Origin of the sequence: Zophobihabitans entericus, assembly GCF_011745665.1 — a bacterium.
Classification (GTDB): Bacteria; Pseudomonadota; Gammaproteobacteria; order Enterobacterales; family Orbaceae; genus Zophobihabitans; species Zophobihabitans entericus.
The window spans coordinates 1153431-1211101 of record NZ_CP050253.1; the positions used below are offsets into that span (position 1 = coordinate 1153431).

The 57671-nt window shown below is 39.3% G+C and carries 48 protein-coding genes, 1 other RNA gene, 2 pseudogenes, 1 riboswitch and 1 other annotated feature (2 of these 53 cut by a window edge); of the genes and pseudogenes, 33 read left to right on the plus strand and 18 right to left on the minus strand.

The features are described 5' to 3' along the window. On the plus strand, window positions 1-64 hold the 3' portion of the coding sequence (gene fbpC, locus IPMB12_RS05205; protein ID WP_166915607.1) for a ferric ABC transporter ATP-binding protein. 986 nt of this gene lie to the left of the window's left edge; the window shows 64 of its 1050 coding nt (coding positions 987-1050); the start codon falls outside the window, past its left edge; the stop codon is at window positions 62-64. A 170-nt stretch (window positions 65-234) separates the two neighbouring features. Further along, an RNA gene (ffs, locus tag IPMB12_RS05210) (signal recognition particle sRNA small type) lies at window positions 235-330 on the plus strand. A 208-nt stretch (window positions 331-538) separates the two neighbouring features. Here the strand turns inward: ffs and IPMB12_RS05215 are convergent. Together IPMB12_RS05215 and IPMB12_RS05220 are read right to left on the minus strand one after the other, a co-directional pair. After that, entirely contained in the window at window positions 539-1849 is a 1311-nt protein-coding gene (locus IPMB12_RS05215; protein WP_166915609.1) for an MFS transporter, read from the minus strand. Between the two features lie 24 nt (window positions 1850-1873). Further along, complete coding sequence (locus IPMB12_RS05220; RefSeq protein WP_166915611.1) at window positions 1874-3004, minus strand: mandelate racemase/muconate lactonizing enzyme family protein; 1131 nt, start codon at window positions 3002-3004, stop codon at window positions 1874-1876. A 246-nt stretch (window positions 3005-3250) separates the two neighbouring features. On the opposite strand from IPMB12_RS05220, the gene IPMB12_RS05225 reads away from it, so the two are divergent. Then, window positions 3251-3898 (plus strand): GntR family transcriptional regulator, encoded by a 648-nt coding sequence (locus tag IPMB12_RS05225; RefSeq protein WP_208293561.1) that lies wholly within the window; start codon window positions 3251-3253, stop codon window positions 3896-3898. A 111-nt stretch (window positions 3899-4009) separates the two neighbouring features. Here the strand turns inward: IPMB12_RS05225 and aroE are convergent, their stop codons facing one another. After that, on the minus strand, window positions 4010-4840 hold the full coding sequence (gene aroE, locus IPMB12_RS05230) for a shikimate dehydrogenase (RefSeq protein ID WP_166915616.1): 831 nt from the start codon (window positions 4838-4840) through the stop codon (window positions 4010-4012). Between the two features lie 325 nt (window positions 4841-5165). Between aroE and IPMB12_RS05235 the strand changes: the two genes are divergently transcribed. The 4 genes from IPMB12_RS05235 (at window position 5166) to IPMB12_RS05250 (ending at window position 10812) form a co-directional block, all read left to right on the plus strand. Next, window positions 5166-6224, plus strand: coding sequence for a Gfo/Idh/MocA family protein (locus IPMB12_RS05235; protein WP_166915618.1), 1059 nt, complete (start codon window positions 5166-5168; stop codon window positions 6222-6224). Window positions 6225-6538: 314 nt separating this feature from the next. Further along, window positions 6539-7867 carry a hypothetical protein gene (locus IPMB12_RS05240; protein ID WP_166915620.1) on the plus strand — a complete coding sequence of 443 codons (1329 nt, stop codon included), beginning with the start codon at window positions 6539-6541 and terminating at the stop codon, window positions 7865-7867. Window positions 7868-8196: 329 nt separating this feature from the next. Beyond that, a complete protein-coding gene (locus tag IPMB12_RS05245) occupies window positions 8197-9399 on the plus strand; it encodes an MFS transporter (protein WP_166915622.1) in 1203 nt (400 codons plus the stop codon). Between the two features lie 207 nt (window positions 9400-9606). After that, a complete protein-coding gene (locus tag IPMB12_RS05250) occupies window positions 9607-10812 on the plus strand; it encodes an MFS transporter (RefSeq protein WP_166915624.1) in 1206 nt (401 codons plus the stop codon). A gap of 310 nt (window positions 10813-11122) precedes the next feature. On the opposite strand, the gene argE is transcribed toward IPMB12_RS05250, so the two are convergent. Beyond that, window positions 11123-12271: an acetylornithine deacetylase gene (gene argE, locus IPMB12_RS05255; RefSeq protein WP_166917701.1), complete on the minus strand. Its 1149-nt coding sequence runs from the start codon at window positions 12269-12271 to the stop codon at window positions 11123-11125. A 172-nt stretch (window positions 12272-12443) separates the two neighbouring features. On the opposite strand from argE, the gene argC reads away from it, so the two are divergent. The 7 genes from argC (at window position 12444) to creD (ending at window position 20364) form a co-directional block, all read left to right on the plus strand. Then, entirely contained in the window at window positions 12444-13454 is a 1011-nt protein-coding gene (argC, locus tag IPMB12_RS05260) for an N-acetyl-gamma-glutamyl-phosphate reductase (RefSeq protein WP_166915626.1), read from the plus strand. A gap of 20 nt (window positions 13455-13474) precedes the next feature. Further along, complete coding sequence (gene argB / locus IPMB12_RS05265; RefSeq protein ID WP_166915628.1) at window positions 13475-14248, plus strand: acetylglutamate kinase; 774 nt, start codon at window positions 13475-13477, stop codon at window positions 14246-14248. 55 nt (window positions 14249-14303) lie between these two features. Continuing rightward, entirely contained in the window at window positions 14304-15524 is a 1221-nt protein-coding gene (locus IPMB12_RS05270) for an argininosuccinate synthase (RefSeq protein ID WP_166915630.1), read from the plus strand. A 114-nt stretch (window positions 15525-15638) separates the two neighbouring features. Next, window positions 15639-17012 (plus strand): argininosuccinate lyase, encoded by a 1374-nt coding sequence (gene argH, locus IPMB12_RS05275; RefSeq protein WP_166915632.1) that lies wholly within the window; start codon window positions 15639-15641, stop codon window positions 17010-17012. A 285-nt stretch (window positions 17013-17297) separates the two neighbouring features. Next, a complete protein-coding gene (oxyR, locus tag IPMB12_RS05280; RefSeq protein WP_166915634.1) occupies window positions 17298-18209 on the plus strand; it encodes a DNA-binding transcriptional regulator OxyR in 912 nt (303 codons plus the stop codon). Further along, the gene (fabR, locus tag IPMB12_RS05285) at window positions 18209-18886 is read left to right on the plus strand and encodes an HTH-type transcriptional repressor FabR (RefSeq protein WP_166915636.1); all 678 of its coding nucleotides are present in this window, start codon (window positions 18209-18211) and stop codon (window positions 18884-18886) included. The genes oxyR and fabR overlap by 1 nt, the downstream gene beginning before the upstream one ends. Before the next feature lie 98 nt (window positions 18887-18984). Beyond that, entirely contained in the window at window positions 18985-20364 is a 1380-nt protein-coding gene (gene creD, locus IPMB12_RS05290) for a cell envelope integrity protein CreD (protein WP_166915638.1), read from the plus strand. A 67-nt stretch (window positions 20365-20431) separates the two neighbouring features. Here creD and IPMB12_RS05295 read toward each other — a convergent pair whose 3' ends face one another. Continuing rightward, window positions 20432-21838, minus strand: coding sequence for a sodium:proton antiporter (locus IPMB12_RS05295; RefSeq protein WP_166915640.1), 1407 nt, complete (start codon window positions 21836-21838; stop codon window positions 20432-20434). 171 nt (window positions 21839-22009) lie between these two features. Here IPMB12_RS05295 and IPMB12_RS05300 point away from each other — a divergent pair, with 171 nt between their 5' ends. From IPMB12_RS05300 to IPMB12_RS05315, 4 genes are all read left to right on the plus strand, one after another. Then, window positions 22010-27223: an alpha-2-macroglobulin family protein gene (locus IPMB12_RS05300; RefSeq protein WP_166915643.1), complete on the plus strand. Its 5214-nt coding sequence runs from the start codon at window positions 22010-22012 to the stop codon at window positions 27221-27223. Between the two features lie 85 nt (window positions 27224-27308). Beyond that, window positions 27309-29645 (plus strand): peptidoglycan glycosyltransferase PbpC, encoded by a 2337-nt coding sequence (gene pbpC / locus IPMB12_RS05305; RefSeq protein WP_166915645.1) that lies wholly within the window; start codon window positions 27309-27311, stop codon window positions 29643-29645. A 29-nt stretch (window positions 29646-29674) separates the two neighbouring features. Further along, window positions 29675-30100 (plus strand): nucleoside-diphosphate kinase, encoded by a 426-nt coding sequence (ndk, locus tag IPMB12_RS05310; RefSeq protein ID WP_166915647.1) that lies wholly within the window; start codon window positions 29675-29677, stop codon window positions 30098-30100. Window positions 30101-30665: 565 nt separating this feature from the next. After that, window positions 30666-31769: an extracellular solute-binding protein gene (locus IPMB12_RS05315; protein WP_166915649.1), complete on the plus strand. Its 1104-nt coding sequence runs from the start codon at window positions 30666-30668 to the stop codon at window positions 31767-31769. Window positions 31770-31827: 58 nt separating this feature from the next. Here IPMB12_RS05315 and IPMB12_RS05320 read toward each other — a convergent pair whose 3' ends face one another. Further along, window positions 31828-32439: a GntR family transcriptional regulator gene (locus IPMB12_RS05320; protein ID WP_166915651.1), complete on the minus strand. Its 612-nt coding sequence runs from the start codon at window positions 32437-32439 to the stop codon at window positions 31828-31830. A 292-nt stretch (window positions 32440-32731) separates the two neighbouring features. Here IPMB12_RS05320 and IPMB12_RS05325 point away from each other — a divergent pair, with 292 nt between their 5' ends. Both IPMB12_RS05325 and IPMB12_RS05330 read left to right on the plus strand, forming a co-directional pair. Continuing rightward, window positions 32732-33832: a mandelate racemase/muconate lactonizing enzyme family protein gene (locus IPMB12_RS05325; protein ID WP_166915653.1), complete on the plus strand. Its 1101-nt coding sequence runs from the start codon at window positions 32732-32734 to the stop codon at window positions 33830-33832. A 42-nt stretch (window positions 33833-33874) separates the two neighbouring features. Then, a complete protein-coding gene (locus tag IPMB12_RS05330) occupies window positions 33875-35140 on the plus strand; it encodes an MFS transporter (RefSeq protein ID WP_166915655.1) in 1266 nt (421 codons plus the stop codon). A 61-nt stretch (window positions 35141-35201) separates the two neighbouring features. Here the strand turns inward: IPMB12_RS05330 and manA are convergent, their stop codons facing one another. The 6 genes and pseudogenes from manA to IPMB12_RS12240 all read right to left on the minus strand — a co-directional run. Then, window positions 35202-36389, minus strand: a complete 1188-nt coding sequence (manA, locus tag IPMB12_RS05335) for a mannose-6-phosphate isomerase, class I (RefSeq protein WP_166915657.1) — start codon at window positions 36387-36389, stop codon at window positions 35202-35204. A gap of 31 nt (window positions 36390-36420) precedes the next feature. Next, entirely contained in the window at window positions 36421-36795 is a 375-nt protein-coding gene (locus tag IPMB12_RS05340) for a DUF956 family protein (protein WP_166915659.1), read from the minus strand. Between the two features lie 152 nt (window positions 36796-36947). Then, complete coding sequence (locus tag IPMB12_RS05345; RefSeq protein ID WP_166915661.1) at window positions 36948-37859, minus strand: PTS system mannose/fructose/sorbose family transporter subunit IID; 912 nt, start codon at window positions 37857-37859, stop codon at window positions 36948-36950. Window positions 37860-37876: 17 nt separating this feature from the next. After that, on the minus strand, window positions 37877-38677 hold the full coding sequence (locus IPMB12_RS05350) for a PTS mannose/fructose/sorbose transporter subunit IIC (protein ID WP_166915663.1): 801 nt from the start codon (window positions 38675-38677) through the stop codon (window positions 37877-37879). Between the two features lie 23 nt (window positions 38678-38700). Continuing rightward, window positions 38701-39243 (minus strand): annotated as a pseudogene (locus IPMB12_RS12235) (PTS system mannose/fructose/N-acetylgalactosamine-transporter subunit IIB); the annotation flags it as partial. Window positions 39244-39305: 62 nt separating this feature from the next. Further along, window positions 39306-39681 (minus strand): annotated as a pseudogene (locus IPMB12_RS12240) (PTS sugar transporter subunit IIA); the annotation flags it as partial. Window positions 39682-39917: 236 nt separating this feature from the next. Here IPMB12_RS12240 and IPMB12_RS05360 point away from each other — a divergent pair. Both IPMB12_RS05360 and IPMB12_RS05365 read left to right on the plus strand, forming a co-directional pair. Further along, window positions 39918-40739, plus strand: a complete 822-nt coding sequence (locus tag IPMB12_RS05360; RefSeq protein WP_166915668.1) for a Cof-type HAD-IIB family hydrolase — start codon at window positions 39918-39920, stop codon at window positions 40737-40739. Window positions 40740-41055: 316 nt separating this feature from the next. Then, entirely contained in the window at window positions 41056-42009 is a 954-nt protein-coding gene (locus IPMB12_RS05365) for a TerC family protein (RefSeq protein WP_166915670.1), read from the plus strand. Window positions 42010-42072: 63 nt separating this feature from the next. Here IPMB12_RS05365 and IPMB12_RS05370 read toward each other — a convergent pair whose 3' ends face one another. Continuing rightward, the gene (locus IPMB12_RS05370; protein WP_166915672.1) at window positions 42073-42309 is read right to left on the minus strand and encodes a hypothetical protein; all 237 of its coding nucleotides are present in this window, start codon (window positions 42307-42309) and stop codon (window positions 42073-42075) included. Window positions 42310-42666: 357 nt separating this feature from the next. Between IPMB12_RS05370 and thrS the strand changes: the two genes are divergently transcribed. From thrS to IPMB12_RS05420, 10 genes are all read left to right on the plus strand, one after another. Next, window positions 42667-44595, plus strand: a complete 1929-nt coding sequence (thrS, locus tag IPMB12_RS05375) for a threonine--tRNA ligase (RefSeq protein ID WP_166915674.1) — start codon at window positions 42667-42669, stop codon at window positions 44593-44595. A 3-nt stretch (window positions 44596-44598) separates the two neighbouring features. Continuing rightward, window positions 44599-45138 carry a translation initiation factor IF-3 gene (infC, locus tag IPMB12_RS05380; RefSeq protein WP_166917702.1) on the plus strand — a complete coding sequence of 180 codons (540 nt, stop codon included), beginning with the start codon at window positions 44599-44601 and terminating at the stop codon, window positions 45136-45138. Between the two features lie 88 nt (window positions 45139-45226). After that, window positions 45227-45424 carry a 50S ribosomal protein L35 gene (rpmI, locus tag IPMB12_RS05385; protein WP_166915676.1) on the plus strand — a complete coding sequence of 66 codons (198 nt, stop codon included), beginning with the start codon at window positions 45227-45229 and terminating at the stop codon, window positions 45422-45424. A 48-nt stretch (window positions 45425-45472) separates the two neighbouring features. Beyond that, window positions 45473-45826, plus strand: coding sequence for a 50S ribosomal protein L20 (gene rplT, locus IPMB12_RS05390; protein ID WP_166915678.1), 354 nt, complete (start codon window positions 45473-45475; stop codon window positions 45824-45826). Window positions 45827-45973: 147 nt separating this feature from the next. Then, window positions 45974-46088 (plus strand) — a sequence feature (Phe leader region). Between the two features lie 86 nt (window positions 46089-46174). Beyond that, window positions 46175-47158, plus strand: a complete 984-nt coding sequence (gene pheS / locus IPMB12_RS05395; RefSeq protein ID WP_166915680.1) for a phenylalanine--tRNA ligase subunit alpha — start codon at window positions 46175-46177, stop codon at window positions 47156-47158. Between the two features lie 14 nt (window positions 47159-47172). Beyond that, window positions 47173-49560, plus strand: coding sequence for a phenylalanine--tRNA ligase subunit beta (gene pheT / locus IPMB12_RS05400; protein WP_166915682.1), 2388 nt, complete (start codon window positions 47173-47175; stop codon window positions 49558-49560). A gap of 4 nt (window positions 49561-49564) precedes the next feature. Next, window positions 49565-49867, plus strand: a complete 303-nt coding sequence (locus IPMB12_RS05405; RefSeq protein ID WP_166915684.1) for an integration host factor subunit alpha — start codon at window positions 49565-49567, stop codon at window positions 49865-49867. Between the two features lie 99 nt (window positions 49868-49966). Beyond that, window positions 49967-50011: riboswitch (PreQ1 riboswitch) on the plus strand. A 2-nt stretch (window positions 50012-50013) separates the two neighbouring features. Then, entirely contained in the window at window positions 50014-50496 is a 483-nt protein-coding gene (queF, locus tag IPMB12_RS05410) for a preQ(1) synthase (RefSeq protein WP_166915686.1), read from the plus strand. Between the two features lie 45 nt (window positions 50497-50541). Beyond that, window positions 50542-51219 carry a 7-cyano-7-deazaguanine synthase QueC gene (queC, locus tag IPMB12_RS05415; RefSeq protein ID WP_166915688.1) on the plus strand — a complete coding sequence of 226 codons (678 nt, stop codon included), beginning with the start codon at window positions 50542-50544 and terminating at the stop codon, window positions 51217-51219. A gap of 101 nt (window positions 51220-51320) precedes the next feature. After that, on the plus strand, window positions 51321-51965 hold the full coding sequence (locus IPMB12_RS05420; protein WP_166915690.1) for a 7-cyano-7-deazaguanine/7-aminomethyl-7-deazaguanine transporter: 645 nt from the start codon (window positions 51321-51323) through the stop codon (window positions 51963-51965). A 42-nt stretch (window positions 51966-52007) separates the two neighbouring features. On the opposite strand, the gene IPMB12_RS05425 is transcribed toward IPMB12_RS05420, so the two are convergent. Then, window positions 52008-52844 carry a hypothetical protein gene (locus tag IPMB12_RS05425; RefSeq protein WP_166915692.1) on the minus strand — a complete coding sequence of 279 codons (837 nt, stop codon included), beginning with the start codon at window positions 52842-52844 and terminating at the stop codon, window positions 52008-52010. Between the two features lie 170 nt (window positions 52845-53014). Between IPMB12_RS05425 and deoD the strand changes: the two genes are divergently transcribed. After that, entirely contained in the window at window positions 53015-53743 is a 729-nt protein-coding gene (gene deoD, locus IPMB12_RS05430; protein WP_166915694.1) for a purine-nucleoside phosphorylase, read from the plus strand. Between the two features lie 867 nt (window positions 53744-54610). Here deoD and fis read toward each other — a convergent pair. The 4 genes from fis to panF form a co-directional block, all read right to left on the minus strand. After that, complete coding sequence (gene fis, locus IPMB12_RS05435) at window positions 54611-54907, minus strand: DNA-binding transcriptional regulator Fis (RefSeq protein ID WP_166915696.1); 297 nt, start codon at window positions 54905-54907, stop codon at window positions 54611-54613. 7 nt (window positions 54908-54914) lie between these two features. Then, a complete protein-coding gene (gene dusB, locus IPMB12_RS05440; RefSeq protein WP_166915698.1) occupies window positions 54915-55910 on the minus strand; it encodes a tRNA dihydrouridine synthase DusB in 996 nt (331 codons plus the stop codon). 156 nt (window positions 55911-56066) lie between these two features. After that, window positions 56067-56957: a 50S ribosomal protein L11 methyltransferase gene (prmA, locus tag IPMB12_RS05445; RefSeq protein ID WP_166915700.1), complete on the minus strand. Its 891-nt coding sequence runs from the start codon at window positions 56955-56957 to the stop codon at window positions 56067-56069. A gap of 4 nt (window positions 56958-56961) precedes the next feature. Continuing rightward, window positions 56962-57671, minus strand: the 3' end of a protein-coding gene (gene panF, locus IPMB12_RS05450; protein WP_166915702.1) for a sodium/pantothenate symporter. 736 nt of this gene lie beyond the right edge of the window; only the last 710 of its 1446 coding nucleotides appear in the window; its start codon lies off the right edge, out of view; it ends in the stop codon at window positions 56962-56964.

Sequence of the window (57671 nt, forward strand, 5' to 3'; positions counted from 1 at the left end):
CGGTGATACTTATTACTTAACTATTTATCCGGAAGGAATGTTCCTGCTGGATGAACCTGCTTAATTAATCTTTCCCATGCAGCTTTGGCTGCATGGGTGTTTTTGATAGATAAGTTAATCTGTAAGTGCTTTACTTCATCGAGATTGTCAAAATGATTGCAATTTCTCACTTCATCACCGATAATACACAACCTTAGCTTATCTTAATTGATTCGCTTTCCTCAATGGAGGCTCTATGGGTCCTCTTGCAACATTAGCTTGCGAACTCGGTCAGGTCCGGAAGGAAGCAGCCGTAGTGGGTGTCATGTGTGCAGGATGTGGCTGATAGAGTTCTCCTCCAATAAAAATATTCAATAAAATCAATAAGTTAAAAAAGCTCTTTTCAGAGTTACTTTACCCAATAATTATTATTGAGACTGTTATTTAATCAATGATTAAAGTTCAACATACTATCTGCTGATTTTGGGATAAAAAATCCCCCAAAAGCACGATGCTTTTGAGGGCTGTTCAAACGGGAACAGAGGGAGAGAACACACGGTTATTGAATACGGAATTGTTCTACTTTTTTGTTTTGAATAAACAGTAGCAGAGATATAATACCAAACGCGGCAAGAATACTGGCCAGAATAAAGGCTGACTGATAACCACCACCATATTGAATTAAAAAGCCTGTGATACCTGGTGATAAAATCCCGGCAAGATTAGCCAGTAAATGCACAAAGCCACCAGCAGAACCAATTCGCGCTGATGGAACGATATATTGCAATAATGACCAGCATGCCTGCGGTACCATATAACCAAACAGACAAGCAACTGTGATGAGTGTGACTGCTGATACGACACTTGATGCATAAGCTGTTGCCAGAACACAAATTGAAGCAACCGCCAGACCAACAAAAATAACGATCTTTCTGGCCGTGACAAAGTTTTTTGTTAATTTATATAAAAAGTCGGTAATAATTCCACCACCCAAGAAGCCAACAGCCGCCCCCAGCCAAGGTAAAATTCCAACGATACTCATGCTTTTAATATCAAGATGCTGGTAATCAGTTAAGTAACTTGGCAGCCACGATAAAAAGAAGAACTGAATATAGTTAAAGCAAAAGAATGAAATCGCTACACCAAGTACAGGTAACGATAACACATAGTAAAAGATAGAATGTTTTGGTTCTGTTGTTTGTGACTGATTATTAACAGCTTCAAGTGCTTTCTTCTCTGATGCTGCACTTGGCCGTTCGTTAACAATAAGATCAACTTCTTCTTTGCTTGTTCTGGAGCTATTTTCTGGTTTATCACGGAAGAAAATTAACCAAAAAGCCACCCAGATAAAGCCTAAAACTGCAATCACTACAAAAGAGATACGCCAGCCAAAATGCAGACCAACAAAGCCAACAATAGGTGCAGCCAGTGCTGCGCCCAGTGGCTGACCAGCATTTACAAACCCAACAGCACGCCCGACTTCTTTTTGCGGGAACCAGTTGGCGATAGATTTATTAGTGGTTGTACCCATCGGGCCTTCACCAATACCAAACAGCACACGAATGACTAACAGCTGGACAAAACCTGTCACTAAACCAGTAATACCACAAAATAGTGACCAGATCCCGGCTGACCATGCATAGGTTTTACGCGGACCATATTTATCAGCACAATAACCACCAATAAAACAGAACAGACAGTAACCAATAAAGAAGCTACTAAAAATCATCCCCATCTGGGCATCATTTAAGCCAAGATCATCTTTGACCAGTGGTGCCATAACAGATAAGGCTGCTCTGTCCAGATAGTTCAGCATTCCTGCAAAAAATAATAAAATAGCAACAACCCAACGATATCTATGTTTAAACATATTTTTCACCTTCAATTTATTTAATTATATTTCTAAATTCACATAAGCAATTAAATGATTTTGTAAGACTTCAATATCAGGTTCAAAACCCAGCCCCGGTTTGTCAGGTAAATTAAATACCGGACCTATTTTCATCTCCGGGAATAGGTGTGTTGACCATTGAATATATGGCAGTTCTACTTTGACACTCTCATCAAGTAAAGAGATTAGATGCGCTGTTGCCAGTAAACCTGCACCATAATAAAAACAGTGGGGAACGACTTTGATGTTATATTGTTTGGCCAGCTCAAAAGTTGCCAGCATAGCACTGATACCCCCAATTTTAGCTACGCTCGGTTGTAAGATATCAACGGACTGAGTCATTAAATGTGCTTCGATACCTTGTACACCATCGATATTTTCGCCAGCAGCAATCGGAATACCTTGCTCGCGAAGTTTGGCTAATTTTTTTAGGTCATTTGGTGGAAAGAGAGGTTCTTCCAGCCAGGTCAGATTTAGTGTTCTAAGTTGTGGTGCCAGGTTTTCTGTTTGCTCCAGAGTCCACGGGCAATTCACATCTACCATTAACTTACCATCTACAGGCAGTGCATCACGCGCGGCCTGAATATAAGGCACTTCAATTTCATGCAGTTTGATTTCAGTAAAGCCATCAGCTAAAGCGCGTTTAACGTGTTGCTCAACTTTATCTTCATAGCGAACTAAGCTGGCATAACCACCAATGACAGAACGATTACCACCTAAATATTGATAAAGAGGCTTGCCCGCTTGTTTAGCGAGTAAATCCCATAGCGCGATATCAATGCCAGATAGAGCATACATCACTGGCCCACCACAACCAAAAGCGTGAAAAGCATATTTTGCCTGATCCATTAATGTTACGAGTTCTTGTTTTGTGGTTGGAACTTGCTTGCCCATGAAAAAACGACCAACCGAATCTTTAAGAGCAGAAAAAGTGACAGGATTAATCAGGTGACCAAAGCTTTCACCCCAGCCAGTCAGACCTGTATCTGTAGTAAGTGTGACGAGTAATGATTCCATTTTAGAGAGTTCTGGTGAGGCTGCGTTATAAACATCTCCTCCAGCTTGTTTGGAAACCTCTCGTCCTGTTTCAAAAGGCATTGCTAGTCGCATGATTTCTAGCTTTATAATTCTCATTTTTACTCCAAAGTACTTAATTAAATTTATAATCAAAGAATAGATATACAACCAATATATTGGTTGTATATCTATTTAAGAGTAAAGAGAAGTTTTTTGATCAAAATCTTTGACGGTGATCATAAAAAATCGTTAAAACAGCAAATTTGCCGGAAGAAAAATAACGGAAGAAAGACAAAGCGTTAAAATTTGATACAATGATTTCTCTTTTATTTTTCAGATAGTGATTACAACAGCATTATGCCAATGACTAAATCAAATCAAGCCTATGAATTACTGGAAGAAATGATTACATTTCAGGATCTGGCTCCGGGAAGTATGGTTTCTGAATCGATACTTGTTGAATTAACCGGAATGGGACGCAGCCCTGTGCGTGAAGCTTTGCAGCGTCTGGCGAATGATAAGATGATTGAAATCTATCCCTCTAAGGGCATTTTAATTAAACCTATTTCTGTAGAAACTCAGTTAAAACTTTTAGAAGTCAGACGCTTTATTGGCGAATATACAAATAGAATGGCTGCGTGTCGCGCGACGATGGAACATAGAAAAGAGATGCTGCAAATTATTGATGAACTAAACAAAATTGAGCAAATGGATCAGCTCAAGATGTTGTTTAAACTTTTAAAGCGCATTCATCAGTTAACCATTTTAGCTGCACAAAATGAGTATTTAGATCTGGTTTTATCACCTTTACAAGGTCTTGCGCGAAGGTTCTGGCTAGCGCATTTAGATAACCGGGCAGAGGAATTAAAAAAAGTTGCTCATCTGTATGCTGTTAAGTTACACGCTATTTCTTGTAGTGATGAGAATGCAGCGGGGGCAGCATCATTAAATATTAATAACTATTTTACTGAATATACTTATAAAACCTTATCCGGTATTGTTAAATTATAGTGAACTGAATAAGGGGCAAAATGCCATCATTACACTCTTTATCAAAGAGTAAAAATAAAAAAAAGCCGGCTTAAATATTAATTTAGGCCGGCTTTAAATTTTTCAGATTAACTATTTAGATAGCGCATCAATAACGGCCTGAACGGCGTCTTTAGATAAGTTTTTACCTGTCCACGCTTTGAACTGTGCATCAGCTTGTCCGATGAACATTTCACGACCAGAGATAGATTCCCAGCCAGCTTCTTCCGCATATTTGCGAAATAGTGTGACATAAGGCGTATAAACGATATCATAAGCGATACCTTTTTTACCTTTAAACCATTCAGCTTTATATGGGCTTTCGTCTTCGTATTTACCTTTCATCCCAAGTGGCGAAGCATTAACGATGATTTGTGCATCAACAGTATCACGTTTATCCCAAGAGATAGTTTTTAAGTTAAAATCTTTAGCTAATTTAGCTGGCAGATCTTCAACAATATCAGTGACTGTAATGTCTGTATAACCAAGATCTTGTAATCCAACCACTGCAGCACGCGCAGCACCACCAGCACCAAGGATTAGAATCTTTTTATAAGCCGGATTTGGCTTATTTGCCTGAAGTGGTGCCATAAATCCGATAATATCGGTATTGTCGCCACAAAGTTTGTCACCTTCCCAATAAATCAGATTAGCTGCACCAATTTTTTTTACACGATCTGTAACTTTATCTAAGTAAGGAAGAATCGTTTGTTTATGAGGAATCGTTACACTACAACCTCTGATGTTTAGTAAGCGGATAGCTTCCATAAACGTCGCAATTTTTTCAGGCGGAGTAGGGAAAGAATAATAAGCAGCATTAATGCCGTTATCTTTGAAAGATGTGTTGTGAATTAACGGACTCATACTTTGTCCGAGTGGGTAACCAAGAATACCATAGATATTTGGTACTGAGATCTGACTCATGAAAATCCCCTTAAAGATAAATTACAAATAAAATTTTTGACGAGATACACGCCATTAAATCATAAAATGAAGACATCTCTAATATACGAGCAAACAAATTACAATTAAATAGAAATATTATCAACATGTTAAATATATGATGAATTTCACATAAATAAAAAAAATCCTGTTCTATTAATTGTTTCGATATTGTCTCAGAAAAAATATCGCAGTATAAACCTGAGAGGCGTTTTAATTTTTATAACTTATTAATATTTCATAATTTTATTCTAGAATCGGAATTTTCAGATTTTTAAACTATGGCTAAAATACTGGGAGCTTATAAATGGCAAATACAAGAATTGTGGTCGTTGGAGCTGGTTTGATCGGTAAAAGACATATTGAAGCGGTGAATAAAGCTGAAGGTGTTGAAATGTCAGCTATCATCGAGCCAATGCCTTCAGGTAAAGAAGTAGCAGGAAAAGAAGGATTACCTCTGTTTCAAAATTTAACTGATTTATTAAAAGCTAAGCAACCGGTTGATGCGGTGATTTTAGCCACACCAAATGCTTTACATGTTCCTGGTGGTCTGGAGTGTATTGAAGCAGGATTGCCGGTATTAGTTGAAAAGCCACTAGCGGAAAGTGTGGAAGCGGGCAGAAAGCTGGTTGAAGCGGGAGAGAAAGCGGGTATCCCGGTCTTAACCGGCCATCATCGTCGTTATAATCCACTGATTGCCAGAGCGCGTAAAATTGTCAAAGAAGATCAGCGCTTAGGTAAGCTAACCATTGTTAATGGGATGTGCTGGTTTTTAAAAGGTGATGACTATTTTGATGTCGCATGGCGTAAACAAAAAGGTGGAGGTCCTATTTTAATTAATCTGGTACATGTTATTGATGACTTAAGAAATATTGCCGGTGATATTGAAAGCGTGCAGGCGATTTCATCTAATGGTACAAGAAATCATGAAGTTGAGGATACTGCAGCCATTTTAATTCGTTTTACAAATGGTGCACTTGGTACCTTGAGTATTTCAGATTGTGCAGCTGCACCATGGAGCTGGGAACTAACAGCTAATGAGAATCCTGCCTATCCTTATACTGATCAATCTTGTTATTTGTTTGCTGGTACTCATGGCTCACTGGCGGTACCAAATAATCAGTTGTGGCGCTACGCAGATGATAAACGAGGCTGGTGGCAGACAATATATCAGGAAAAGCAAAACCATCCTGTTTCAGAAGATATTGACCCACTTATTGTGCAGGCTGCTCATTTAGGAGCTGTTGTACGCGGTGAAGCAGAGCCAATTATGACTGGCAGAGAGGGGTTACGATCTTTAGAAGCGACTTTTGCAGTGAAAGAGTCAGCTGAAAATGGCGGTAAGATTATTCATTTAAAAAATTAATCCATTAATTGACTGATAAAATGAACTTCTCTGATATGAATAATCAATCAGAGAAGTTTATATGTATCCAGATTATCTCAGAAAATAATCTACCTTTATCTTGATAGAGTTCTTCTATTTGAATTATACCTCAGCCTTAGTCATTTCCTACTAAACCGATATAGCTATCCAATTTATTATTTTGTATAATTCAGAGAAATAAATAAAACTATTGATTTTGAGCATAAAAACCTTATATAAATAAGTAATTGGCGTCTTTTATATTTAAAAATCAAATAATAATAAAATAAGTAGTAATTGGGATAAAACTGAAAATGTTAAGAAGAAATGTAAAGCTAAGCTTGCTATTGACTACTCTTGTCTCCGGATCGGCAATTGCACTATTGTCAGCATCCACAGTACAAACTATCAAAGGCGAGGCTCCGGTAATCAGTTTGGATAGCGGAGCATCGAAGATAGCCACTTTGAATGAAGTGATCACTGTAAAATTACCAAATGGTACAATTGTAACGCCAGCTGAATCTGCAACGACAATCTTTACATCAATCGCTCCTTTTAATCAGTTTATAACTGCAGTAGAAGCAAATAATACATATCAGTATCTGCCAGAAAGTTATTTTTATGATATTAATGGTGATACTCCCAAAGCGAGTTTGCCTGTCAATGGTAGAGTAAGGGCTACATGGACTAATGTTACAGGGGCTGTGGTGACAAATTTAGCTGCTAATTTAGATCCTTGTGATGCTCCTTATAAACTCACTTTGAATGCAACAGCAACAACAGTATCATCTCAGTATGGTGATCCACTATCGACATTATATCCGGGAGTCTCGACTGTTTATACTATTGATACTGATCCCAGTTTAGCTCGGGTATGTTATTTAAGACCAGGTAGTATGGGTAAAAATCAGGACTGGGTTGGTTTTGTTAATGATACAACCAATGGTCCGTGGAACTCTACTGCTTACACTGCCATAGATCCAAATGGCGGTGGCGGTTACTCCAGCGATTTCGTGCCAGGTAAAGGCTTTATACCAACACCTACGGCGTCTTCTCCTGCTGGTGCTAAGTTCCCAACGACAGGATTTTCTAAGGCAACTTTCCAGTTGATTATGAGTGGCGGGCAAGCTAAGTATACTTATTCTGTTTCTGCAAGTCCTGCAGGGTCTGTGACCATTGATGCAACGGGACTCGTGACACTTGTCTCTAAACCGTCAGGTACTGTGACGTTATCAGCTACTCCTATAGCCGGTGGCCCAACAATTAATTATCCGTTTAATATTGGTTTATGGGCAACTGTGCAACCAGCTTTCGGTTTATATGCAGTTACTGCAGCTCAGTGTACGACCAGACCCTTAACTCGTGCTGAATATACTAACTCTCCGCGTAAAAATGTTGTACAACCACCAAACTGGTATCCAACGAATAACTATTTCTCTCGTGTGATTGATGGTTCACTGGGTGGTGAATGGGGGAGTTTACCACTTTATACTGATTCCGGCTGGGTTGGGGGGGCTATGTATTATTGGACGAGTGATTCAGCCGATGGTTCTACCGCTAACTATATTTTAAATGTGGTTAAAGGTCAGATTGGAAAGGGTCAGACTGGTTCATTAAGTGCTTATGTTGCCTGTTTAGGTTAATTTTTATATTAAATAAAATCAATATATTATATTGTTTTAATGTTTCTGATTTTAACTGATTTACTTACTTGTTTTATATCTGCTTAAGGCGCTCAATGATCGAGCGCCTTTCTGTTTCTTTTTCTACAATTTCTATTTTTAAAATATTAAGTTAACGTCAGAGATAGGCATATTCTCTATTTTTTGTGAGTAAAATTTGTGAACTATGCGTGGTTTTAACCATAAAAATTAATTTGTTCCTTTGAGAATCAAATCGATAGCAGTATATTGTTACCAATTTAGTTTTAATATTTTAATAAGTTAAGTTTTAGTTTAAGGAAATTGAGAGTATGAAAGTTAGCAATCCATATGGCATTGTAGGGTCGATTTATGCCAATTATATTATTCAAAGTATCTCATTGATTGTCATAATGCAGTTTTCTTTGGCATTATCACAGCAGTTAGATACAGATTTAGTTGGTATTGGATATGTTGCATCAGGGATTGGTATTGGTAAAATTTTACTCATGTTTGTTGGTGGTATTCTTTCTGACAAATATGGACGTAAGCCGTTTATTTTCATCGGTATGACGTGTTATGCATCATTCTATATTGGTATGTTATTTTGCACTGATATTCATGTAGCATTCTTTTTAGCGATTTTGGTTGGTGCAGGTAACTCATTCCTTGATACCGGCTCAATGCCAGCACTTACAGAAAACTTCCCTCGTGCAGCAGGCACAGCTAGCGTTCTGATTAAAGCATTTATCTCGATTGGTACCTTGATTCTTCCTTTCATTGTGGCATTTATTTATAGCAATGAACTTTGGTTTGGTTGGGCATTTATGGGCTTTTTGGCTTTTCTGGCTATCAATGCGTTGTTGCTATTACCGAAAAAATTCCCATCTAAAAATACCGTTATTGCAGGTTCAGCTTCAGCAGAAGGTGATACTAACTATTTCATTGGCAAGCCAAATATGTTTTTGGAAGGTGTTTGTTTAATTATTATGGGATTCACAACAACAGCGACGTTCGCCATTATCATGCAGTGGATGCCGGAAATCGCTAAACAAGCAGTTGGGATGGAAATGACTGAAGCCAGTAAGCTTATTAGTTATTACAGTATTGGTTCTATTATCTCTGTGTTCTTTACTGCATACATTGTTAAAAAACATGTGAAACCTTTATATTGCATCATTATTTTACCTTTATTATCCGGTTTAATTCTCTTGATGTTCTTATTTAATATCTCTCCTCTGATGTGTAAGATTGTTGCCTTTGGCATGGGCTTCACCGCTGCTGGTGGAGTGTTGCAATTAACACTGGTTGTTATGCAACAACTTTTCCCTTCGCGTAAAGGTTTTGCTGTTGGTATTGTTTATACTCTGAGTGGTTTTTCATTCATTGTCATTCCATTAATTGTGCCAACATTGGCATTAACTGATGTGCGTTATGTCATTGTATTAAATATGTTAATCGCTTTTGCTAGTGTTCTATTAGCGTCGATTGTCTATTTCAGATTTAAAAAAGTTATCGATATGAAGAAAATTTAATGGATTAAATTTTATAAAAATTAAAGCTGTGCAGATAAAAAATAAAAACCTTAGTAAAAAAGTGGTTATTAATTGAACAGTCAGATAAATTCTGTTAACTAGATCAATATTTTATCTATTTTAATTACTTCAATATTTTAGGGAATAAGGTATATTGAGCACAGTTTATCAGATTTGTATGTATATAAAATTTAAGGGAAATTTAAAATGAGTGAAAAGCAACCTAGTAACCCATATAGTATAGTGGGTTCTATTTATACCAACTATGTATTTTTAAGTATTACGATCGTTGTTATCATGCAGTTCCGTGATGCTATCGGTCTGCAATTTAATACAGACGTTGTTGGTATTGGTTATATTGCATCAGGTCTGGGGATTGGTAAGATTATTCCTCTACTTGTTGGTGGTGTTTTATCTGATAAATTTGGTCGTAAGCCATTTATTATTATGGGTAATTTGTTATATGTTGTCTTCTATTTAGGCTTCTTATCAACAACAAATATCCATGTTGCTTTTGCCTTAACCGTGCTTGTTGGTGTGGGTAACTCTTTCCTTGATACCGGTTCAATGCCAGCGTTAACAGAAAACTTCCCTCAATCAGCGGGTACAGCAAACGTACTTGTTAAAGCTGCGGTAGCGCTGGGTACCTTTATTATTCCGTTTATCGTTGCTTTCGTTTACATGAACGATATCTGGTATGGCTGGGCATTTATTACTTTTGCAGCAGCGTTCGCATTAAATGCAGCGTTTGTTTCAACTCGAACATTCCCATCAACAAAAGTGGTGATCTCTGCTAAAGCAGGCGCTGATTCTAACTACTTTATTGCTAAACCAAAAATGTCTATTGAAGGTATTGCACTTATTTTATTAGGTTTTACTTCAACAGCAACTTTTATGATTGTTCAACAATGGATGCCAACAATTGCTATTGAAGCAACAGGTATGCCAGCACTTGAAGCAAACAAGTTATTAAGTTATTACAGCTTAGGTTCTATCATTGCGTGTTTCGTGATTGCAACTGTAGTTAAAAAACTAATTAAACCAGTTTATTGTATCTTAATGTTCCCAATTCTTTCATGTATCGTTCTTGGTGTGTTCTTAATTGATATTACTCCAACAATGTGTAAAATTGCGTCATTTGCAATTGGCTTTACTGCAGCAGGTGGTGCATTACAATTAGCACTAGTTGTAATGTCTCAACTATTCCCAACCAAAAAAGGTTTTGCAGTGGGTTCAATTTATACATTAAGTGGTTTATCAGTTATCGTTGGACCGTTAGTTATTCCAAGTTTAGCGGTACACAATGCAAGTTATGCAATTGTATTTAACTTAGGTGTAACTGCTCTAAGCGTACTATTTGCAGCGATTGTTAACGTGCGTTACCGTAAAGTTATCGATATGACAAAAATCTAATTGATGCTTGTTTAAATATTAAAATAAAAAACCACCGTAATTAGGTGGTTTTTTTATGAGTCTGAGATTTTGTTTTGGGTTGTTATTAGCATGCTTGGTGGGTGGGGAGCATGCCCCGCACGCGTGTATGTTTTTGAGGTGTGGCTACACTGGGATTTGGTTGCTGGGGGTTATACCCCGAATGGGCCTCTTTTGGTGTGGTCAGCCATCAAGCCCACAGAACAGGCAACATCACCAGAAACATTGCGCATGGGCGGCGCAGTCCGCCCCAAACTCAATGCTAATAACAAGACTAAATCCAAAACGATAACTACAAACAAAAACTAGTGATCAGTTTTTTCAGGAGTAAATCAGTAGGCTTAATAAAATCCATATCTAAAAACTCATCTGCCTGATGAGCCTGGTCGATTGAACCGGGGCCTAAAATAATGGCTGGAGCAATCTGATTAATGTAGGGAGCTTCAGTACTGTAATTTGCTGTTTCTGCCTGATGTTTAGCCAGTGATTCTACCTGTTTTAATGCCGGGCTCTGTGCCAGACATTCATAACCCGGAATTGGCATATTCTCATATTCAATAGCAATACGATCTGGCCACTGCTGCATAATTGGTTTTAGTTCTTTATGTAAAAGTTCGTAGAGATCTTCCAGATGCATGTCCGGCAGAGGGCGCATATCCATTACCAGTTCACAATGACCACAGATTCGATTAGCCGCATCACCGCCATGAATGTGACCTAAATTAAGGGTTGGATAAGGAATCTGAAAACTATCATTATGATATTTAGTTTTGAGCTTATTTCTGAGTTTTAGCAGACGAGCAATGACCTGATGCATAATTTCAAGGGCATTAATGCCTTTCTCCGGATCGCTGGAGTGCCCCGATTTACCAATCACTTTAATCACATTAGCAACATGCCCTTTATGTGCACGGATTGGAATAAGCCCGGTAGGCTCACCGATAATGGCACAATCAGGCTTAAGTGTAGCAGTTTTGGCAAAATAGATGGCTCCAGCCATGGTCGTTTCTTCATCAGCAGTAGCCAAAATATGTAATGGTTTTTTTAATTTGGTAAGGTCGATATCACGTATCGCTTCTAACACAAAAGCAAAAAAACCTTTCATATCAATAGTACCTAGTCCGTAAAGACGATTATCTTGCTGAGTGAGTTTAAACGGATCTTTTGTCCATTGTTCTTCATCAAAAGGTACAGTATCAGTATGCCCACTCAGGAGTAATCCGCCTGTTCCTGTGCCATAGCTGGCTAGTAGATTGAGTTTATTTCTGGAAAAAGGCACTTCTTCTAAAGTAATCGTAAAACCGAGCTCTTCAAGCCAGTCCGCCAGTTTTTCAATCACTAGTTTATTACTTTGATCCAGCTCAGGATTACTGGAGCTAATGGACGGGCTGCTGATTAGTTCATTGTACATATTAAGAAAAGAAGGAATACTCATATTTATGTGCCTTAATCTTTCATGAATCGGGAATATCATTTAAATAAAGTTATTTATAATATAAGTTAAAGTGAAATAAAATTCAAAATAAATGAATAAAAATTCATTTTTGTGTTGAGTTTCATCATAACTTTGTCTATATTATTGCATAATAAACAATATAAGGATGAAAATATTTATGCTTAAAGCGTTAATTGTTGGGGCGAGTGGATATGCCGGAGCAGAGTTGGCTCGTTATTTAAGTCGTCATCCTGAGGTGGAAATTTCCGCCTTAACTGTTTCTGAAAAAAGTGCCGATGCAGGGAAATTAATTTCCGATTATGATCTTCACCCGCAGTTAAAGGGCATTGTCGATTTACCGCTCATTGGTACTTCAAATTATGATGACTTGATTACCGATATTGATATCGTTTTTTTAGCGACAGAACATTCAGTCAGTCATGATATTGCTCCTTATTTTCTCAAACACGGATGTACTGTGTTTGACCTTTCCGGTGCATTCCGGGTCAATCAAAAAGCATTTTATACCGATTACTATGGCTTTACTCATGCCCATAATCACTGGCTGGATAAAGCAGCTTATGGTCTGGCAGAATGGAATCAGGAACAAATTAAAACAGCACAACTTATTGCTGTACCAGGCTGTTATCCGACAGCGGCTCAGCTGGCTTTAAAACCAATTATTGAAGAAGAATTACTGAATACTTCTCAGTGGCCAGTGATTAATGCTGTGAGCGGAGTGAGCGGGGCTGGTCGTAAGGCATCATTGAGAAATAGTTTTTGTGAAGTGAGTCTGCATGCTTACGGCCTGTTTACTCATCGTCATCAGCCGGAAATTGTTGCTCACTTAGGACAGGACGTGATTTTCACCCCCCATTTAGGGAGTTTTAAACAAGGAATTCACGCTACGATTACCTGTCGTATCAAAGCAGGCATAACACAAGAAGCTGTGTTAGCTGCATTTAATAAATATTATGAAGACAAGCCTCTGGTACGTGTTTATCAAAAAGACTGGCCGTCATTAAAGTCAGTAATTGGCTTGCCATTTTGTGATATTGGATTTAAGGTCAATGGTGAACATCTTATCATCATCGCTGTTGAAGATAATCTGTTAAAAGGTGCGGCAGCTCAGGCTGTACAGTGTATGAATATTCGTTTTGGATTTAACGAGACAACCTCGCTGTTGTAACGTCAATAAGGATGACAAATATGAAACCATTAGTGATTAAATTAGGCGGTGTATTACTTGACACCAAAGAAGCACTAAATAATCTTTTTATTGCAATTAATCATTATCAGAAGAAATCAGCAAGACCCATTGTGATTGTTCACGGTGGTGGTTGCGTGGTTGATGAGTTAATGCATAAACTCTCACTGCCTGTAGTCAGACGTAACGGACTGCGCGTCACACCTAAAGAGCAGATTGATGTGATTGTTGGCGCACTGGCAGGTAGTGCAAATAAAACCCTGCTGGCAGAAGCGAAAAAACACCACTTATCCGGCATTGGTTTATGTTTAGCTGATGGGAACAGTGTCAACGTGACTCAGATTTCTGATGATTTAGGCCATGTTGGCCATGCCACCGCAGGCTCTCCGGTATTGATTAATTCCCTGCTACAATCAGGACATCTGCCAATTGTCAGTTCTATTGGTATTACATCAAGTGGTGAAATGATGAACGTGAATGCTGACCATGCAGCTGTTGCTCTGGCACAAACACTTGACGCTGATTTGATCCTGCTATCTGATGTGGCCGGTGTACTTGATGCCAATAAACAACGAATCGCAGTGTTAACCACCACTCAGGCGGAAGAACTGATAACTCAGGGTGTTATTACCGATGGGATGGTGGTTAAAGTACGCTCAGCACTGGAGGCGGCGCAGATGCTTGGTCATCCGATTGATATAGCCAGCTGGAAAGATACTGATAAGTTAATGGCACTGTTTGCTGGCCAGCCAACAGGTACTCGTATGATGGGATAATTCCCATAACAGACAGATATACTCTTCGTAAATGTAAATTGAAAGGACAATAGCAATGAAACAATCTGAAATCAAAAAAGTCGTTTTAGCATATTCCGGTGGACTGGATACTTCGGCGATTATTCCATGGTTAAAAGAGAACTATGAAGGCTGTGAAGTTGTGGCATTTGTTGCAAACGTGGGACAGGATCAGCAAGAGCTGGTCGATGTTGAGAAAAAGGCTTTAGCGTCTGGCGCATCATCTTGTTTTATTGTCGATCTACGTGAAGAGTTTGTGAAAGATTATGTTTATCCAGTATTAAAAACCGGAGCACTATATGAAGGAACTTATCTGCTTGGTACTTCAATGGCTCGTCCAATCATTGCTAAAGCTCAGGTAGAAGTGGCCTTAAAAGTAGGTGCAGATGCACTTTGTCATGGTGCAACAGGTAAGGGTAATGATCAGGTGCGTTTTGAAACAACGTATACAGCACTTGCGCCTCATTTAAAAGTGATTGCACCGTGGCGTGAATGGAATTTACGTTCTCGTGAAGCGCTGCTCAATTATTTAAAAGAACGTAATATTCCAACTACAGCATCACTGGAAAAAATTTATAGTCGCGATGAAAATGCCTGGCATATCTCAACTGAAGGTGGTGTACTGGAAAGTACCTGGAATGCAGCTAATGCTGATTGCTGGGCGTGGACAGTATCACCGGAAGAAGCACCAGACAAAGCTGAGCTGGTTACGATTGGTATTAAAAAAGGTGAAGTTGTTTCAGTGAATGGTAAAGAGTTATCGCCTTATCACTGTGTGTCTCTGCTTAATCAAATTGGTGCCAAACATGGTATTGGCCGCGTGGATATTATTGAAAACCGTCTGGTTGGAATTAAATCACGTGGTTGTTATGAGACTCCGGGTGGTACCATTATGATTGAAGCACTACGTGGACTGGAACAACTGGTTCTGGATCGCGACAGTTTTAAATGGCGTGAACAACTTGGACTAGAGATGTCTTACGTGGTTTATGATGGGCGCTGGTTTGCACCATATCGTCGTTCACTGCAAGCTGCAGCAGAAGTGCTGGCAGAAGACGTGACTGGTGAAGTGATTGTCAAACTGTACAAAGGCAGTGCGACAGCGATTCAAAAGAAATCACCAAATAGCCTGTATAACGAAGAGTTTGCTACATTTGGTGAAGATGAAGTATATGACCACAGCCATGCGGGCGGGTTTATTCGTCTGTTCTCTTTATCATCACGTATTCGTGCATTAAACGAAGAGAAGAAAAAGTAAGTCAGACACTACAATAAGCTAAATTCAAAGTATCAGGGCAGTGCAAACTGCCCTGTTGTTATCAGCTAAGAAGAGCAACAAAACAGATAAAATAATCAAAAGTTGAGGTTCAATATGGCACTATGGGGTGGACGTTTTAGTCAGGCGGCAGATCAGCGTTTTAAACAATTTAATGATTCTTTGCGTTTTGATTATCGCTTAGCTGAACAAGATATTGTCGGCTCAATTGGCTGGTCAAAGGCACTGGTCACCGTTAACGTATTAACTGCGACTGAACAGCAAATACTTGAAGCAGCACTTAATGAGTTACTCAAAGAAGTACAGACTGACCCTGTTAGAATTTGTCAAAGTGATGCAGAAGATATCCATAGCTGGGTTGAACAGCAATTGATTAATAAAGTGGGTGATTTAGGTAAAAAACTGCATACCGGTCGTAGCCGTAATGACCAGGTGGCAACTGATTTAAAATTGTGGTGTAAAGATCAAATTCCACTTATCTTAGCTGCGATCAAGCAACTACAAACTCATCTGGTTGAGACAGCAGAAAAATATCAGGATGCGGTAATGCCAGGTTATACCCATTTGCAGCGTGCTCAGCCAGTTACTTTTGCTCATTGGTGTTTAGCCTATTTTGAGATGCTTAAACGTGATGAAAGTCGTTTGAGTGATACTTTAGCGAGGCTTGATGTTAGTCCGCTTGGCTGCGGAGCGCTGGCAGGGACTGCGTATCCGATGGATCGTGAACAACTGGCGCACTGGCTTGGTTTCCAAAGTGCAACAAATAATAGTTTAGATACGGTCTCTGATCGGGATCATGTTATGGAGCTGCTAAGTAACGCCACTATCAGCATGAACCATCTGACTCGTTTGGCGGAAGATTTAATTTTCTTTAATAGTGGTGAAGCGAATTTTATTGAGCTTTCTGATCGCGTTACTTCTGGTTCATCGCTGATGCCACAAAAAAAGAACCCAGATGCGTTAGAACTAATTCGTGGTAAAAGTGGACGAGTTTTTGGTGCCTTAAGCGGTGCAGTGATGACCTTTAAGAGTTTACCACTGGCTTATAACAAAGATATGCAGGAAGACAAAGAACATTTATTTGATGCGCTAGATACTTGGTACGACTGTCTGGAAATGGCCTCACTGGTACTCGAAGATATTCAGATTAACTACGCAAGATGTAAAGAGGCTGCGCTACAAGGTTATGCTAATGCGACAGAGTTGGCTGATTATTTGGTTGCCAAAGGTGTACCATTTAGAGATGCGCACCATATAGTGGGCGAAGCGGTAGTTGGTGCAATTGCGAAACAAAAAATGTTGGAAGATTTATCGCTTGGTGAATTGCAACAATTCTGTGCAAAAATTGAGTCAGATGTGTATCCTGCATTATCGCTGGAGTCCTGTTTGTCCAAGCGTTGTGCTAAGGGGGGTGTTGCTCCAGAGCAAGTCAAATTTGCTATTGCACAGGCTAAAGGTTATTTAGGCTAAGCTCATTTTATCGTCAATTTTAATCAGATAAGCAAGAGAATTGTTTCTGTTGTATCTCTATTTATGGTATAAATATGAGTGTTGATTCGAATCAAGACAATCAATTAAAAAATAATAAATTTGGTACCATACAGCTAATAATAACTCACAGGTTTAGGCCAGAGCTTACTTTATTAGCCAGTATTTTTATTTATCAAAAAGGAAAATGTATATATTTATAATGACTTAGCATATAAAGATAGCTATAATCCATGAAAATATATATACACCTATATAGGGGAATCTATGAATATTCGAGATTTAGAATATTTTGTTGCTCTTGCTGAATACCGTCACTTCCGTAAAGCTGCTGATGCTTGTAACGTTAGCCAACCAACATTAAGTGGTCAGGTTCGTAAATTAGAAGATGAACTGGGCGTAATGTTGCTTGAAAGAACCAGCCGTAAAGTTCTTTTCACCCAAACCGGTTTAATGCTGGTTGAACAAGCCCGCGAAGTTTTACGTAATGTCCAAATTTTCAAAGAGATGGCGAGTAAACAAGGCGAGGAAATGTCCGGGCCAATGCATATCGGCTTAATTCCAACTGTTGCCCCTTATCTTTTACCTCATGTTATTTCTCTTTTACACGAAAGCTACCCACAACTTGAAATTTATCTGCATGAAGCACAAACCAGCGTAATTGTTGCTCAGCTTGAACAAGGTAAACTAGATTGTGCTATTTTAGCTGCGGTAAGAGAAAGCGAACCATTTATTGAGTTACCGCTGTTTGATGAGCCAATGTGTTTAGCTGTTCCGAGTGCACACGAGTTATCTAAGATCAAAACAGTGAAATTATCTGATCTGCAAGGTGAAAAATTCTTAATGCTGGCTGACGGACATTGTCTGCGTGATCACGCAATGGGATATTGCTTCCAGGCAGGAATTGATGAAGATAAACGCTTCAGAGCAACCAGCTTAGAAACGCTCAGAAGTATGATTGCAGCAGGACGCGGTATTACATTATTCCCTGAACTTGCGGCTCCAAAAGAGCGCTGCCGTGATAATGTTTGCTATATTCAATGTTCAGATCCGGTTCCAATGCGAACGATTGAACTAATTTATCGTCCAGGTTCTCCGTTACGTGCTCGTTATGAGCAAATTGCGAAGAAGATCAAAGATCATATGGCTGACGTTTTTACTCAACGACGTAAAGCATAATGAAAAGCCCGGCGGGACGAACACAATCAGCCAGTACTATTGGTGTTCGTGCTCAACAAAAAGAGCGTACTCGTAGAACATTGATTGAAGCAGCCTTTACTCAGCTAAACGCTGAGCAAGGGTTTGCTAGTCTCAGTCTGCGCGAAGTCGCCAGAGAAGCAGGTATCGCTCCAACTTCATTTTATCGTCATTTTCGTGATATGGATGAGCTGGGACTTGCGATGGTTGATGAAAGTGGTTTAACACTTCGTCAACTAATGCGTCAGGCGCGTAAGCGCATTGAAAAGGGCGGCAGTGTGATTCAAACTTCTGTCACTACATTTATTGAGTTCATCGAAAATAATCCTAAAACATTTCTGTTGTTACTGCGTGAACGGGCAGGGACATCAGCAGCTTTTCGTCTGGCTATTGCTAGAGAAATTCAGCACTTTATTGTCGAGCTGGCAGACTATCTGGATAATGCGAATAGTATGCCGCGTCGCTTTAATGAAGCGCAGGCCGAAGCGATGGTCACTGTGGTATTTAACTCTGGAGCAGAAGCGATTGATTTTGAGCCCTCTCAGCGCGATCAATTGATTAATAAATTAATCTTTCAACTACGTATGATCTCTCGCGGTGCCTATTATTTATATCGCAGAGAACAGGAAAAAGCCCAGTACGAAGCCGAAGCAAAATAAATTTATTCACTTCACATTCACTTCACACAAAACACATCTTCTATTCACATTAAGTTTTTATAATTCCGTCATTATTCATCTATTTGCGGAGTTACAGCATGTTACATCGATTAGCCTTAATGTGGAAAATCCTTGCGTTACTGGGGATTACTATTGTTCTTCTGATACCAACTACTATGGTTATGAATATGATTTGGGAGCGCTCTGAGTACCAGCGTGAAGTGGTGAACTCTGTAGCGAGTAGTTCCAGCGGTCCACAAACTGTCATTGGTCCTATTATTGTACAGCCTTATACGATTGAACGTGTTGAGTTGGTTAATAATAAACAGCGTGTAGTAGTAGAACATAAAATGCTGCGCTACTATTTACCAGAAGATCTGAAAATTACGGCTGATGCGAATATCACCACTCGTAATATCGGTATTTATCAGAGCCAAATTTATCAAACGGATATTAACTTTTCCGGGCGTTTTGCTGATTTAAAAACTCAGGATTTAGATTCACCCAATGTTACTTTAGATCGCCCGTATGTGATTATGATGATCTCTGATACGCGCGGGATTATGCAGGTTCCACTAATGACTTTTGGTGATGATAAAATCAAATTTGAACCGGGGATTAAAAATGCCAATGGTTCTGGTGGCAAAGGGATTAATGCACCACTTACTTTTGCACAGCTTGAACAAGCTAAACTTGATTTTAACTTTAATTTAAAACTGCTTGGGACGGGCTCACTGTCTGTTGTACCGCTGGGTAATTCCAGTGAATATCAATTAACTGGCAACTGGCCACACCCTAATTTTGTGGGTTCATCTCTACCGGTAACAAGAACAGTAACGGATGATGGCTTTACTGCATCATGGCAAAGTTCGTGGTATGCCAATAACATTAATAGTCTCTTTGAAAAAGACCGTCTGGTTGAGACGGGTGGCGGTATTTGCTCTTATTCAGGATATAGTTGCTTTACTACTTTTGATACCAGCTTTGTGGAAACGGTTGATCAGTACCAGTTAACAGAACGTTCGGTAAAATATGCGATTTTATTTATTGCATTAACATTTATTGCTTTCTTCCTGTTTGAAACATTAAAACAGCTACGTATTCACCCAATTCAGTATGCACTGGTTGGGATGGCGCTTGTTTTATTCTATGTGGTACTGCTGGCACTGTCTGAGCATATTGATTTCTTATTGGCTTATATTTTGGCTTCTCTGGCATGTAGTGGCTTAATTGGCTTTTATCTGTCAGCGATTCTTAAGGGTGTGATGAGAGGGGCATTATTTGCCATTGGTTTACTGGTTTTATATGCAATTTTGTACGCGGTTATGAATTCAGAAGGTAATGCATTATTACTTGGTGCACTATTACTGTTTAGTGTACTGGCTGGAATTATGACACTGACTCGTAAGATTGACTGGTATCAGTTATCACAAGGTCGTGAGCAGGTAAGTAATAATCAGATTATTGAAGAAAAATAAAAACTGCAATAAAATCAATAACTTAAAAAATATAAGTTATTGATTTTATTTATGAAACTGACTCTGATTAGAAGAAAATAAAGGTCAAAATTAAGAATACAGGGAGTAAAATACAGACTGACCATTTCATATAGCCAAAGAAACTTGGCATCTTGATTTGGTGTTGTGCAGCGATACTTTTCACCATAAAGTTTGGTGCGTTACCAATATAGGTTAATGCCCCCATAAATACGGAGCCCATAGAGATGGCAAGCAGCGTTTTCTCCAGAGGACCCATTAAGGTGACCGGATCGCCAGCAGCTAAGTTGAAGAACACTAAATAAGTTGGTGCATTATCCAGGAATCCTGACAGTGTACCAGTTAACCAGAAGTACATCGTATTAATTGGTTCACCGGCTTTATCAGAAACCAGTGAAACAACCGGAGAAAGCGCTCCCTGATAGCCGGCTTTTAAAATGGCCAGTACCGGAGCGATAGTAATGAAGATACCGGCAAATAATTTAGCCACTTCAAGAATAGGCTCCCAGTTAAATTGATTGCTGGAACGTACCTGCTTTGGAGTGATCATTAAAGAGGCCATGGTAATGGCGATAAGTAACAGGTCACGAATTAAATTAGGTAAATCGATTGAACTGCCAAGAATCGTGTAAGTTTGTTCTGATTTCCAGAAACCGGATAACAGGACGCTACCAATGACACCTAACAGTAACAGGATGTTCCATTTACCAAAAATCTGTAATTTATTGTTGGTTGGTGTTGGATCGCGATCGGTAATTTCGTCATCTTTTTTATAGTAGAAGTTATCAATAAAATAAAAAATAATCAGAAGCAGTACAGAGGTGATTAATACTGGCAGGAACATATGGCCTGTTGTCCAGAAGAAATCAACACCTTTTAAAAAGCCGATGAACAGTGGTGGATCACCAAGCGGGGTTAAACCACCGCCGATATTAGCGACTAAAAAGATAAAAAAGACGATGACGTGTACTTTGTGTTTACGGTTATCATTAGCACGAATTAATGGACGAATCAGCAGCATAGCAGCACCGGTTGTCCCCATAATAGAGGCTAAGATAGTCCCAATTGCCAGTAGTATGGTATTAAATTTAGGTGAACCCTGAAAATTACCGCGGATTAAAATACCGCCTGATACAGTAAACAGGGCTAACAGTAATAAAATAAAAGGGATGAATTCTTCGATTACCGCGTGAGCGATAACACCAACAGAGGCACCAAAACCAAATACAGCGGTAAAAGGAATTAGAAAGATCATCGACCATAAAAAGGTAATCTTGCCGTAATGATGATGCCAGATGGTCGGAATAATTAACGGGCAAAGAGCGATAGAGAGCAAAATTCCAGCAAAGGGAATACCCCAAAAGAGGGATAATGAAGCGCCATCAAGTGGTGCTGCAAAAGTTAAATTAGGTAGCAATAATAGTGTAAGTAGCGCAGTAATCGATCGGATATTCATTGTTTTTAATGTGTTATCAAAATAGATACCAGATTATAACAGGTTTTTCTATTCAGGGTAGGAAAACAGGGGCTGAGTTTTATACAGTAATGAATGTAAAATAATTTGAACAATGATATTATAGGCGCGTTTCTGAGTATAAAAATATGGATAATAAAAGCGAGGTTTGGAATGTTAACAAATATATCTTTAGGGTGTAAAAAAGCACTCATTATAGGTTGTTTATTAGCACTGGTTGGTTGTGATGATTCGGCAAAGCAAAATACAGAAGCGGCAAACAATGCTGTGACTGAGGTAATTGCTGCTGAAGCAGCATCAGCAAATGGAATTGATGAAACAACAGAACAACTTGTTGTTGATCAGGCTGTAACGGCAGAGTCTGATTCTACTGAACAAGTGACGACAACAGAAAATACAGTACCTGATGCTGTAACTCAAACCCCTTTAAATACACAGAATTCAGATGCATTAAAGCAGCAATATCAAAATAAACCTCTTAAAATTTTAGATACCTCTGAGCTGATCCTTGATGGTGCTAGTACGCTGGTAGTGACATTTTCAATGCCACTTGACCCGACACAAGATTTTTCATCGGTAGCCCGTTTAGTTGATAAAAGTAATGGGATTGTTGATGGTCAGTGGGAGCTTTCGGATAATGGTATGGAACTACGTTATCGCTATCTTGAGCCGGAACGTAAGCTGATCGTTACTATCTATAAACAAATTAAAGGGATCACTGGTGTTCAGTTAAATCAGGATTATCAGACTGAAATTGAAACGCGTTCAAGACAGCCGATGGTTGGGTTCTCAAGTAGAGGTTCTTTATTACCTAGTCAGTCTAAAGCCGGATTGCCAGTGATGACATTAAATGTCGATCGTGTTGATGTGAACTTCTTCCGGGTTAAAGAAGAGTATCTCTATCAGTTTATGCGCGACTACGGCAACCTTACTCAACTGTCTGTATGGGATAGTCAATATACTTCAAAATATACTGAGCTGGTTTATTCTGGACGTTTTGATTTAAAACCTCGTCAAAATGTGCAGGAGAGTGTGCAGTTAGACCTGGCTGCTATTGAACCACTAAAGAAAACGGGCATCTATTTAGCGGTCATGAATCAGTCCGGTAATTATGCTTATAGCAATCCGGCTTCAATTTTCTCAATCAGTAATATCGGCGTGTCAGCACATTTATACCAAGGCGCATCACTTATGGTTTATGCACAAGCGTTAGATACAGGTAAACCTTTACAAGACGTGCGTTTATCACTGATTTTTGAACAAAATGGTGAATATTCTGGTGTCTATCCTGATATCGATCGCACTGATGAAAATGGTTTTGCTGAGTTGATTGATTTTGGTAGCTTAAAAGCCAGTAATGGTGCCAGAGTTCTTCTACTTGCTGATGATGGCAGTCAGACTTCCTTAGTAGAACTTAACCGTGGTGCACTGGATTTAAGTGAGTTTAATATCACTGGTGCTTCTCATTACACCAAGCAACTATTTACTTTTGGACCACGTGATCTGTATCGCCCGGGTGAAAAAGTATTTATGAATGCGCTATTGCGTGACGCTGATGGTCAGATGTTACCTAAGCAACCGATTAAAGTTGATATCATTCGTCCGGATGGTACCTCTGCTTATGAGTACGTCTGGCAGCAAAGTGCACCGGGCTTCTATCAGACAGATTTTATTGTGCCAACTGATGGCGCAACTGGTAAATGGTCATTTAAATTCAATTTAGGTGATGATGATTTCCGTTATGCAAATTTCTCCGTTGAAGAGTTCTTACCTGAGCGTATGGCAATGGAACTCACACCTCCGTCAACTAAGCCAATTTTAAACAGTCAGAATGTAAATTTTGATATTAAAGGCTGGTACCTGTACGGTGCGCCGGCAGCAGGTAATGAGTTACAAGGCCAAATCTATTTAAAAACACAGCGTACTATCGCTGGTCTGCCAGGATTCCAGATTGGTGCGCTGGGAGATTCCACAGTAGCACGCCAACTTACTGATATCGCACAAATTATGGATAATGCCGGTTTAACCACGGTTACAGTTAATAGTCAAAACTGGGTCAATATTAAATCTCCGGTTGAAGTGGTCTTACAGGCAAGCCTGCTTGATGCTGGTGGGCGTCCGGTAAATCGCCGTGTCGCTCAGACTGTGTGGCCAAAAGCACAAATGCCAGCGGTAAGAGCACTGTTTGGTGAAAGTGAATATTATGACTGGAGTAGTGATCGTTATGTCACTCGTCCAACTGTTGATGTGGATTCTCCGGCAAGTTTTGAGATCGCTTATGTCGATATGGAAGGTAATAAACTTGCCAGTAATTCACTGGTAGCGCGTGTAGTTAAAGAACGCCGTGATTATTACTGGACTTGGTCGGCATCAGAAGGATGGAGATACCAGTATAATCAAAAAGAGTTTGTGGTAGCAGAAGACAATTTAACGGTGACTAAAGATAACGTCGCTAAGTTTACCTTTATTACTGATGACTGGGGTTCTTATCGTTTAGAAGTTGTAGATAAGAAAAGCAATATTGTGAGTAATATGCGTTTCTGGAGTGGTTATACCTGGGGTGATAATACTAATGGTACAGGTTCAGTCAGACCAGATCAGGTCAAATTAAGTATTGATAAATCCTCTTATCAGGTGGGTGATACTGCGATTGTTCATGTTGAAGCACCTGCAGCAGGTACAGGCTATATTGCTGTTGAAAGCAATGAACGTATGCTTTGGTCACAAGCGCTGACTGTTGGTGAAGGTGGTGTTGATGTTGAAATTCCGATTGAAGACTGGAAACGTCACGACCTGTACATTACTGCGGTGGTAGTCCGCCCAAGTGAGCAACTTGAAGTACAGACAATTAAACGTGCAATTGGTCTGTTATATTTACCAATTAACGTTGCTGATCGTCAGGTCAATCTAACTATTGATGCACCACAAAATGTGTTACCAAGTCGTACGATACCGGTTAAGGTTAAAGTGGATTCTGCAACGCTGGATTCGACTAAACCAGTGACTGTGTTGCTTTCTGCTGTTGATTCTGGTGTGTTAAATATTACTAACTTTGTAACACCGGATCCGTTTACTGCACTTCTGGGACGTAAACGTTATGACGTAGATATGTATGATGTTTATGGCAAGTTAATTGAAGGTCAGGGACGTCTGATCAGTACCAGCTTCGGTGGTGATAGTGACGAGTCTGATGCACTTGAACGTGGTGGTAAAAAACCATTAACTGAAGTGAAAATTGTTGCTCAGCAGCTTGAAACCGTACAACTGGATGAAAATGGTGAAGCAACCCTGCAACTGGTTCTGCCTGACTTTAACGGTGAGTTACGTTTAATGGCACAAGTCTGGGATGAGTCACGCTTTGGTAAAGCAGAACAGAAAATGACTGTTGCTGCACCAATGGTGGTTGAGTTATCTACACCTCGCTTTATGTCTGGCGGAGATCGCAGCATCATGGCGCTGGATATTCATAACTTAACGGATTCAGCTCAACAAGTAACAGTTTCAGTACAAACATCAGGTCTGGTTATGGCTGAATCAGCAAAAGATATGACACTGTCTTTTGCTGCGAAAGAACGTCAAATCCTGCAAGTACCAATCATTGCTGATTATGGTTATGGTCAGGGGACGATTCGTATCGATGTGAAAGGGCTGGTGATTCCGAATAATCCGGAAACTGTCATTAGTCGTAGCTGGAAGATTGGCGTGCGTCCTGCTTATAACGCAGAACTTCGTCCTGATTCATTTATTCTGCCGGCAGGGAAAACCTGGACACTGACTCAGGATATGGTAAGTGGACTGATTCCAAATACTGTTGAAAGTCAGCTGGTGGTTGCAAGTGTTCCGGTGATTAATATTGCTCAGTATATCAGGCAGCTGTTTGCTTATCCGTATGGGTGTTTAGAACAAACCATTAGTGGTTTATATCCGTCACTGTATGCCAATAAAGAGCAACTGGATCTATTAGGTATTCAAACAGATTCAGATGAAGCGCGTCGCCGTTCAGTGGATATTGGTATTGAGCGTATTTTAAATATGCAACGTAGCAATGGTGGCTTTGGTCTGTGGTCAAAAGAGAGTGAAGAAGAGTATTGGTTAACCGTTTATGCGACTGACTTCTTATTACGTGCGCGTGAACGTGGATACAGCGTTAATACTAAGGCTCTTGACCGTGCACTTAACCGTATTGGTGAATATCTGTATGATAGCTCAGCATTCTATAATTTAAACAGCTATGGTGATTCATCACGTATCAGTTATGTGCAATTTGCTGCAAAATCTTATGCTGCGATGATTTTAGCGCGTCAAAATAAACTCACACCGGCAGTACGTAATGAAATCAACCGTTTATATTTACTGGCAACGGATGATAAGAATAGCAACATGCTTAAATCCGCAGTACCTGTTGCGCATTTAGCTATTGCAGCAAAATATGCTGGTTACAATAAACCATCTGAAGAGTTAATGAAGTTGGCTTTTACCACTAAACGTGAAGGTAACTACTACTGGCCGGATGATTATGGTACATCTGTACGTGATAACTCTCTGATTCTGTCTATTTTACTGGAAAATGACATGTATCCGAAGTATCAGGATCAATACTTAGTTTCATTATCTAAAGCACTGGATAATCGTGCTTACTTCTCAACTCAAGAGATGAATTCACTATTTATGTCTGGCTGGTTACTGAATCAGAAGAACGCGTCTAATTCATGGGAAATCGTTCTTAACGGTGAGAAAGTGACAAACACTAAACCGATGACGAAATCTTATACTATTGAAGAGCTTAGAAAAGGTATCTCGGTTGAGAATACCTCTAAAAACAGTTCTTTATATGTGAAGTTTGATGTGTCAGGTTATCCAAATAAACCACCAATGCCAACTGCTAACAATCAGCCTCTGGTGATCAATCGTAGTTACTATGATTTAGAAGGTAACAAAACGTCGATCGATAACCTGAAAGTTGGTGATATGGTCGTGGTTTATTTAGAAGTTAAGGCTAACCGCCGTATTACTGATGCTTTAGTGATTGATTTACTGCCAGCTGGTTTAGAACTTGAGAACCAGAATCTGGAAAACAGTAGCGTTAGTATTAGTGGTATTCCGGCGTTGAGTGAACTGCTTAAACGTGAAAATAGTTATGATGTTAAGTACCGTGAATATCGTGATGATCGTTTTGTCGCGGCTGTTGACGTATCTAACTCCTACTATGGTTATGGTTATACCAAACGCTTAATGTACTTAGCACGTGCAGTCACTCCGGGTACTTATATGGTTCCAGCTCCTTATGTTGAGTCAATGTATCGTGCGGAATGGTTTGCTATTGGTAAAACTATCGACATGATGACCATTAAAGATAAAGCTAATTAATTTGTCTTTAAATTAATGATGAATATATCCGTCTTTATGACGGATATATTTTTGGAGCAAAGTCATCATTTGGAGTAAAGTAACAATGAAGATATGGCGCTGGAAGAAAAAATGGTTGGTGCTGTTGCTATCGCCATTTTTGCTATTTCTGTCATTTTTACTGGCTGATAAGCTCTATCCTCTACCTGTGACCTCACAAAGAACCACGCAAACTATTCTGGCTGAAAATGGTACTCCGATGTGGCGTTTTGCTGATGAGCATGGTATCTGGCGTTATCCTGTGACACTGGATGAAGTCCCTGATTATTATCTTGAAGCGCTGCTTGGCTATGAGGATCGCTGGTTCTATCATCATTTTGGTATCAATCCTTTTGCTATTGTTCGTGCTGCGTGGCAGTACGTGACAACGGGGCGAATTGTCTCTGGAGGCAGTACCTTATCTATGCAGGTTGCTCGTCTGCTTGAACCTCATGATAAGACGCTACTGGGTAAGCTCCATCAGGTATTTAGAACTCTACAGCTTGAGTGGCATTATTCAAAAGATGAAATTCTGACGCTATATATCAACCGAGCCCCTTATGGCGGCACGCTGGAGGGAATTGGTGCTGCCAGCTGGTCTTATCTGGGCAAACCACCCAGTCAAATTACTCGTAGTGAAGCTGTGCTGCTGGCAGTTTTACCTCAGGCGCCCAGTCGTTTAAGGCCTGACCGTTATCCTGAGCGTGCTCAGGCTGCACGGGATAAGGTGCTGGACAGACTGGCAGAATTTGAAATCTGGCCACCAGAAATTATTGAACAGGTGGCACAACAGGAAGTCTGGGTCTTTCCGCGTAAAACACCACAGCTTGCGCCTTTACTGGCAAGACGTTTGAGCCAGCAATATCCACGTCAGCCAATTATTCGTACTACAATTGATGCATCACTGCAGTATACGCTGGAGGATGCCGCCATGAACTGGAAGAACCGGCTACCGGCTAAATCATCACTGGCCATTCTTGTTGTTGATCATACGGATATGACGGTCAAAAGTTATGTGGGTTCAATTGATTTCAACGATAATGGTCGTTTTGGGCAGGTTGATATGATCCGGGCGTGGCGTTCGCCGGGTTCAACACTTAAGCCCTTTTTATATGGTTTTGCGCTGGATGAAGGAATAATTCACTCTGAATCTTTATTACAGGATATACCGCGTGTAGCCAGTGATTACCGTCCTTCTAACTTTGATACTGGTTTTAGTGGCCCGGTTGGTGCAGCAGAGTCGCTGCTGCGCTCCTTAAATTTGCCAGCCGTTCAGCTGATGGAAATATATGGCGCTAAGCGATTTACTTCAAAACTTTATCAGGTTGGACTGCGCTTACAATCAGCGGGCGGAGAACCAAACCTTTCTTATATCTTAGGTGGAGCTGCGAGCCAGATGGATCAACTGGTTGCTGCTTATAGTGCATTTGCTCGTGACGGCAAAGCAGCACAACTCAGATTTATGCCAACTGATCCGTTAATTGAAAAGCAACTGATGGGAGAAGGCGCTGCCTGGGTGGTACGCCGGATTTTGTCTGGTGATGGCAGACCGCCATTAAATCGCTCTGTCTCTGACATCGTGCCACTGGGCTGGAAGACCGGCACCAGTTATGGGTTTAGGGACGCGTGGGCGGTAGGGGTTAATCCTCGCTATCTGATTGGCGTATGGGTAGGCAGGCCTGACGGAACACCTATTGTTGGACAACAAGGCCGTATCACCGCGGTACCGATTCTGGAACAGATTAATGGTATTTTGATGAATCGGGAGCTTAATCAATATCGTCCGTTACCAACAGATCCTAAACCTGATTCAGTCTCCAGTGTGACGACCTGCTGGCCGTCAGGTGAAGTACTGGATAAAGAGGATCCTAATTGCCATCGCAGTCAGCGTGGCTGGGCGATTAATCAAATGATACCACCAACGTTAGATATGGTGAGTACACTAAATAATCCCACTTATCGTGCTGGCTGGTTAAAAATCTGGGTCAATGAGCAGGGATTGCGCGTTGCTGCTGATTGTTCCGGAGCTATTGAGAAACAAATTGCCCTGTGGCCAGTCGGACTGGAAAAATGGATTCAGCCAAATGAACGCCGTAGTACATTGATTCCACAGATGGATCAGGATTGCCCGGTACCTGGTGAGAGTAACTACTCTCAATTGCTTGTAACAGGTATCATCAATAATCAATTTGTCAGGGCATTACCAGGACACAATGAATTAACTTTATCCCTTAACAGCCAGGGTGGATTTGGTTCTCGCTGGTGGTTTTTGGATGGCGAGTTAATTGATACACTTAGGGAAGGTGCCAAACTTGAGTTGACATTAACTAAGCGGGGCGTCCATAATCTGTTGTTATTAGATGAAAGTGGTCAGATTGACCGGATTAAATTTACATTTGAATAGGTTTATTAGCCTGAGAAAAGGATGCAGAGATGACTAAACAACAAACACTATCTATTCTTAAACCTAATGCGGTCAGAAAATCATTAATTGGGATGATTAATCTCCGCTTAGAACAGGCCAGACTGAATATTGTCGCAATGAAGATGCTGCATTTAACCAGAGAACAAGCGGCTGGTTTTTATGCTGAACATGAAGGTAAACCGTTCTTTGAAAACCTGCTCAAGTTTATGACGTCAGGTCCGGTTGTGGTACAGGTGTTAGAAGGTGAGGATGCCATCACTCGTTACCGTGAAGTGATGGGAGCCACAGATCCAAGTAAAGCTCTGGCTGGTACTATCCGTTATGACTTTGCTGACAGCGTGACAGAAAACGCAGCTCACGGTTCGGATTCGCCAGAATCTGCTGCGCGTGAAATTGCTTACTTCTTTACACCTAATGAGATTTTTCCAAAGTAATAGTATGTCCTGTCTATAATGCTTATCAATAAATTATCTACTAACATTACCTGTTGAGATTTCGACAGGTAATTTATGTAATCAATTGATTTTATTAAACATTTAAAAATTAATTTAATGTATTTAATAAGTTAAATTATATTTATGCACTCATTAATATATTTTAGCTGTTAAAGCCTCCATTGTATTTTGCTTATCATATTATTTTATAACATGATCTTTTAGCTGATTATTTCCCTAAATTTATTCATTAAAATTGGTAATAAATAATTTTTTAATAAAATATTGTTTTTAATTGTTATATTTAAAATAACTATTTGATTTTAAATGAAAAAATTAATTTTTCATTTTGTGAAAAAAGAGTAGCAAAAATAAGTTTTTCGCTATATTCTTAGAGCCGTAATACGAGGGTGGTTCCCTTCATCAGATGTTCATCTGGCTCGTGCTTACCGTGCTTTGTCTGACCAGCAAAGTGGGGTCTACAGTATTTAGTAGAACGCCATTTTGGTTCCATATTAAATCACTGTAGATTTTATTCAATTTGCACACACTGAGGGGCGTGCGGATGTTTAATTTAAATAAATGGTTCAAGGCAGTTTCTGCTGCTTTACTCGTTACAACTCCTTTCATGGTTTTAGCCAAAAATAAAACGTTATATATTTATAACTGGTCATCCTATATTGCGCCAGACACTATCAGTAACTTCGAAAAACAAACAGGTATCAAAGTCAATTATGACGTGTTTGATTCTAACGAAGTGCTAGAAAGTAAACTGATGGCAGGTAAAACAGGATTTGATCTAGTCGTTCCTTCTGACAGTTTTTTAGACCGTCAAGCACAAGCCGGCGTTTTTGAACCTTTGGATAAAAGTAAATTACCTAATTACAGTAATTTAGATGAAAATTTATTAAAAATGTTATCAGCACATGATCCAGGTAATACTTATGCGATTCCCTATATGTGGCTGACAACAGGTATTGGCTATAATGTTGATAAAGTGCGTCAGGTACTTGGTGATGATGCGCCGGTTGATAGCTGGGATTTAGTATTTAAACCTGAAAATTTAAAGAAACTGGAAAGTTGTGGTGTGGCGTTTTTAGATACACCAAGTGAAATATTTCCAACAGTACTTAACTATTTAGGGAAAGATCCAAATAGCCAGAACCCTGATGACTATAAAGCCGCAACTGACTTACTATTACAGTTACGTCCTTATATTAGCTATTTCCACTCATCTAAGTTTATTAATGATATTGCTAATGGCGATATCTGTGTAACGGTTGGCTGGTCTGGCGATATTATGCAGGGTATCAATGCTGCTAAAGAGGCTGGTAATGGCGTAAATGTGAAATACTTTATTCCAAAAGAGGGCGCAATTGCCTATTTTGACGTGTTTGCTATCCCTAAAGACGCTAAAAATAAAGATGAAGCTTATCAGTTTCTTAATTATTTAATGGAGCCAAAAGTGATTGCTGACATTAGTAATAACGTGTTTTATGCTAATGCTAATAAAGAATCCGGTCCTTATTTAAATGATGAAATTAAGAATAACCCGGCTATCTATCCTCCACAAGAAGTGATGGAAAAACTGTTCTCTTTACAAGTGATGCCGCCAAAAATTGACAGAATTATGACCAGAAGCTGGACAAGAATTTTATCAGATAAATAGTTCTTAGTGATTAATGAAAAAGCCACTTAATTAAGTGGCTTTTTTGTATTCGAGGAATCTAACTTAACGTTGAAAGCAGGCGCTTTTTCGAGTTATTGACGTGGTTTTCAATCGCTTGTTTAGTTTTATCTAAGTCACGTTCTAAAATAGCATCACAAATGGCCAGATGTTCTTCAGATGAGTAGAAAATAGCATTATCCTGCGGATTTTCTGCTCTGAGCATTCTAAGCCGATCATAAATAAAAGATAACATACGAATCACCAGTTCATTACGACAATCTTCCAGTAGTTGATGATGCAATTGATTGTCTGAACTCATCAGCAAATTGATATCTTTCGTTTTTAAACCAATTTGAATATTGTGTTTTATCTGTTGATAAATGGCAGTATTAATATTATGCCAGGAGAGGGTAAGTAGCATAATTTCGATATCAGCTCTGATTTGAAAAATATCAATTAGCTCTTTTAGAGTAATTGGCTTAACTACTTTAGTTTTATTCTTGGTGTAGTCGATCCAGCCTTCATTGATTAGGCGGAAGATTGCTTCCCTTAGCGGCGTGCGGCTAATATTAAATTTAGCACAAAGATCACTTTCCGAAATTGCGCCAGTTATTTCATTTTGAATGATTCTATTTTTCAGTTCCTGATAAATTTCTTCATTCGAATTCATCTTAGATTCCATGTCTAGACCATATTTATATCGGTGTAATTAGTACACATAGGCTTTTAAATTATCCGCTTATTATAGCGCGTTATTTGTATTCACGTTAATTGAATATTCAGGCGCACATCCTTCTTTTTGATTTCTCACAGATAAAATATTAAAACGAGATCTGCTTAACAAAATTATCAAATTGTCGTTGATCTTTACCTTGTTTAATTTAATGTATAAATATTGTATACAATTTGTATTTATATTTTATACCTAGTAATTATCATACATTAATCACAGGAGAAAGAAGATGAAAATTGTTAAAGCTGAACTTTTAATGGTTGATTTAAAACCAAAAGTCAAAAGAACTGATGCGATGCAATCTTTTGAGTCGCAAGAGACGCCTATTTTGAAGTTAACCACAGAAAGTGGGGAAGTAGGTGTTGGTTATACTTACACCATTGGTACTGGTGGCTCATCCATTATTGCATTACTTAAAGATCATCTTTTACCTAAATTGATCGGACGCGACTCCTCGATGATTCAGGAAATCTGGCAAAGCCTGCTGGTTTCGACTCATGCGACTTCTGTTGGTGCAATTACTTCTCTGTCTTTAGCGGCAATTGATACGGCGCTTTGGGATCTTAAATGTAAACGTTTGAATCAACCTCTGTATAAAGTGGCTGGTGGGGCAAAGTCTAAACTGCGTCTTTATACAACAGAAGGTGGCTGGCTGCATCTGTCAACGGAAGAGCTGGTACGTGATGCGCTGGACGTGAAGAGCAAAGGTTTCTGTGGCTCTAAAATTAAAATTGGTTCACCAAATATGAACCGGGATATTGAGCGTTTAGAAGCGGTCAGAAAAGCGGTGGGTGATGATTATGTGATTATGACTGACTGTAATCAGGCACTGAAACTGTCTGATGCTAAGCAACGTGCTTCACTACTTGAACATACTGTTCTGTCATGGATTGAGGAGCCATTTTTGGCACATGATGTTAGCTCTCATAAACAGCTGGCTGAATCAACGACGATTCCTGTGGCTGTGGGGGAGTCGATTTACTCAATTCAACACTTTAAAGAATACTTAGAAAATCAGGCCGCCAGCATTATTCAGGTTGATGTGGCCCGTATTGGCGGTATTACGCCATGGCTGAAAGTGGCGCATATGGCGGAGTGCTTTAATACGCTGGTTTGTCCGCACTTCTTAATGGAGCTGCATATTTCACTGTGCTGTGCGATCGAGAACAGTAAATGGTTAGAGTACATTCCGCAACTCGACACTATTACTTTAGATAAAGTCAAAATTGAAGACGGTTTTGCTTATCCTCCACAAGAACCAGGGCTTGGTATTAAATGGGATTGGGACATGATTTATAAAGAAACTTTAGTTCAACATATTATCCAATAGCATTAAAAACACATTAAGTTTCAATAACAATAAGGTGATAGTATGTTTAAAAATAAAGTTCGGTGGTCTCTCGCCACAGTCATGTTTTTCGGCGGTATCATCAATTATATGGACCGTGCTTCGTTATCGGTAATGGCTCCATTTATTGAAAAAGACCTTAATCTGACAGAGACTCAGATGGGGATTGTTTTTAGTAGTTTCTTTCTTGGTTACGCGCTATTTTGCTTTGTTGGTGGAATTTGTGCGGATAAGTTTGGTCCCAGAAAAACCATGGCAGGAGCAATGGGACTTTGGTCATTATTCTGTGGTTTAACCGCCATGGTGACCGGATTCTTTTCGATGGTGGTTATTCGGGTGCTCTTTGGTATGGGTGAAGGGCCACTGGGTACTACAAATAATAAAACTATCAAAAGCTGGTTTCCACGTAAAGAGGCTGCTTTTGCTACCGGTTTTATTAACTCCGGACAACCTTTAGGTGGTGCTCTTTGTGGTCCTATTGTTGGTTTCTTAGCACTATCTTTAGGTTGGCGTATTGCATTTGTTGTGATTATGTTACTTGGCTTTATCTGGATCTTCTTTTGGCTGCGTGCTGCCAGAGATACTCCGGAACAACACCCTGATGTCAGTGCACAAGAACTTGCTTATATTCGCAGTGATACTTCATCAGAAGTAAAAATCGACAACTCTGTCAAAATAAAACTGAGCTACTATTTGAAAAAACCGACAATTTGGTTTATTGCCCTTGGTTACTTTTCTTATAGCTATGTTTTATCCTTCTTTATCACCTGGTTCCCGACTTATCTGGTGCGTGCACATGGCCTTGATATCAAAACCATGGGTTTTGTAAATGCAATTCCATGGCTATTTGGGGCGATTGGGTTACTGACTGGTGGTCTGATTTGTGACTGGTTATACCGCAGAAGTGGTAAAGCATTGTCATCAAGCAAAAAGGTGGTCGTGACTGGTATGTTGGTTTCTGCTTGCAGCATCATTTATGCTAGTAATATTTCCTCTATTTACCCGGCTGTAGTGCTGATGACTTTAACCGTTTATGCACTGTACAATGCAGGAACCTGTATCTGGTCAACAGTGATTGATACGATTCCAGCCAAGAGTATTGGTAGTGTGGGCGGCTTTATTCATTTAATCGCTAACTTAGCCGGTATTATTGGTCCAACATTAACCGGGGTTATTTTGCAACAGAGTCAGTCTTTCCCTCTCACGTTCGTTATTGTGGGAAGTGTTGCTGTAGTTGGTGCTCTGGCTATATCTTTTACTAAACCGATACTGATGCCTGCTCATAGTTAATCTGACTGGTGTGATAAAAAAGCCTGATATTGTTATCAGGCTTTTATTTTTAAACGGTAAATTAATTAAATGCTCTGGCTAGCTGGCCTACGCCTTGGTAACGATATTCTTTTGCACCAAAGGCGATAAAGAGTGATTCACCAGGTTTAATAGTGAAACTATCTGTTGCCGTCTCAACGGTGACTTGTCCGGCAAGGCAGAATAGAATTTCTGGACTATTTACCGGTTCTGTCCGTTTCTGTTCATCACTATTGATAATCTCAAATTTAAAATCACTGACAGGTACCGGAAAATCGATTTTATTTTGGTTTATTTGTGGCTTAGTCAGTAAGTTTGCCAGAGGAATACTGTGAAAACGGGTATTGTCGATCAGTTCAGTGACATCGATATATTTAGGTGTCAGACCTGCACGTAATACGTTATCAGAGTTAGCCATGATCTCCATCCCTGTGCCCTGAACATAAGCGTGTGGTGTTTCTGCGCCCAGATACATTGCCTGGCCAGGTTTAAGTTCAATGACATTTAAGATGAGAGGCATAAATAAGCCAATATCATCAGGATAGTCCAACACCATGCTTTTAATCAGACTAGTGACTTCATCATCTTTTTTCTCAATACTTATCAGTAATTGAGCAATAGCTTTTTGGCGTGTTTCTTTAGGTAAGGTGAGCAAAGTCTGGAAGAAAACTTTGAGTTGTTCTGCACCCGGATGGCGCTTTAATTCTTGTACAAAGTCAGAGAGTGCCGGGCAATTTAGTTTTTCAAAACCGGCAATGATATCTTCAATCGGTCTGAAAGCATTCATTGCTTTATAAGGTGTGAGTGCATATACCAGTTCTGGTTTATGATTTGGGTCTTTATAATTTCTCTTTGGATCATTAAGCGCAATACCTGCCTGATTTTCTCGCTCAAAACCCAGTTTTGCTTTATGCTGCTGAGGGTGAACCTGAATTGATAATGGTTTTGCCGCAGCTAAAACTTTGAACAGGTAAGGAAGACCGTGGAACTGTTGATACGTTCTCTCACCGAGCATAAATAACGGGTCTGATTGGATTAAACTATCAAGATTAGTTCTTTCATTGGATGAATTAATTGCGACTGAACAACCATTTGGATGTGTTCCCATCCAGATTTCTGCTTGTGGCTTTTGGGTGGGATTGGCAATATCAAATAATTCTGTTATTGCTGTTTTGCTTCCCCAGTCATAATTTTTGATTTCGTTTTGAAGTTTCCAGATTGTTGTATTCATATTTATTTCCAGAGCGTATTTATCTCTAAAATTAGTTACCCTTTTTCTTTCTTGTAAAGGCGCGTTTAATTACACCAAAGAAACCTAACGACCTTACCATTTTTTCGCTATCAATATAGACGCGAATCGCCCTTAATACTTTTTTAGGATCTTTTGATGCAAAAGTGAAGGTTCCATTATGTTTTGTCTGAATGGCATAACGAGGGATCCATTTTCCACCAAATAGAACAGATGCAGTGACATATTCAACTTCTTCCCATGGAACCTGAATATATTTTTGAGGATTTCGGTTCTCATAAAATTCAAATGCCTTATCACCAATCATGATTTGACCATATTCGGGTAATCCAATAAACATGGTGCCTTTAATGACCAGATCAACTTTTGTATTTAAAGATTGGACCATTTTTATTTATTTCCATAAATGCAAATAATTTCCAATTTTATTGAAAGATTATTTTATCAAGAGATTGTTTTATTACTATTTATTTAAAACTGACAAGATATTATGTATAAAAAATGCAGGGCAAATGCCCTGCAAGTTTACTTAGATCTTTGTTACAGAAGCCCAATAAGATGGCCGCCAATACCAACAACAAATAATCCCAGGATTATAATAATTGGTGATACTTTTTTGCGTAATAGCCACATACACAGGAACGTTAGTAACAACGGTGTTAAGCCTGGAATTAACTGATCCAGGTTATTCTGTAATGATGTTACTTTCTCTTGAGTTAGGGATAAACCACTTTGCATTTGTATTAATGCACTTTTTATTCCTTCACCACCAAGAGGTAATGAGCTCCAGTCAATAAATGCACCGTTATCCAGCTTAACTGTTGATACAATCGGTTTGAAATTGATGGATACCCACCTTTGTACCAAGGCCGCCAGAACAAACATACCAAGAATAGATGCACCTTTGGTGATTTTTTGTAATAACCCGCCAGATAAGTTATCTGTAATTTTAGAACCGGTTTTGTAACCAAATTCCTGGGTATACCAAATAAAGCCCCAACGGATAATATTCCATATTACAAAGAATAAAATTGGACCAATAATGTTACCGCTCATTGCTAAAGATGCACCAAGTGCACCAAGCATTGGACGAACAGTAAACCAGAACACAGGATCCCCTACACCGGCAAGTGGTCCCATCATCCCGACTTTTACACCTTGAATTGCAACATCATCAACTGCTGCACCATTAGCACGTTCTTCCTCTAATGCAAGGGTAACACCTAAAACAGGTGCTGCTACATAAGGATGTGTATTAAAAAACTCCAGGTGACGTTTTAGTGCTGCAGATCTATCTTCTTTCGTTTGATATAACTTTTTGATAGCAGGGATCATTGCATATACCCAGCCACCATTTTGCATACGTTCATAGTTCCATGAACCTTGAAGGAAGGTTGAACGCCATGCAACAGCCAGACGATCTTTTTTAGTTAATTGAATTTTTTGTTCCATTTTAATTCTCCCAGCCCTTAGTAATCATTCAGAATATCATCAAGTGGATCGCCATGGCCTCCGCCATTTGATGAGCCCCCACGTTCTGAAAGATTTAAGTAAATAAGCGCTAAAGCAATACCTAAAGCACCAAGTGCGATTAATGTTAACTGAGAAATGGCAGCAACAACAAAACCGATGATAAAGAATGGCCATACTTCTTTGTTTGCCATCATATTTATTACCATTGCATAACCAACAGCAACAACCATACCACCACCAATTGCCATACCTGTAGTTAACCATTCAGGCATTGAATTTAAAGTATTTTGTACAACTTCTGCAGGGATGAAGAGAAGCGCACCAGCTGGAATTGCAATGCGTAGTCCTTGCATACAAATGGCAAGAATTTGTAACAGTTCAATTTGACCAATATTGCCTTTTTCTGCTGCTGCGTCCATCATGTGAACAATAGGAACAGCTAGAGTACGTACAATCATTGTTAAGAATAACCCAGCAACAGCTAGTGGAATTGCAACAGCGATAGCAGTTGATACACCATTAATACCTTGTCCGCCTAGAACAAGAATAATTGCTGAAGCGACGGAGGCCAGGGCGGCATCAGGCGCAACGGCGGCACCTATGTTTGCCCAACCAAGTGCGATCATTTGTAATGTACCACCAAGTATAACGCCAGCTTCCAGATTACCTGTTACTAAACCGATTAATGAACAAGCGACGAGCGGTTGGTGAAATTGAAATTGGTCCAAAATACCTTCCATTCCTGCAAGGAAGGCAACTATTAAAACTAAAACTATAGCTATAATAGATAATGTCATAATAAAACCTCTTAAGTTTAGTACTACTTATTTTGTTCAGCTAATTCGTCTTTCGCTTTTTTCAGTAATTCATCCATATTGCTATTGGAATCATTTGGAACTTTACGAACATCGAATTTAACATTGTTTTGTTTTAGCTTTTCAAAAACCGCAACATCGTCAGCATTCATTGATAATACTTTATTAACCATTACTTTACCGACAGAATGTGCCATTGAACCAATGTTAAGTGAGGTTATTTCTACACCGCCTTCCATTGCTTGTAGTACATCTTGAGGATTTTCAAATAGCAGTAAAGCTTTAGTATTACCAAAGCGAGGGTCTTTTGATATTTCAATCAGTTTTTTAATTGGTATAACGTTTGCTTTGACTCCAGGAGGCGCTGCTTGTTCAATAAGCTTCTTCCTTAAGTCATCTTTGGCAACAGAATCAGAGACAACAATAATTCTGTTTGGACTTGTAGCTTGTGTCCATGCAGTTGCAACTTGACCATGAAGTAATCGTGAGTCGACTCTGGCAAGCACAATGTTAAGTTTTCCATTTCCAACAACTGTGCCAGCTGGAATGGTTTTGGCAGATGATTTAGTGTGTTTATCTTTTGACTGGAATTTTGCTGAAGTTGTGTTGATGCCTTCTTGGGCTGGTTCTATAATTGCAGCTGCAATTTCTTCAGCTGAATTCATCGATAATCTGGATGTATAGGCTTCAATTAGCATAGGTAAATTTAGACCTGATACGACAGTCCATTTATCCTTATTTTCCAAACATAAGCCATTTGCCTGATTAAACGGGGTTCCTCCCCACAGATCAACTAAAAATAGAACCTCTTCTGAGTTTTCGAAAGTTGCTATCGCTTCTTTCATTCTATCTTTTAAACTATCTGGACTATCACCAGGGTGCAACGTGACTGCTTTAACATTTTGTTGCTCCCCAAAAATCATAGTGCCTGATTGCAAAATACCTGTAGCAAAATCACCATGACTTGCCAGGATTATCCCTACCATACTTGTACCTCCCTATTTTATATAACACTTTGCATAATATAAAATTTTATAAAAATATGGAATATGAATAGTTGTTATTTTTAGGTTATTTGAGGTTCATCATATTTTTACTTTACTATTGATAGATAGTAGCAGTAAAAAGACGTTTATTAAAGACAAAATGAGAATACGTTGATAAAATTAGAAAATTGTTTTTAACAGATATTGGGTTTCTTCAATTAACCAGAGAATAGATTATGTATAAACTTGTTGCCTGTGACATGGATGAAACCCTGTTAAATGAAGATAAACAGATTTCAGAACAAAATAAATTAGCCATTCAAAAAGCCAGAGAATTGGGCGTGCAGTTTGTTCTTGCCAGTGGCAGGGGCTTTCCTACTATGCAAAACGCTCTAAAAACATTGAATCTGCATAACCTGAAACATGAATATGTGATCTCATTTAATGGTGGCGTCATCACAGAAAACTTTGAAAATACCATTTTAGAAGTGAACGGTATCTCTTTCCTGCAAGCAAAAGAGATTGTTGCTTTGGGTACAAATTATGACGTAGGTATGCATATCTATACACTAAATGATGTGTATGTTTACCGTATGGACGCAGCCGAAAAAGAGTACGTTACCGGACGACTTGATGGCTATATTGAACTGACTGAAGCGAATATTGACTTTTTGAGTGATGTACAAATTATTAAGGTGCTTTTTTATAATCTGAATATGGATTATTTAAAACAGCTTGAAGCAAGCTTATCTGAGGATATTGCCAGTCAATATACTATTAGTTATTCCGCCAATCGTTATATTGAATTCAATCAAAAAGGCGTGAGTAAAGGGACAGCACTTAAGAAACTGGCAGAGAAATTAAATATTCCGGTAGAACAGATTATAGCAATAGGTGATAACAGCAATGATATTGCGATGATCAAATTTGCTGGTTTAGGTGTTAGTGTACAAAATGGTACAGCTGAGGTAAAACAAGCAGCTAACTATATTTGTCAGGCAAACCATAATCAGTCAGCAGTGGCAGAAATGTTAACTAAATTTGTTTTGAATAAGTAAATTTTTAAGAAATTATTCTCTTTTTTAGTGTCTGGATCCGACGCCCTCTTGACGTAACTCATGACATACAGTATGTTACGCATCAGCAAAGGGGAGTAACTTTGTTGTCGATTAATCGTCATTACGGTATCTACAGATACCCGGTTATCGAGCAACCCTCCGGTTGTAAGTGAGACCTTGCCAGAAGGCGAGGTATGCTTATAAAAAATTAAGTGGCTACGTTTTCTGACGTTGGCCATTTTTTTTGGCCTGAATTTAGGAATAAATTAGGTACAGACGATGAATATCAATATCATTGTCAAAAGGAGAGAAATTTATGGTATCGGTTGGAACACCATTACTTTGGGGAAGTTTTGCAGCCATTGTTGCTGTTATGTTAATGATTGACCTTTTTTTACAAGGAAAGAATAAAGGCAGTGTGATGACCATGAAGCAGGCAGCACGCTGGTCATGTTTATGGATTAGCTTAGCATTACTGTTTAATTTAGGTCTTTGGTGGCATTTAAAAAATACTGTTGGTAGTGAAATTGCAGCAACTCAGGCCACGGCATTTTTAACAGGTTATTTGATTGAAAAAGCTTTAGCGGTTGATAACGTATTTGTCTGGTTAATGTTATTTAACTATTTCACTGTTCCACCAGCTTATCAGCGTCGTGTGCTGGTGTATGGCGTAATGGGGGCTATTGTCCTGCGCGTTATCATGATTTTTGCTGGTATTCAGTTAATTACTCAGTTCCACTGGTTACTCTACGTTTTTGGTCTGTTTTTATTATTCACAGGCTTGAAAATGGCGTTTGCCAAAGAGAGTGATGTGCCTATTGGCGAAAGAGGAATAGTGAAATGGCTACGCAATAAGATGCGTATGACTGATGAAATGCATGGAGAGAGATTCTTTGTTCGACATAAAGGGGTTATCTATGCCACGCCACTACTTTTAGTTCTGCTCTTAGTTGAAATTAGTGATGTGATTTTTGCTGTTGATAGTATTCCGGCTATTTTTGCGGTAACGACAGACCCATTTATTGTGTTAACGTCTAACTTATTTGCAATTCTTGGTTTGCGTGCCATGTATTTCTTACTGGCGAATGTGGCAGAGAAGTTCTCATTACTCAAATATGGTTTAGCAGTTATTTTAATCTTTATCGGTATTAAGATGTTACTGCTGGATATCTTCCATATTCCGGTGGGAATTTCTCTTGGTGTTGTGGCGGCAATTTTAGTGATTACTATGATAGTGAATGTCTGGTATAACAAGAAATATAATAAGTAATCGGAATTAAATATGAAATTAAACCACTCTAAATATAGAGTGGTTTTTTTGTTGTGACAGAAGTTACTTAGTGCTTTGCTGATATACCCAAATCGCAACGATCAGAGAGGTGAGTACCGCCAGAGCCATAACAAAAATAATCTCAGCGATATAAAAAAATTGCCCGCCATGATAGAGCCAGTAAGGGCCAAGATCGAACGTATTCATAACGATAAAAGTGAGACAGACAAGTCCATTAAGGATGCTGATTAAAGAGAGGGCAATTGAAGTAATAGCAAGCGGTTTAAGTATATTTTGCATAGTTGTTCTTAGGTTGTTCAGGATTTAGTTTTTATTGTGGTGCTATTATAATAATTTATGGGGTTAATTACTAACTGCATTTTAGATAAGTGGTTTTGGTATATCGACTATAAATATCCTGAATATTCCACAGCAGTGTTTTTTCCTGAATGCATTCTGTCTAAAAAATGAGTTAATCACGACATTGTTTATTCTAAAATTTTACACTAAACTCTTATCCTGCCTATTTAAAACACACTAAATTAGTGATATCCTATTGCACCTAAATATTGTATTTAGCATTTACAAATAACAATCAAACAATGATTATTGCACGTGCGCTGTCGTGTGGCGCACCACTGTAGCTAAGGAATTACCATGCCAGTTATTACTCTTCCTGACGGAAGTCAACGTCAATTTGATAAACCAGTTACTGTTCTTGAAGTTGCTCAAAGTATTGGAGCAGGTCTTGCGAAGGCGTGTATTGCCGGACGCGTGAACGGTGAACGTCGTGATGCTTGTGATTTAATCGCTGAAGATGCAACGCTCGCTATTATTACTGCGAAAGATGAAGACGGTCTTGAGATTATTCGTCACTCATGTGCTCACTTACTTGGACACGCTATCAAACAACTCTGGCCAACCACGCAAATGGCGATTGGTCCAACGATTGATAATGGTTTCTATTATGATGTTGATTTAGACCATACCTTAACTCAGGAAGATCTTGAGAAGCTTGAAGCGCGTATGCTTGAGCTGGCAAAAACTAATTATGACGTGATTAAAAAGAATGTTTCATGGCAAGAAGCAAGAGACATTTTTGTGGCGCGTAATGAACCTTATAAAATTGCAATTCTTGATGAAAATGTACCAAAAGATTCTAAACCGGGTCTTTATCATCATCAGGAATATGTTGATATGTGTCGTGGTCCGCACGTACCAAACATGCGTTTTTGTCACCACTTTAAATTACAAAAAGTTGCTGGTGCATACTGGCGCGGTGATAGTAACAATAAAATGTTACAACGTATTTACGGTACTGCATGGGCGGATAAAAAACAATTAGATGCTTACTTGTTACGTCTGGAAGAAGCAGCAAAACGTGATCACCGTCGTATCGGTAAACAACTTGATCTGTATCATATGCAGGAAGAAGCACCAGGTATGGTGTTCTGGCATAATGACGGCTGGACTATCTACCGTGAACTTGAAGCGTTTGTCCGCGTTAAGTTAAAAGATTATCAGTATCAGGAAGTTAAAGGCCCATTTATGATGGATCGCGTGCTGTGGGAAAAAACTGGGCACTGGCAAAACTATAAAGATTTAATGTTTACGACTTCATCTGAAAATCGTGAATATTGTGTAAAACCAATGAACTGCCCAGGTCACGTGCAGATTTTTAATCAGGGATTAAAATCTTACCGTGATTTACCATTACGTATGGCTGAGTTTGGTAGCTGTCATCGTAACGAACCATCAGGTTCATTACATGGATTGATGCGTGTTCGTGGCTTTACTCAGGATGATGCGCATATCTTCTGTACAGAAGATCAAATCCGTAGCGAAGTCAGTAGCTGTATCAAAATGGTTTATGATGTTTACAGTACATTTGGTTTTGAGCGAATCTCTGTGAAATTATCGACTCGTCCGGCTAAACGTATCGGGCGCGACGAAATTTGGGATATTGCAGAAAAAGATTTAGCAGAATGCTTAACTGAGAACGGTATTGAATTTGAATATCTGCCGGGCGAAGGTGCATTCTACGGTCCTAAGATTGAGTTTACCCTACATGATAGTTTAGAGCGTGCATGGCAATGTGGTACTGTACAATTAGACTTTATGTTACCTGAACGTTTAGAAGCCTCTTACGTGGGTGAAGATAATGAACGTCATATTCCGGTTATGATTCACCGTGCAATTTTAGGTTCTATGGAACGTTTTATCGGTATTTTAACTGAAGAATGTGCGGGTTTCTTCCCGACATGGCTTGCTCCGCAACAAGTGGCAGTAATTAATATTACTGATAATCAGGCGGACTATGTACAAAAACTGGTAGATAAATTACAGGCAGCAGGTATTCGTGCTAAAGCTGATCTTCGAAATGAAAAAATTGGCTTTAAAATTCGCGAACACACATTAAAACGTGTACCATATATGCTGGTTTGTGGCGACAAAGAGGTTGAAGCTGGTAAAGTTTCGGTCAGAACACGTCGTGGTAAAGATCTTGGTAGCTTTGATGTCGATCATGTTATAGAATTACTGCAAAATGAAATCCGTACTCGAAGTTTAACCCAATTGGAGGAATAGAGTATTAAAGCTGGTAAACGAATTCAACCGACTCGTGCCCACAGAATCAATGATGAGATTACTGGGCGCGAAGTACGACTAACAGGTATTGAAGGTGAACAACTTGGTATCGTTAGTTTAAATGAAGCTCTTAAACAAGCTGAAGAAGCAAGTTTAGATTTAGTCGAAATTAGTCCGAATGCGGAACCTCCAGTGTGCCGTATCATGGATTACGGCAAGTTCCTTTACGAGAAAAGTAAAGCAACAAAAGAACAGAAGAAGAAGCAAAAGGTTGTTCAGGTTAAGGAAATTAAATTCCGACCTGGTACAGACGAAGGCGATTATCAGGTAAAACTACGCAACCTGATTCGCTTTCTTGAAGACGGCGATAAAGCCAAAGTTACGCTACGTTTCCGTGGTCGTGAAATGGCTCACCAGCAGATTGGTATCGAGATGCTTGATCGTATCAAAGAAGACCTTTCTGAGTTAGGCGTTGTTGAATCTTATCCAACTAAGATTGAAGGACGTCAAATGATAATGGTAATCGCACCTAAGAAGAAGTAATTGGTTTTCAAGTAATAAAACTGCTTAACCGTAGTCTTATTCACCCTTTACTTTATGTTATTAACAATGCGAAGTGGAATATTTTATTATGCCAAAAATTAAAACTGTACGCGGCGCGGCTAAGCGCTTCAAAAAAACAGCTTCTGGTGGTTTTAAACACAAGCAAGCTAACAAGAGTCATATCTTAACTAAAAAAGCAACTAAACGTAAACGTCACCTACGTGGTTTAACCATGGTATCAAAAGGTGATCATGGTTTAGTTTCAGCGTGTGTTCCATACGCTTAATTTTTTAAGAATTACATTTAAATTATTATTTTTTAGAGGATAAAGTTTATGGCTCGCGTTAAACGTGGTGTTATCGCTCGTGCACGTCACAAGAAAGTTTTAAAACAAGCAAAAGGTTATTATGGTGCACGTTCTCGTGTATATCGTGTTGCATTCCAGGCTGTTATCAAAGCTGGTCAATACGCATACCGTGACCGTCGTCAACGTAAACGTCAATTCCGTCAATTATGGATTGTGCGTATCAATGCTGCAGCTCGTCAATGTGGTTTATCTTACAGCCGTTTCATCAATGGCTTAAAGAAAGCATCTATTGAGATCGATCGTAAGATCCTTGCTGATATCGCAGTATTTGATAAAGTTGCGTTTTCTGCACTAGTTGAAAAAGCTAAAGCAGCACTGTAACTTTTTTGAGAAAGAGGGGATTACCCCTCTTTTTTATTTCTTGTAATTAATGATACAGAGCAAGAAATAGTGGATAAAATTTTATAAAAACTCCAATAAAATCAATTAATTATGATTTATTAAAATAAGTTATTTAAATACAGGAATATAAACATGCATCCAGTTATTTTTGGTTTCTTTTTTAGCTTTAGATAAGGTTCATTTTGAGGCAAAATGAGAAACGAAAAATAATTGAAGAGCCTCAGAAAGAGGCTCTTTTTGTTTTTATCTTAAGTAAACGTTTATCACATATACGTTTAGACAATACAAAGTATCACGCCAAATATTGAGTGATGAAAGAGGGTGACTATGTCTCAGTTAGCGGAACTAGTTAAGAACGCAAAAGTTGCAATTGAAGGTGCAGCAGATATCAACGGGATTGAACAAATCCGTGTTGAATATTTAGGTAAGAAAGGTCATTTTACCTTACAGATGGCTTCATTACGTGATGTTCCGGCAGAGGAACGTCCTGCTGTTGGTCAAAAAATTAATGATGCTAAGCAAGAAGTGGTGACAGCTTTAAATAGCCGTAAAGAGTATTTAGAAGGGGCTGCACTGAATGCCAAACTTGCCAGTGAAACGATTGATATTTCTCTGCCGGGTAAGCGTATGGAAAACGGTGGCCTACACCCGATTACCCGTACGATTCAACGCCTGGAATCATTCTTTGGTCAACTTGGCTTTTCGGTTGAAACCGGACCTGAAATTGAAGATGCTTACCACAACTTTGATGCGTTAAATATTCCTGCTCATCACCCGGCACGGGCCGATCATGATACTTTCTGGTTTGATGCTGATCGTCTACTGCGTACGCAAACCTCCAGCGTGCAAATCAGAACCATGGAACATCAAAAACCACCAATTCGTATTATTGCGCCGGGTCGTACGTATCGTAACGATTATGATCAGACGCATACGCCGATGTTCCATCAAATTGAAGGATTACTCATTGATAAAGATATTAGCTTTACTCATTTAAAAGGGTTATTGCATGACTTCTTACATCACTTCTTTGAAGATGATATGACTATTCGTTTCAGACCGGGCTACTTTCCGTTTACTGAACCATCAGCAGAAGTAGATATTAAAGGCAAAAATGGCAAATGGTTAGAAGTACTTGGTTGCGGTATGGTGCATCCAAATGTACTACGTAATGTAGGTATTGATCCGGACGTGTACTCTGGCTTCGCATTTGGTATGGGGATTGAACGTTTAACGATGCTGCGTTATGGCGTCTCTGATTTACGTTCATTCTTTGAAAACGATCTTCGTTTCTTAAAACAATTTAAATAAGCAGGAGCCAAAACATGAAATTTAGTGAAAGTTGGTTACGTGAATGGGTTAATCCTGCCGTAAGTAGTGATGAATTATCTGAACAGCTGACAATGGCTGGTCTTGAAGTTGATGGTATTGACCCTGTTGCTGGTGATTTTACTGGAGTAGTCGTTGGGCGAGTTGTTGCCTGTCAACAACATCCAAATGCAGACAAATTACGTGTGACTAAAGTTGACGTTGGAACAGGTACCTTACTGGATATCGTTTGTGGTGCGGCAAATTGCCGTGAAGGTTTAACTGTGGCTTGTGCAACTGTTGGTGCAGTACTACCGGGTGACTTTAAAATTAAAGCTGCCAAATTGCGAGGTGAGCCATCAGAAGGGATGCTATGTTCTTATTCTGAACTGGGTATTAGTGATGATCACAGTGGAATTATTGAACTACCAGCAGATGCACCAATTGGTCAGGATGTTCGCCAGTATTTAAAACTGGATGACAAAATGATTGAAATCAGCGTGACACCAAATCGTGCTGATTGTTTTGGTATCAACGGTATCGCACGTGACATTTCAGCTGTCAATAACTTACCGGTTCAGGAACCTGAGTTTGTGACAGTTAAACCTGTGATTAATGATGTACTACCAATTCGTATCGAAGCACCAGAAGCAGCTCCGCGCTATTTAGGACGTATTGTTAAAGGGATTGATATCAAAGCGGCAACACCACTCTGGATGAAAGAGAAGCTACGTCGCTGTGGTGTACGTTCAATTGATGCTGTGGTTGATATTACTAACTACGTACTGCTTGAGCTTGGTCATCCTATGCATGCCTTTGACTTAAACCAAATCAGTAAAGAAGTCGTTATTCGCTACGGTGAAGAGGGCGAAAAACTGGTATTGCTTGACGGTAGTGAAGTTACATTGAAACCAAAAACACTGGTCATTGCTGATAGCGAAAAAGCCTTAGCACTGGCAGGTATCTTTGGTGGTGAAAAATCAGGTGTTTCTGAGCAAACTAAAGATGTCTTACTGGAAGCCGCATTCTTTGCACCACTAGCTATTGCCGGTAAAGCGCGGGAATATGGTCTGCATACTGATGCATCTCACCGCTATGAGCGTGGTGTTGATCCTGCGCTACAACATAAAGCGATGGAGAGAGCAACGGAACTCTTGGTGGCTATTTGTGGTGGTCAGGCTGGCCCGATTATTGACGTAACATATAAAGAGCATTTACCAAAAGTAAATACGATTACTTTGCGTCGTGAGAAGTTAGATAAGCTGATCGGCTATTCTATTGAGACACAAAAAATCACCGATATCTTAACGCGTTTAGGCTGTCAGGTGACTGTGTCTGACGATGGCTGGACGGTAGTTGCGCCGACATGGCGTTTTGACATGCAAATCGAACAAGATTTAGTTGAAGAAGTGGCACGTATTTATGGCTATAACAATATTCCTAATGCCTTTATGAATATTGAGCTACAAATGGCTGCGCGTCCGGAAAAAGAACTACCACTAATTCGTGTCAAAGAGATGCTGGTTGACCGTGGTTATCAGGAAGCAATTACTTATAGCTTTGTTGATCCAAAAACTCAGTCATTACTGCATCCACAAGCTGAAACTATTGTTCTGCCTAATCCAATTTCAGTAGAAATGTCAGCAATGCGTTTATCGCTCTGGACAGGACTGCTTGACGCGGTAGTTTATAACCAAAATCGTCAGCAACCTCGAATTCGTCTATTTGAATCGGGACTGCGTTTTGTACCTGATACTCAGGCTGAATTTGGTGTTAAGCAAGAGCTTATGCTGTCTGGTGTGATTACCGGTAATCTTTATGATGAACACTGGAAATTACCAAAACAACACGTGGATTTCTATGATCTTAAGGGTGATGTTGAAGCAATTTTAGCATTAACTGGTCGATTAGATGAGATATCACTGCGTCCGGCTAAGCATCCTGCGCTACATCCGGGGCAAAGTGCAGAGCTCGTACTAAATAACGAAGTCGCGGGCTATTTAGGGGTACTTCATCCAGAAATCGAAAAGAAATTGGATCTAAATAGTAAAACAGTTGTTTTTGAGCTGGTATGGAATAAAATTAATCATAGAGTTATTCCTGAAGCGAAAGAAATTTCTCGCTTCCCGTCTAACAGACGAGATATTGCAATACTTGTTAATAATGAAGTTCCTGCTCAGGATATTATTAATGAATGTAAAAAAGCTGGTGGTGAAGATCTTATTGCTGTCAATTTGTTCGATCTGTACCAAGGTGAAGGTATTAAGCAGGGACAAAAGAGTCTGGCTATCAGCTTGATATTACAGAATAAATCGCATACACTTACAGAGCAGGAAATCGTAAATATTGTTGACAAATGCCTTGCTGCGTTGCAAAATCGCTTCGATGCCTTACTAAGAGAATAATAATATGACATTAACTAAAGCTGATATCGCAGAAAGTTTAATCAATAAACTTAATATTGATAGACAGGAAGCTAAAGTGCTTGTAGAGCTTTTCTTTGAAGAGATCAGAGTTGCTTTAGAAAAAGGAGAACCTGTAAAACTTTCTGGATTTGGAAATTTTGCAGTTCGTGAAAAGAGTGCGCGTCCAGGACGTAATCCTAAAACTGGTGAGAATGTAGCTATTTCGGCACGCCGTGTAGTGACTTTCAGACCTGGGATTAAGTTTAGAGAACGTGTAGAAGCAAGTCTTTCTAAAACTGCTAAATAATCCTGGTAAACTTTTACTTGAGAGCACAAAGCAGGAAACTGTTTTGTGCTCTTTTGTATTAATGGCATTTACTCAGATAGCTATCTGATTATTTTAATCAAACACGTGGTTCGAAATCCTCCCACGCAAAAAAACTAAGGAACATAATGACTAACCTTAAAGATATTACCTTACTTGGTAATCAATCTGTGGCTTATCCTACAGATTATTCCCCAGATATCCTCGAAACTTTCGAGAATAAACACCCTGACAATGACTATTTTGTTAAATTCAATTGTCCTGAGTTCACCAGTCTATGCCCGATTACCGGACAGCCTGATTTTGCGGCGATTTATATCTCTTATGTGCCAAATATTAAAATGGTTGAGAGTAAGTCGTTAAAATTGTATCTGTTTAGTTTCCGCAATCACGGTGATTTTCATGAAGATTGTATCAATATTATCATGAAAGACTTGATTAAACTGATGGATCCAAAATATATCGAAGTCTGGGGAAAATTTACCCCACGTGGCGGTATCTCGATTGACCCGTATGCCAATTATGGCAAAAAGGGCACCCAATGGGAAACGGTAGCCTTTAATCGACTCGCTAATCATGATCTGTATCCTGAAAAAATAGATAACCGTTAATTTATCTTTTTGATCTCTATTTTTTAATACTCATCAGGAAACACAATGACTACTAACAAACAAGCGTTGGTTATATTCTCTGGCGGACAGGACTCAACGACCTGCTTAGTTCAGGCTATTGCACAATATGGTCAGGAAAATGTCAAAGCGATCAGTTTTGATTACGGTCAGCGCCATGCTATTGAGCTGGAAAAGGCACAAAAGATTGCTGCTGAGCTGGGAATTCCTCAGTTAGTGATTCAAACATCGGCAATTACTCAAACGACTAACAATGCATTGATTAACCAGGATATGGCAATCGGACAGCAGCAAGACGATAAATACCCGAATACATTTGTGGACGGGCGTAATGCACTGTTTTTACTTCTGGCGGCTAATTATGCTAAGCAACAGGGAATTACCGATATTATCATCGGCGTGTGTGAAGTTGATTTTAGCGGTTATCCGGATTGCCGGGACGTATTTATTAAATCGATGAACGTGACCTTAAATCTGGCCATGGATTACTCATTTAATATCAAAACGCCACTCATGTATTTAACTAAAGCTGAAGTCTGGAAACTAGCTGATGAGCTAGGATATCTGGAATATATTGAGGCTAATACTCACACTTGCTATTACGGTGTAGAAGGTGGTTGTAAAACGTGTCCAAGCTGTTTATTGCGTAATAAAGGGCTGGATGAATATCTGGCAACACGCTCTTCTTCAGTACCAGTAGAATAAATTAATATAATTTATTTAATTAAATCAATATGTTATATTTTTATTGATAAATCATTTTATGGGTTCCCTCACCCCATTATTTAAAAAGGTAAAATAAAATTATGTACGAATTTTCTTTATTACAGCGCCGTAAAGCTTTATATTATTTATCGTTTTTTCATATACTGATCATCGCTTCGAGCAATTATCTGGTACAGATTCCCTTTACTATTTTTGGTTTCCATACCACGTGGGGAGCATTTACTTTTCCATTTATCTTTTTGACGACCGATTTAACTATTAGGGTATTTGGAGCGAGTCTGGCCAGAAAGATTATTTTTGTGGTCATGATTCCTGCTTTAGCTTTGTCATATTTAGTCTCAGTACTCTTTTTTAATGGCAGCTGGATGGGGATTGAGTCTTTATCTACATTTAATCTATTTGTAGCGCGTATTGCCGCTGCCAGCTTTGCGGCTTATTTAGTTGGGCAATTACTTGATATCACTGTGTTTAACTATTTAAGACGCCAACATCGCTGGTGGGTAGCGCCTTCTGCTGCTGCTGTCGCTGGTAATGCGATTGATACACTGGTTTTCTTTAGTATTGCATTTTATCGTAGTGATGATCCGTTTATGGCTGAAAACTGGCTGGAAATTGCACTGGTGGATTACAGCTTTAAAATTCTGATCTGTGCATTGTTCTTTTTACCGCTTTATGGTGTATTACTCAATATTTTGTTAAAACGTTTAACCGCGATTAAGAAGTAACTGAAAAGAGAGGAAGACAGAGATATCTGTCTTCTTTGTTGCTTAATAGATAAATTGCTGGGTAAATAAAACACCCTCTCTCATTGGCTTTGGAATAAATTTTATACAATGGGAATCCTGATCAAATTCAATACATTGTTGAACTTCTGGCATTGCTTCTTCAATATCCTGTTCTGAATTTGTGAGGTATTGAGTTCTCGTTCTTTGTATCATTTCTTTATTGTCATTATAAGCATATTCAGTCGTCATTATGATTTCCAGATCAGCTATAGTTAACACAATATGTTGTTCTATTTTGTGTAGCAGACCATTGTTTAAATAAGAGTACCGAGTTGTTTTAGTTTGTGTATTCGCCTGATGAAAGCTGGAAATAATACGGTTGTCATTGTCATATGAAAATTCAGCACTGATTGGGATATCCAAATGATTGGGTTTTATGACTTCATTAACCTGTATTTCGTTAATACGTCCTGCAGAATCTGTCAGATAAGTAAAAATATATCCCGGAACCAGTGAATTACTTGTATCATCTAAAACGTATTCAGTATGACGCCATGAATTATCAGCTTTTTCTATTGTATGGTGAGCTAAACTTTCACCATCAAGGTTCAGAGAAAAATTCGTATCGGTAATTGCACCTGTACTGTCATAGTAAATTACGATTGTCTGATTTGTTTCGTGCGTATCCTCACGCGAAACTACCGGTGTTTCTGATTCATAGAGGACAAGTTGTTTAAGTGGTTTATTTGGATTGAACTCAGGTAGCTGCATCTCTGCCAAAATAAGATTATTTGATTGAATGATGTTATTTGGCTTAGTGTTATCACATCCGGTAAGTATGAGAATGACAATGCCACAATAAAATAGCTTTTTTAACATCCATGATTTCCTTGTAATTGTTCTAAATGACGTTATCTCAATGATACAAGAGTTCATTAATAAGATAAAAGAATTTTAGTGATGTAGCTTAGAAATCGCCTGGATCAATGTCGATTTTCAGGTAAAAAAGCGTAAAGTATAAGAAAGAAGGCTAACTGGGGGAGTGAGATATGACGACACCACATATTAATGCTAATTTAGGGGATTTTGCCGATGTTGTATTGATGCCTGGCGATCCACTCAGAGCAAAATATATTGCTGAAAACTTTATCGATAACGCTCGTGAAGTGACCTCCGTCAGAGGAATGCTTGGTTATACGGGAAGCTACCTTGGTATTCCTGTTTCCGTTATGGGGCACGGCATGGGGATTCCATCCTGTTCCATTTATACGACGGAATTGATTAAAGAGTTTGGTGTTAAAACAATTATTCGGGTTGGGTCTTGCGGAGCAATAAGTCTGGATATCAAGCTCAATGATATTATTATCGGCACTGGAGCGTGTACCGATTCTAAAGTAAATCGTATTCGTTTTCATGGGCATGATTTTGCCGCGACGGCTGATTTTTTTCTGGCTCGTAATGCTGTCGAAGTAGCAGAAAAGAAAGGTGTTCGTTTTAGAGTTGGGAATTTGTTTTCAACAGATCTCTTCTACACGCCCGAGAGCGATATTTTTGACGTTTTAGAAAAATATGGAGTCTTAGGTGTTGAAATGGAAGCGGCCGGAATTTATGGTGTAGTGGCCGAATATGGAGCTAAAGCATTAACGATTTGTACTGTGTCTGATCATATCCGAACCGGGGAGAAGCTGAGTTCTAAGGAGCGGGAGTCAACGTTTGATCAGATGATTGAGGTAGCGCTTGAGTCTGTAGTGATTGGGAAGAGGCGAGGGGAGATATAAGTCCGGTGTTGTTATAAGCTGGGTGGTTGGCGGGGAGCACGCCCCGTGAGCGTGTGTCTTTTGTTCTGCGTCCATAATTAGCGAGGGTTCTAGGGCGGACTGCATCGCCGTGTGCAATATTTTTGTGTTGTGCGGGTATAAGCATTTTAAGTGCCACTGCTCCCTGAAATTTGCGAAAGGGATGCAAGTGTGCCATCGCAAATTTCAGGGAGCAGTGGCACTTCTGTAATCTCTTAACATTTTCAAGTTCTTAATACCTTTTCTTTTTAATGGTCTTAATATTTTCTCAAAATACAATCTATTAAAACCTTATTGAGTTATCCATCAATTAACCTATTATTTAACCTCTAAAATATTTAATTAAATCAAATAATTAAACTTTTACCTTTTAAAAATAAAATCTTTAGATAATCAAAATAATACTTTGTCTTTTTTTATTTTTGATATTTCATTCAATCTATGGTGCTGTGATTGATGGAGAGCGTACCTCATAGGTCTTAGCGAGTCTTCGAGCGGGTGCCTATGGGGTGCGGTAGGCCATCAAGTCTCACTGAACCTGAAACAACACCAAGAAGATCACGCCAGCGGGACGTGCTCCCCGCCAACCGCCCAGCTAATAGCAATCATCACCCAAAAAATACACGCCAGCGGGGGTGTGTTCCCCGCCAAATACCCAGCTAATAGCAATCACCACCCAAAGAATACACGCCAGCGGGGGCGTGCTCCCCGCCAACCACTCTGGTAATAACAAACACTAATCTAAAACATTGTACACAGGCGGTGAAATCCACCTCAAACCCAGAAATAAAAATCCCGGCATTAAGCCGGGATTTCCACATTCAATTAAGTATACTTATAATCTATCGATTAACTCATACCGTATTGTTTTAATTTTTTACGTAAAGTACCACGGTTGATGCCAAGCATGTTAGCAGCACGAGTTTGGTTGCCACGAGTATATTGCATTACCATATCAAGGAATGGGTGCTCAACCTCTGCAAGAACTAAAGCATAAAGGTCTGTTGGATCTTGTCCATTTAACTGTGATAAGTAATTTCTTAATGCTTGTTTCACTGAATCTCGAAGTGGTTTCTGAGTGATCTTATCTTGAGAATTCACAGTAGTGAATTTTAAAGCATCAGCTGTAACACGTTGTTCTGGCATAATATTATTAACTCTTTGTATGATTACGTAATGTATTAAAAAATGCTTTTAATGCAATAAATTGTTGAGAAGTCTCATCAATAGCATTAAACAAGCGCCTAAATTGCTCGTTGCCCGTATAACCCTGGAGATACCAGGAAACATGCTTACGCGCGATTCTTAATCCTTTGTAGTCACCATAAAACTGATGGAGTACATGAGTATGTTCAGTAACGATTTGCTCAACTTCATCAATAGTTTTATCTGGCATAACTACACCGGATTGTAAATAGTGTTGAATATCGTTAAAAATCCAGGGCTTTCCCTGGGCAGCCCGACCAATCATAAGAGCATCAGCACCAGTATATTCCAACACCATCTTTGCTTTTTGTGGAGAAGTAATATCTCCATTGGCAATGACCGGAATACTGATCGCCTGCTTAACCTTCTTAATTGAGTCGTACTCAGCTTCGCCATTAAACAAACACGCTCTGGTTCGTCCATGAATGGTTAATGCTTTTATACCACAATCTTCTGCGATTTGGGCAATTTCTAAACAATTTTTGTTTATTATATCCCAACCTGTACGTATTTTTAAAGTCACAGGAACATTTACCGCACTAACTACTGCTGAAAGGATACTTTGCACCAGTGTTGGGTATTGCAATAATGCCGAGCCCGCTAACTTTTTATTCACTTTTTTTGCCGGACACCCCATATTAATATCAATTAACTGGGCACCATGCTCTTCATTCAATTTTGCTGCTTTAGCCATCTCTTCCGGGTCTGAGCCCACAATTTGCACAGCACGAATTCCTGGCTCATCTTGTGAGACCATTCGCAGTGTCGATTTATTTGTGTGCCAGACGTCCTCATTAGCCAGTAACATCTCTGAAACCGTCATGCCAGCTCCCATTTGATAACAAAGGGCTCTGAACGGACGATCCGATATTCCCGCCATCGGCGCAGCAATAAGACGATTTTGTAATGTTAAGTTGCCAATTTTTAAGTGACCAGCCAGCATTATAAAATCCTCTTTTGGGTCGCGTATATTAGCATCTTTTACTAGAGATTAAAGGGCTAAAGCTAAAATAATTAATAAATTATTCCAGTTAAATAGCATGACATTATTTAACGTATTGACTTTAAACGTTATTTATTCAGTCATGCTATAAATTAATTATTTGAAATTATTCTTCTTCCCGGTGATTCGACACCATTCATCCTGTTCAACCACAGCATCCAGAGTGAAATCTGCCTGATAAGCTTCACACACGCTTTCTGCCTGAGAACTAAGAACGCCTGAAAGTCCCAGTAAACCATCGGGTTTAACCAGTTGAATAATCTGAGGCGCCAGCTCTTTCAGTGGACCCGCTAAGATATTTGCAATAACAACATCAGCAGTTAAATTATCCGGCAGGTCTTTAGCTAAATAAACGGTTAAACGATCTGACACATTATTGCGCTGTGCATTATCACGCGTTGCCTGCAGAGCTTGTGGATCAATATCAAGACCGATAGCTTGTTTAGCGCCCAGTTTTAAGGCAGCGATAGCCAGAATCCCAGAGCCACAACCAAAATCAATAATAGTTTTACCCGTTAAATCAAGGCTATCCAGCCAACTTAAACAAAGTGAAGTGGTTGGATGAGTACCAGTTCCAAATGCTAGTCCCGGGTCAAGCATCACATTGACTGCATTAGGGTCTGGGATCTCTCGCCAGCTTGGACAGATCCACAGGCGACGACCAAATTTCATCGGATGGAAGTTATCCATCCATTCACGCTCCCAGTCCTTATCTTCAAGTTGTTCTACTTTATAAGAAAAGTGTTCTGTTAATAAAGGAGACTGACGAAGCTCTGCAATCAGTGGATCAACTTCCGTTTCTGCATCATATAAACCAATGACATCAGTATCACCCCACAGACGGGTTTCTCCCGGTAAAGGCTCAAAAATAGGCACATCATAAGTATCCTGAAAAGTCACAGAAACGGCACCAAGGTCAGAGAGTAAATCACTAATTTGTTCTGCTTTTTGTCCGGATGTATTGATCTTAATTTGAATCCAAGGCATATCGTTATCCTATATCCTGTTGAGTCACAAGATGTGACTTTTTACCAAATTGGTTACCCACAACAAAAGCAATTAATCCAAAGCAGAGTGTTGGTACAATTGGGTGAAAATCAAAAATCTTAATATTTTGGCTGGCAAGGATAATATAACTACCAGCACCAATAATCATTGAACTGAGTGCGCCACAGGCATTGGCTTTTTTCCAGTATAAACCAAGCACGAGTGGCCATAAGAACACCGCTTCTAAACCACCAAAAGCAAGCAGGTTGAGCCAGATAATCATCTCTGGTGGATTCCAGGCAGCAACAATCAGTAAAGCACCAAACACAAAGGTAATAAATACTGATAAACGAGTTAAATTTTTATCACTATATTGACTCGTTGGTTTGATACTGAGCAGTAAATCTTTAATTAACACTGACGAAACTTGTAATAACTGGGAGTTAATGGTGGACATAATTGCTGCCAGAGGAGCTGCCAGAAAAATACCCGCAGCCAGTGGTGGCAGAACCTGAATAATAAGTTGTGGAATCACCTGATCAGGAATGGTTAAGTCTGGTAGAATCACCCGACCTAAAGCGCCGGCAAGGTGCATTGTAAACATGATGATGGTAACCACAACAGTTCCAATAATGATTCCCTGATGAACCGCTTTACTATCTTTATACGCCATGCATCGTACCGCAGTATGAGGCAGACCAACCACACCAAAGC

Bases quoted from the DNA above. Each gene is read 5' to 3' on its own strand.
- IPMB12_RS05420 (WP_166915690.1), top strand. From the start codon at position 51,321: ATGTACGAATTTTCTTTATTACAGCGCCGTAAAGCTTTATATTATTTA.
- IPMB12_RS05350 (WP_166915663.1), bottom strand. From the start codon at position 38,677: ATGACATTATCTATTATAGCTATAGTTTTAGTTTTAATAGTTGCCTTC.
- IPMB12_RS05225 (WP_208293561.1), top strand. From the start codon at position 3,251: ATGACTAAATCAAATCAAGCCTATGAATTACTGGAAGAAATGATTACA.
- IPMB12_RS05340 (WP_166915659.1), bottom strand. From the start codon at position 36,795: ATGGTCCAATCTTTAAATACAAAAGTTGATCTGGTCATTAAAGGCACC.
- IPMB12_RS05300 (WP_166915643.1), top strand. From the start codon at position 22,010: ATGTTAACAAATATATCTTTAGGGTGTAAAAAAGCACTCATTATAGGT.
- prmA (WP_166915700.1), bottom strand. From the start codon at position 56,957: ATGCCTTGGATTCAAATTAAGATCAATACATCCGGACAAAAAGCAGAA.
- rplT (WP_166915678.1), top strand. From the start codon at position 45,473: ATGGCTCGCGTTAAACGTGGTGTTATCGCTCGTGCACGTCACAAGAAA.
- rpmI (WP_166915676.1), top strand. From the start codon at position 45,227: ATGCCAAAAATTAAAACTGTACGCGGCGCGGCTAAGCGCTTCAAAAAA.
- thrS (WP_166915674.1), top strand. From the start codon at position 42,667: ATGCCAGTTATTACTCTTCCTGACGGAAGTCAACGTCAATTTGATAAA.
- dusB (WP_166915698.1), bottom strand. From the start codon at position 55,910: ATGCTGGCTGGTCACTTAAAAATTGGCAACTTAACATTACAAAATCGT.
- IPMB12_RS05270 (WP_166915630.1), top strand. From the start codon at position 14,304: ATGAAACAATCTGAAATCAAAAAAGTCGTTTTAGCATATTCCGGTGGA.
- fis (WP_166915696.1), bottom strand. From the start codon at position 54,907: ATGCCAGAACAACGTGTTACAGCTGATGCTTTAAAATTCACTACTGTG.
- IPMB12_RS05250 (WP_166915624.1), top strand. From the start codon at position 9,607: ATGAGTGAAAAGCAACCTAGTAACCCATATAGTATAGTGGGTTCTATT.
- creD (WP_166915638.1), top strand. From the start codon at position 18,985: ATGTTACATCGATTAGCCTTAATGTGGAAAATCCTTGCGTTACTGGGG.
- IPMB12_RS05215 (WP_166915609.1), bottom strand. From the start codon at position 1,849: ATGTTTAAACATAGATATCGTTGGGTTGTTGCTATTTTATTATTTTTT.
- IPMB12_RS05360 (WP_166915668.1), top strand. From the start codon at position 39,918: ATGTATAAACTTGTTGCCTGTGACATGGATGAAACCCTGTTAAATGAA.
- IPMB12_RS05240 (WP_166915620.1), top strand. From the start codon at position 6,539: ATGTTAAGAAGAAATGTAAAGCTAAGCTTGCTATTGACTACTCTTGTC.
- IPMB12_RS05425 (WP_166915692.1), bottom strand. From the start codon at position 52,844: ATGTTAAAAAAGCTATTTTATTGTGGCATTGTCATTCTCATACTTACC.
- IPMB12_RS05345 (WP_166915661.1), bottom strand. From the start codon at position 37,859: ATGGAACAAAAAATTCAATTAACTAAAAAAGATCGTCTGGCTGTTGCA.
- IPMB12_RS05245 (WP_166915622.1), top strand. From the start codon at position 8,197: ATGAAAGTTAGCAATCCATATGGCATTGTAGGGTCGATTTATGCCAAT.
- pheT (WP_166915682.1), top strand. From the start codon at position 47,173: ATGAAATTTAGTGAAAGTTGGTTACGTGAATGGGTTAATCCTGCCGTA.
- IPMB12_RS05405 (WP_166915684.1), top strand. From the start codon at position 49,565: ATGACATTAACTAAAGCTGATATCGCAGAAAGTTTAATCAATAAACTT.
- IPMB12_RS05295 (WP_166915640.1), bottom strand. From the start codon at position 21,838: ATGAATATCCGATCGATTACTGCGCTACTTACACTATTATTGCTACCT.
- oxyR (WP_166915634.1), top strand. From the start codon at position 17,298: ATGAATATTCGAGATTTAGAATATTTTGTTGCTCTTGCTGAATACCGT.
- argC (WP_166915626.1), top strand. From the start codon at position 12,444: ATGCTTAAAGCGTTAATTGTTGGGGCGAGTGGATATGCCGGAGCAGAG.
- IPMB12_RS05330 (WP_166915655.1), top strand. From the start codon at position 33,875: ATGTTTAAAAATAAAGTTCGGTGGTCTCTCGCCACAGTCATGTTTTTC.
- pbpC (WP_166915645.1), top strand. From the start codon at position 27,309: ATGAAGATATGGCGCTGGAAGAAAAAATGGTTGGTGCTGTTGCTATCG.
- manA (WP_166915657.1), bottom strand. From the start codon at position 36,389: ATGAATACAACAATCTGGAAACTTCAAAACGAAATCAAAAATTATGAC.
- IPMB12_RS05325 (WP_166915653.1), top strand. From the start codon at position 32,732: ATGAAAATTGTTAAAGCTGAACTTTTAATGGTTGATTTAAAACCAAAA.
- IPMB12_RS05220 (WP_166915611.1), bottom strand. From the start codon at position 3,004: ATGAGAATTATAAAGCTAGAAATCATGCGACTAGCAATGCCTTTTGAA.
- IPMB12_RS05235 (WP_166915618.1), top strand. From the start codon at position 5,166: ATGGCAAATACAAGAATTGTGGTCGTTGGAGCTGGTTTGATCGGTAAA.
- fabR (WP_166915636.1), top strand. From the start codon at position 18,209: ATGAAAAGCCCGGCGGGACGAACACAATCAGCCAGTACTATTGGTGTT.
- IPMB12_RS05365 (WP_166915670.1), top strand. From the start codon at position 41,056: ATGGTATCGGTTGGAACACCATTACTTTGGGGAAGTTTTGCAGCCATT.
- queC (WP_166915688.1), top strand. From the start codon at position 50,542: ATGACTACTAACAAACAAGCGTTGGTTATATTCTCTGGCGGACAGGAC.
- aroE (WP_166915616.1), bottom strand. From the start codon at position 4,840: ATGAGTCAGATCTCAGTACCAAATATCTATGGTATTCTTGGTTACCCA.
- ndk (WP_166915647.1), top strand. From the start codon at position 29,675: ATGACTAAACAACAAACACTATCTATTCTTAAACCTAATGCGGTCAGA.
- IPMB12_RS05370 (WP_166915672.1), bottom strand. From the start codon at position 42,309: ATGCAAAATATACTTAAACCGCTTGCTATTACTTCAATTGCCCTCTCT.
- argH (WP_166915632.1), top strand. From the start codon at position 15,639: ATGGCACTATGGGGTGGACGTTTTAGTCAGGCGGCAGATCAGCGTTTT.
- argB (WP_166915628.1), top strand. From the start codon at position 13,475: ATGAAACCATTAGTGATTAAATTAGGCGGTGTATTACTTGACACCAAA.
- IPMB12_RS05315 (WP_166915649.1), top strand. From the start codon at position 30,666: ATGTTTAATTTAAATAAATGGTTCAAGGCAGTTTCTGCTGCTTTACTC.
- IPMB12_RS05320 (WP_166915651.1), bottom strand. From the start codon at position 32,439: ATGAATTCGAATGAAGAAATTTATCAGGAACTGAAAAATAGAATCATT.
- queF (WP_166915686.1), top strand. From the start codon at position 50,014: ATGACTAACCTTAAAGATATTACCTTACTTGGTAATCAATCTGTGGCT.
- deoD (WP_166915694.1), top strand. From the start codon at position 53,015: ATGACGACACCACATATTAATGCTAATTTAGGGGATTTTGCCGATGTT.
- pheS (WP_166915680.1), top strand. From the start codon at position 46,175: ATGTCTCAGTTAGCGGAACTAGTTAAGAACGCAAAAGTTGCAATTGAA.